Below are 57,671 nucleotides of genomic sequence, written 5' to 3'. Positions count from 1 at the left end.
GGGAATCAGGCGGCTGAGAGAAGGAAGGGTAGCCTGCAGTCCGGGATATGATGGGGAATACGGGACCATCCGGCTGTTTGAGCCGGAGGAGATTGTGAAGAGGGGCAAAGGGGAACGTATTAGTACAAAAGAATAGACTGCCTGACAAAAGAGGAAAGCAGATGAAATACAGTAACGGAAGGTTGGGAATACCCGATGAAAAAGGAAAATATCGGCCATATACTTGAGGAATTGGATCAGGCCTACGGTGTGACAAAGGAAGGATTTTACCATCAGCAGCCATGGCAGCTTCTGGCAGCCATTATGCTCAGCGCTCAAAGCACAGACAAACAGGTGGAGGAGGTTCTTCCCCAGTTGTTTCAACGCTTTCAGACGGCAGAGCAAATGGCGGAAGCAACCTTGGAGGAAATCGAGGAAGCCATACGTTCTATTGGGCTTTATAAAAATAAGGCAAGGAATTTGAAGAAATGCTGCAGGCAGATTGCAGAGGAACATGGAGGCCAGGTTCCAATGGATATTGACAAGGTCCTGACCCTGGCAGGTGTGGGAAGGAAAACTGCCACCTTATTCCTTGCAGATGCTTACGGAATACCGGGAGTCACGGTGGATACCCACGTATTCCGCATTTCCAGGCGGCTGGGCTGGGCCTCCGGGAAAAATCCGGCGGAGGTGGAAATAGAATTGCAGAGGATACTGCCAAAGGACCACTGGAACCGGATCAACTTCCAGTTGATTTATCACGGCAGGTCGGTCTGCACTGCAAGGAAGGCAAAATGCGGGGAATGCATGCTGAGAGAGTGGTGCGGGCAGATGATGGACAGGGAAAAGAAAGGAGATAAAAAATATCATGAGGCTTATGTTTAAACAGCGTTTTTTTTCCTGGTTTGACAGTTACGACATTTATGATGATAATGACGCCACCGTATACACGGTATGCGGCAGGCCTGCATGGGGCCATAAGCTGGAAATCTATGACAACAGCGGCAATCACCTGGCTACCTTAAGGGAGCAGGTGCTTACCTTCCTGCCCCGGTTTGCCATTCAGATCAACGGAGAAACGGTGGGAACCATTACCAAGGAGTTCACTTTTTTCAAACCCTCTTTTTCCGTTGACTGCAACGGCTGGCATGTGGAGGGCAGCTTCCTGGAATGGGATTACTCCATTCTTTCCCAGACCGGCAGTGTTGTGGCCAGAATCGAGAAACAGCTTTTTCATTTTACGGATACCTATTTGATTGATGTGGCCGATGGGCAGGACAGCCTTTTGGCACTTATGGTGGTCCTTGCCATTGATGCGGTTAAATGCAGCCGGAACAATGGATGACGGCTTTATCCCCAAAGACTGCAAATTAGAAAGTTTTGAAATAATAAAAAGTCTCCCTGCTGATTTCTTTATGAAATCGCCAGGGAGACTTTTTCGGTTATCTAACACTGATCTGCCTTTTTACTTGCTGAGAGGAAATAAAAGAGTCACTGTAAAGATTTTTTTCTCTTGGTTGGCATCAATTCTCATCACACCGCCTAAGTGCTCAATGATCCCCGTAACGATTGCTAAACCAATTCCATGAAAGTCTTTGTTGGCTTTTGTGGATTCAGGCATCCCGTTGCGCAGGTTACACTCCCCGTTAAAAGAGTTGGATATCTCAACCTTCAGCCAATCATTGCCTGTGTTTAAGCCGCTTGTAATTGTAATAAACCGCTCAGATTCAGATGGAACCTTAGCACAAGCTTCAATCGCATTATTTGTCAGATTTGAAAAAATACGAATACCGCCCATATCCGATATATTGAGCTTCTTGGGGATATACACCATTGCTGAAAAACGTGTTTTCTGTTCCGCGCACATATTAGCCACGTCCTGAAATATGGCGTCCAGTATGATATGGTTTGAATATGTCTTATGAACCAGAACCTGTTTCTGCATGGTATCGTGAATCGTATCCAGCATCCTTTCCGCATTCTGGTATTCCCCGGCGGATAACAGGGATTTCACGGAAGCCATCATATTTTTATAGTCGTGCTTAAAGGCCCTGAAGCTCTCGGTGTATTTCTGATAGGCTTTATAATGCTGTAATTGTATGCGTAGCTGCTTTTGAAGAAATTGATTATGTAATTCAAACTCCAAAAGAGCGCTCATTCTTATCCCACGCTTTACTAAAAGACTTTGGGAAGCAAAGCATATTACGCAGGATACAATATAGGTTATTTTATACCAGGGCAGATCCACACCGTAATATCGCCCTAAATTGACAAATAGCAGATAGGCCAAGAGAGTTGTTTGAAAGATTGCAACAAACCTTACCTGCTCTTTGCTGCGGTAGAACTTTTCCATTTGGGACTGGGGTGCGATAATATGCCGAAAGAACCTATCATAAACGAGTATAATACAGATGGAAATGAACCATGCAATAGAATAATAGAATTTGTCATGTCTCACCCATTTAACGCTTTCGTTCAAACATAAAGCGAAAGCCGGGATCACAATCCCTCTTCCCCAGTAGAGAAGGGCAGCAAAATAACTGCTTTCAAAAAGGAGCTGCACCGGATTCATTTTATACATGAGCTTTAATTCCAATATGGTAATGCCTAAAAGGGCGAGAGCTCCATAATGGGATGAAAGGTTCAAGCCCCATACAGCCCCGAAGCTCCAGTTTATGAAAGCGGCAATCCCAAAATAAAACCAGTAACCCTGCCTGACCGAAAAGGTATTTTTGTGATAGAGGAGGAAGGACACGCTGTAAACCGTAAACAGACATTCTGCCAAAAATTGCAATGAATGTGCCATTAGACTTCTCCTTTCGCATTAGAAACTTGTATTGTTCTGGGTCATGTAATCCATAAAGGCACTTTTTACCTTTTCTTCATAAGTTACTCCCACGGGTATGATTTCTCCAGTTTTAAGAACAATCGTGCGGCGTTGAAATTCCACGATATACTGGAGGTTAACGATATAAGAGCGCTGCGTGCGGACAAAATTCTTTCCGTGCAACTGCTCTTCCAGTTCTTCCATGGTGATCCAGTACTGAAACTTTTCGCTTTTCCCGTAATGTACAGTTACGATCCCTTTCCAGATAGCAAAATGAGAGATTTCTTTAATAGAGATAATCTTACGTGATGCACCTGATTTACAGACAAATTTTTGAGTGGCTTTGCCATCGGATAAATGGATGGCCCGCAAAAATACCTGTTCAAATTTTTCCTCAGATGTTTCGGCTTTCATCAAGTAATGTACGGGGGAGACATCGAAGGAGTCAAACACATAATCTTCGCAGGATGTCAAAAAAATAATTTCTGAATTACACCCCAGTTCTCTCAGTTTTTTTGCCGTATTTACGCCATTAAGATTGTCCATTAATATATCAAGATAAATAATGTCCGGCAAATCCGGAATATCAGGTATATGAAACAGCAAGGATTTGCCGCTGTAAAATGCGGAAAGGGAAATCTCAATCTGGTTTTTTTTCGATATACGTTTAATTAAATCACTATATCTTTCCACTGCCTCACTGTTGTCATCACACAAGAATATGGTTTTCATTTTATACACCCTTCCCTAAGACTTAGGATGAAACGCGACGCATCCATTTATTCATAAATTCTTACAATTTTATTACCGCGCTTAAAAGCGCGGTAAATGTATATTTCAGCTTATAAGTATAAATAGAAAACAAATATTTGGATTAAATTCCGTCCAATACAGCAGCATTTCCGCTCAATTAATATCCTGTCTTGTGTTTTTCCAATATTTCCCAATATTTTGATCCAGTGCAATCGGGCGGAAATTACTGCTCATTAAGCGGAAAATGGCACAAATTGGTCTATGTTCATCCTATAATTGGAAGACGAAGTATAGTTTTGAATTTTAATTTATATTTCAATAGCCAAGTATACATTAATGAGGTTGAATACATGAAATTACATATGACAACAGACTATGGCATCCGGGTTATGTGTTGCCTCTATAACAAAGACACTTTAATTACAGCCAATGAGCTTTCAGAGCAGCTTTACATTTCCTACGGATATTTAAATAAGGTACTTGGCTGCTTAAGACAAGCTGGTATGGTGGAAGTTCTCCATGGACGTTTTGGCGGCTATCAGATCGCTGACAGTGCACGGGAAGCCACTCTTTATGACATCATTCAGGTAATGGAAGGCGATATCCAGATCAACTCTTGTTTTGGAGAGGATGGTTTCTGCAACAGGGAGGCCATGGAAACATGCCTTGTCCGTGCGGCATTAGAATCAGCACAAAATGAATTGGTCGATAATCTGCGCCGTGTACGCCTGTCTGATATTTCGGGAATGGCCGGCAGACTGCATGGGAATAAAGATATACACACGGACCTTCAGTGTTCCATGAGCGAATCTGATTGAAAGTCAGGCAGATAGTTTTATCCGATCCCTTACGGTTGCGAAAAGGAAAATTTTAATGCCAGAAGATCAAAGAACGAATCATGAAGATACATATGTCACAAAGCGAAAAAGAAGAGTGGTTCCGGCATACCGGCAGAAGACCCATAAGGTGTATCAGCCAAAGCATGCCGCTGTACCAAAGCCTAAACAATCGTTTTGGCCCTCTCTTTTAAGAAGTGTGCTGAGTGCTGTAACCGCAGCCGTGGTGTTCAACTTAATGTTTGGGATTGCAGTCGTGTCAGGGACATCCATGGAGCCAGCTCTTTTGGAAGGTGATGTCATCATATTTTGGAAGCTTTCAGACTCATACGAGAGAGGCGAGATTGTTCTGATAAGAAGGAATGACAGTACGGACTATGTAAAGCGCATATGCGCTGTTCCCGGTGATATGCTGGAGTGTGGGGACGATGATGAACTTTTTCTTATTAATGGAAAAGAACTGAATGAACCGTACATCTATGAAAAGACCTACGGTAAGACGGAAATCAGTTATCCGCTCACAATTGGTACAAGTCAGTACTTTGTTATGGGAGACCACCGGGGCGATTCCTTTGACTCACGCAACTATGGGGCTGTAAATGTAAAGCAGATTGATGGTAAAGCACTTTTCATATTTCGAGGAGGACTATGAGAATAAAAATAATGAGAAGATGTAGTATGACAAAACAATGTAAATTGTACGGCAGCATCTTTCTGCTGCTTGTAATCTTCCTGGTCATGGGAATATTACCTATTACAGGGGTTGCCCAAGGCGACAGTGCAAAAGAAGTAATTCCATCTTTTGATGTGCCTGTGACAGAAGCAACTGTTTCGTCCGCCACAAAAAGAGAGGATATTTCGGTTGCCCAAAGCGATGGTGCAATAGAAGTAATCACATCTTTTGATGTGCCTGTGACAGTAGCAACTGTTTCGTCCGGCACGAAAAGAGAGGATATTCCACTTCCTGAAACCTTGACGGCAACGCTGGAAGACGGTACCGTAGCGGACATTCCGGTAACCTGGGATGACGGTGGATTATATAACGAAGATATGGCTGGAACGTATACGTTTACTGCTGATATTGGCACGTACCTCTATGGGCAGGCACCTCCCGTGGCAGTTGTAACGGTAACGGAACCTTCTGCAGTATTATCCGGCAGCATCGGCGGCAGGCTTTGGCTGGATAAAAATGCGGACGGCGTGATGGATGAAGATGAATCAGGGGTGGCAGATTATCCTGTAAACCTCTATATGGCTGATGATCCGCATGCTGCGGTGGAGACTGCCAAAACCGGAACCGATGGTACTTATAGTTTTGAAAACATAGAGCCTGGCAGTTATGTAGTGGGAATAGCCTCTGAAATGATGGGGGAAACAGAATACCTGCTGCCAGTGATTGGAATATCAGGCGACAATAAATTTGAGCTTGTTGAAATGGACGAAGAAACGATTATGGCTTTCAGTGAAACCATTGTAATTTCTGAGGACACGGATACAGCGGTGGAGGCTGTGAACGCCGGCATTCGCTTACCGGCTAAAAAGATTGGAAGGTCATGGACTGCGGGTAATTATACTCAGTTGAAAAACTGCATATCTCAGGCATTGGAGAATGATATCATCGTAATCTCAGGAGACATTGTATTTTCAACAAGTGAAACTATTACCATTAATAAGAGCCTTACTTTTCGTTCCGGTTCCGGTAATCCGGTTACCTTTAGCCAAGCGGCTGCCAGGCGGCATTTCATCATAGATTCAACCGTTAACGGGGGCACAGTTGAACTTACCTTTGAGGATATCGTGTTTGACGGGAAAAAAAACGGAGGCGGCTTTGAAGTTAAGGCCGGAAAAACTCTTAAGCTCAACCTCACCAATTCTGTGATACAGAATTGTAAGGCAGTGAACGGCGGCGGCTTCCAGCTCAATACAGGAGCCACACTCACTCTTTATGGCGGAAAAATATCCGGAAATACAGCGACACAAAATGGAGCCGGTATTTACGTTGATTCAGGTAAACTTACCGTTCATAGTACTGAAATATCCGGAAATACAGTGACACAAAATGGAGCTGGAATTTTTGCGGACAAAAGCATCGTTTCCATCCAAAACAGTAGAATCTGTAATAATTCAGTTTCACTCTTCACCGATAATCGTTTAGGCGGGGGGCTCTATGCAGCAGCATCTGAAATCAGTGTAGAGGACAGTGAAATCTCTGGAAATAAAGCAACTCATGGCAGTGGCTTCTCCATATCGAAAGGCACGCTGACGGTTAATAATACAAAAATCTCCAATAATATAGCGATTCTCGGTGGGGGCATTCAGTTGAATAGTATGTCAGATGATACAACGCTTATCATCACTGGCAGTGAAATTTCCGGCAATGAAGCGGATATGTTAGGTGGTGGTATTTACGACGAGAGCGGAGTTCCATCGAAAAGCAGGATTACAATCGAGGAATGCAGGATCTTCGGTAATAAGGCGGGTTCGTATGGCGGTGCCATAGCCAGCAGCAGAGGAGACACTACAGTTACAAATTCTAATATCTTCAGCAATACAGCCGGATATGGAGGAGGTATATTTGTTAGCAATGGCTCAAGTCTTACAGTCAGCGGCGGTGAAATCTCCGACAATGCGGCACTTGCTTCCGCCGGGTACTTTGGAGGCGGTCAGGGCGGCGGTATCCACGGCAGATTTGGCAGCACCGTTACAATCAAAGATGACGGAAAAGTCACCAGCAATGTTGCAGAATCAGTTGAAAGCAATTCAGGCCGGGGCGGTGGGATTTATTTATACCAGAGCCAGCTTGTGGTTGAAAGTGGTGAAATTTCCGGCAATATGGCGAAGCAAGGCGGCGGCGGCATCTACAGCGAAAATGCCGGGACTGTTATAATTGAAGCAGGTAATATCGCCGGTAATGTGGCGCCTAACGGCGGCGGCATTTACATGAATCCCCTGGCTAACCTTACAGTTACCTCAAATGCAGTGGTATTTAACAATAACATAGCCGGAAAAGCCAATGATAAAAGTGAAGTTGATATGCTTTTGCATGAACAAAAGATCCATACGACACATTTTACTACGCCATTTGACTTTGCATACAACAACTTTGACGTTGGATATAAGACGACTGCTACCGGTGTTTTTTTTACAGTAAATTTTGATTCCCTTGGCGGAAGCCGGGTTAATCCAAAGATCGCAGCACCAGGCAGCACCATTGCAGCCCCGTCGCCCGGCCCCATCCGTGACGGATACTCCTTTGTAGGCTGGTACAGGAATGCTAACGGCACAAATCCCTGGAACTTTGCCTCAGATACGGTGATAAGTAATATGACGCTGTATGGAAAGTGGGTGCAGGGCAGCAGCGTTACTGTTTCCAAGACGGTAACCGGTGACTATGCCGACAAAACAAAGGAATTTAATTTCATCATCAGCTTTATGAATGAAGCCGGAAGTAAGCTTCCGGAGGGAACACAGTTTTTATATACAGGCAGTATTATTTCAGGATCTGGAGCGGCAGCTCCGATAGGCGGTATGCTGACACTGGACAGTAACGGCGAGGCAAGTTTCCCGCTGAAACACGGCCAGCAAATTACCGTTGTAGGTGTCCCGATTAACAGCAAGGTGAAAATCGCTGAGGTCCCTGCTGCAGGTTATACCACATCTTACCGGTATGGCAATGAGATATACACCGAAGAAGAAACAGAGGTATATACATTGACTGGTACAGTCAAAACTTTTGCTTTCATAAATTCCAGAGCGGCCGTTGTACCTACAGGTGTATCAACGGGAAGCAGTAAGTCCCTGGCTTTTCTGGTATTGCCCATACTGCTGGTAGCTGGCCTGGGAACTGGTAAAGTCCTTGGCAGATATAAAAGGAGCTTATAATATGGGAGAAGTTTATAAACATGCAAAAACCAAAAGAATCTTAAGGAGCCGGGAACCGCCTGCAGAAGCGGCAATGGTATCCGAACCTTCGCTGTTAATGGAAATTTTGTTTCTGCTGGCCAAGATTGCGGCGGTGGTGATTGTCCTGCTGCTGGGTTTCACCTTCATGTTCGGCCTTTACCGCAATGGGGAAGCCTCTATGACTCCTGCAGTCAAAGACGGTGATCTGGTGGTTTTCTACCGGCTGGACAAGAACTATGTGGCCGACGATGTCCTTGGGTTGGAATTTGAAGGAAAAAAACAGGTGCGCAGGGTGATTGCTACGGCGGGTGATATGGTGGATATCACGGAGGAAGGGCTGTTCATCAACGGTGCACTGCAGCAGGAAACAAGGATATATACCCCGACTCAGCGATACGAAGGCGGCGTGGAGTTTCCGCTTACTGTTAAGGAAGGGCAGGTGTTTGTCCTTGGCGACAGCCGGGTAAACGCCACAGACAGCCGTATATATGGTGCTGTGGATATCAAGGACACACTGGGGAAAGTGATAGCAATCCTCAGACGACGAGATATATAAAACCTTTGTGTTTATATATAAAAATATTCCAAATATAAAATAAGGAGTGAAGAGATGATTAAAAAACAAAAAAAGAGATTCCCGCGTATGCTCTTAACGACGGCACTTGCCGTGGTTATGTGCCTGGAAGTTACCGCAACTGCATTTGCAGACGGTCCGCTCACTGGAACTGAAACTACACCAGCCAGAGCATCTATTACAAAAATGCTGAACATGCCGGAAGGAACAACGACTCCTGGGGCGAACTTTACTTTTACATTTACAAAGAAAAGTTATATGGACGAAACAACAACTACTGCTTTGAACCAGATGCCGGCTATTTCACCTGTAACTGTTACATTTTCAAACACTGATACGGGCAGCACGGACAGTCTGACCGGAATCAAAAGCGTACCGAAAGAAGCGGCGGTGGCGCCCACCTTTACAAGTACGGGAATATATACATACGACATCACGGAGAATGCGGACACTTATACCATTGCAGATCCTACAAAGGAAAACGTGACCTATTCTCAGGCAAAGTATGAAATCAGTTACTATGTAAAGGAAAAAACTGACCACTCAGGTTTCTATGTAGAAACGATTGTTACAAAAATCCTGATTAATGACGATGGCACTGCTGGTTCCGGCGAAAAGATTAATCCAAATCCCGGCGGTCCAACCGGAAGTGGCAGTTACAGCGGGCTTGTCTTCCACAATGCCTATACAAAGAATACGGGCGGCGTGGATCCAACAATTCCCGGGAATCAGGTTCTTGCCATCAGTAAGGCTGTAGCAGGTGATTTTGCTGACCAGACAAAATACTTCGGCTATGATGTTTCAATAACCAAGCCTGCTGTTCTGACGAACGAAGTGACTTACAAGGCATATGTAATTGACTCTACCGGTGTGGTAACAGGGGATGCCAACGTAGCTTCTGGTGACACAGGCAGCATTCAAACCGATAGTAACGGCAAAAAGTATATCGAAATAACAACAGGTGCAACGAAGGTGATCAACCTCAAACATAACCAGACACTGGTCTTCAATGATTTAGAGGTTGGAGCAAAATATGTTGCAGATTTACAAGGTACCGTGGGTTATACTCCAAAAGCCCAGATTACTGCCAACGGCTCCGTTATAACTCCGGATTTAACTGCTCTTAAGGGAGAACACCTTAGTACCGGATCATGGCTTATTGGTGAGGCTAAGAACGGTGCTGATTTTACCAACACTTTTGAAACCATAACTCCTACGGGCGTTGTAATCAATAACCTTCCCTTTATCATGATTCTGATCATAGCGGCAGGTGCGTTTACTGCTTTCGTTGTTGCGAAAACACATAAAAAACGTGTTTACGGTTCCAGACATTAATGGTTAATCAATAAGGTTAATATGAAATAATACCGGGAAGGGGTCCATATGAACATAGCAGGAAAAAAGATTGGCAGAATAGCAGTAAAGATCGCAAGCAATGTGGTTGATTTCATGATATTGATGATTATTCTGCTGATGATAGCGTTTTCTGTTTATGCCATGTGGGACTCTGACCAGGTATATCAGGCAGCAGATGCCTCCCAGTTCGCGGTTTACAAGCCCAGCGCAGAGGAAGACAGTGTATCCTTTGCAGAGCTTCAGGCTATGAACCCGGAGGTGTTTGGCTGGCTGACTGTTTACGGTACCAATATAGACTATCCCATAGCACAGGGCGCCGACAATGCGAAATATGTGAATACCAGCGTCTTTGGGACCTACTCCCTATCAGGAGCAATCTTTTTAGATTATTTAAACAACAAGGACTTCCAGGACTTTAACAGCATTTTGTACGGACATCACATGGAAAAACAAGCCATGTTCGGAGATCTTGGCTCCTTTAGTGATAAGAACTTTTTTGACAGCCGCATTTATGGAAATCTATATTTCAGCGGCAAAGATCATGGATTGGAATTTTTTGCTTTTATTAAGACGGACGCATATGACGGAGGCGTATTTACGCCCTGCATCCAGGGCAAAGAGGCCCAGCAGGCATACCTGCAAAATCTCATGGATAAAGCCCTATACACCCGGGATATTGGAGTGACTGCAGAAGACCATATCCTGCTTTTGACCACATGTTCTTCCGATTCGACCAATGGAAGGGACATTCTTGCAGCAAGAATTACCAACGAGTATTACAGCGATACCTTTAATACGGAAACTATAAAGGGAGCAAACGGGCAGGTGCTGGTAGACAGGCAGGCCGGTATCTGGGAGAGCACCCCTGTGTGGCTGCGGATCACACTGGTAGTAGTTCTGATCATCCTGTTTGTAACTGCCATTCATTATATATTAAAAAGAAAGCACGTAAAGGAGTAATGGGAGATGCCTTTTTTGCAAAAAGCACAGAATAAAAGAATAACAACCATGGTTTGTCTGTTCTTCCTATTCATTTTGGTTATGGCACTTCCCAGGGCCGCTTATGCAGGGGTCACTTCAGTGCCGGTTACATTACGCATAGACCAGGTCTTTACAAAGAATAGCTCTGCTTTGGGTGTGAACAGTGTGTTTTCTTACACGTTGACCTCAATGGACGGGGGAAATCCAATGCCGGCGGGAAGTATCAGCGGAATTTATTCCTTCACAGTCGACGGAACAGACAGCAAAAATATTGATCCGATTTTCTTTAACAATACCGGTATTTATCGTTATGAAATCAAAGGAAATCCGTTTTCCTCTGCCTCCGGATATAGTTATGACAATGAGGTTTATTCTTTAACTGTTTATGTGAGACAGCCGGCTGATCATCTTGTAACGGAAGTCACTGTCCAAAAAAGTGATGGAAGCAAGGTGGGCCGTATTGAGTTTAAGAACACTTATACTCCCCTTGCAAGCAAGCCTGAAATCATGGTTGATCCTCCGGTGAAAAAAACCGTATCCGGAAATCCATCTAAAACCAGTACCTTCACCTTTTTGCTGACAGCAAAGAGTGGGGAAAACCCCATGCCCGAAGGCAGTGTCAATGGTGTGAAAACCATAACCATTGCAGGTTCAGGCAAGAAGGATTTTGGCACATGGAAATACACCAGAGAAGGAACGTATTACTATACCATCTCTGAAGTGGATAGCAGACAATCGAGATACACCTATGACACCACTGTTTACACGATCACGGATGTTGTGAAGGATGTGAACGGTCAGTTGGAAGTTATGCGGACAGTGACAAACGGATCCAATAAGCAAGTGGAATCCTGTATTTTTATTAATAAGTACAGTGGTGGAAGCAGCGGAGGCGGCAGCGGACCTGGTGGAGGCGGCGGAAGCAGTGGGGGCAAAGGACCTGGCGTAAGCGTCAATGACGCAGATGCCGGTGTACCCAAAGCCGGTGCGCCCCAGACAGGTGTACCTGATACTGACGTATCCGAGACAGGCATACCCAAAGCCGGACTACCCCAAATCGGCATACCCAAAACCGGGGATTTTAGCAGATTCGGGTTGTATACAACAATGTTTTGGGGCAGTTTTATGGCGGCGGCCTGTTGTATTATCTATCTGATCTTTGCCGGCAGACGCAAAACAGAGGAAACGGCAAAAACCATTGACAGATGAAAGAGAATGATGGGTAACTCATGAGAAAACGGCAAAAACCAATGAAAATCGCAGCAGGGTTCCTTTTAATGGTTTCAGTTTGTGTTATGGTGTTTTCCTGGTACAAGATGAGGGAAAGCTTACAGATTTATGCAGAGGGAGATCAAAACTATGAGCAGCTCCAAAATCAGATCCGGCAGCCGGTGGGTGCCAGTGCTTCTGATTCAGAAGCACTGCCGCTGGTGAATATTCCAGCGATCTCCATAGATTTTGAAACGCTTCAAAAGGTTAATACCGACTCTGCTGCATGGCTTTACTGTCCGGATACAGAAATTGACTATCCTGTTATGCGTTCGGATGATTACAACTGGTATCTCCACCATCTGCCGGACGGTACCTATCATGTCAACGGGACATTATTCCTTGACTACAACTGTCCGCCGGATTTTGGCGGCAGGCTGAGTATCATTTACGGGCACCATATGAAATCGGGCAAGATGTTTGGCTCTCTGGTGAAATATAAGGAACAGAAATATTTTGAACAGCACCCTTACCTGTATCTTTATACAGAACAGGGAAACTACCGGGTAGATTTAAAATATGGTTGTGTCATCGGTGCAGACCAATGGCGTGAACAGGCATTTATGTACGAAGGAAATCTGGAAGCATTGCTTTCATACGCATCATCAAAAACAACCTTTGAAAGCGGCACAGAATATACGGACCGTGATAAGTTTATTGTACTTTCCACGTGCAGCTATGAGTTTGACGATGCCCGGTATATTGTAATTGGTGTTTTAAGACCGGAATATGGAGCATAAAAACAGGTACGAAAGGAAGTAACAAAAAATGGTGTTGACGAAAGAATCAATAGATACGGTTAAGCTGACAAGAAGATTTAATAAGTGTTATGATGCCAGGGAAGTGGATCTTTTGCTCGATGAGATTGCGGCGGCAGCCCATGAGCAGTGCAGGGAGCTTGAAGAGCTGCGCAGTGTTCAGGCAGAGTATATGCAAATGAAGAATCAGATTTCGGAAGCCCTGCTGACTGCCCATAAGGCAGCAGCAGATTTAATGGAACAGACGAAACAGGAATGTGCCCATGAACAGGCGGTACTGCAGCAGAAGAAAACCGTATTGCAGGAGGAAATATCTTCTCTTGAACGGTATAAGATTCTTGCATTTGAACGGATTAAACATGAAATTGCAAAACTCCTTGGCAATCCGGATTATGTGGAGGTGCCGACGCAATATGCAATGGAAGAAAAAGAAACAGATGTTAAATCGTCTTTAAGAAACGAATTGAACGAAAATGCAGTTTACGGATCCCACTGAGCTATGAAAGGAGGAACGTCAAATGAAAAAATGGGGTACATTTGTCTTGTGCGCGGTTCTTATTACCGGCTTGATCAGCCGAACCATTCATCTGGTATCTGCCCAGGAGGAAATCCAGGCTGACGAGACTCAGATTGAAGAATCTTCCCCCCAGGACAGCACAGAGCCAAATTCGGAAGTTGAGGAATATCCTGAAGAAAGCAATAAGGATGGGGATGAGCAGGAATCGGCTGGGGAGCAGCCGGAACAAAGCGAATCTGAATCCCAGGAGACCACCGAAGAATCAGAGAGCGCTCCTTCCCAATCTCTTCCGGATGAATCTGACTCTGAAGGGGGAAATCTGCCTGGGGCAGAAACTGATGAGAGCGGGGAGATTCAGACGGAGGCAGAAACTCCGGAGGTGATTGAGGGAGGGATTCCGGAAGTGATTGAGGGAGAGAAACCGAAAGAGATTCCAGAAGTGATACCAACAGTGATTCCGAAAGAGACTCCGGTCCAGAAAGAAAATGAGGGCAATCAGGATGTTGTGGAAGCGATGCAGGCTGCACATGATAGCTTGAATGAGCACATTGATTACATCGCCAATCTGCTGAACATGGCAGATGACTATACCCTCATAGAAGAGGAGGATAATTTTTGTGAAGCACTTGCCATCTATGCCATAAAACATGAGCAGACCGAGGATTATCCTTATGGAATCGAAATAACCGGCGAAGAGGATTCTGCTGAGCTTCAATCCATATATTGGAGACTGAATGCTGTAAACGGAGCCAAAACAGAAGGAGATTCTGTGATCCGTGTAACACAGCTTTCCGCAGTGAAGGTGTACAATTTGTCAGATTCTCAACGGGATGTATTTAAAAAACTTAATTCCATAGAGAATAGGGAAACAGTCAATGGGTTGTTTCAAGAATGATATTTAGATTTTACTGGATCATCCTGACATAAGAATAGCCCCAATATGTGTAATATGAGTGGTAAACTCGCAGTAATTAATAAGAATGATGTAAAAAGCGCCCGAAAGAAAATCCCCCGGGTGCTTTTTACTTTATAAGGAATTCCTCAAAGGTCAAAATGATGTATAATACCTGGTTTGCTGTGGGTGGTTGAGGTAAGAGAATATCTGTGAGGACAGCATGATATTTGTTTCTATTTCAACAATATTCTGGAAACTGTGCTTTACATAAAAAATTTCAAATATTGTAAAATTTAACAGGTCTTGATATAGTAGAAATGAAAAGGGGGATCATATGATGAACAAAATAATAGAAGTAGCCAATTTAAGAAAAAATTATGGCAAAATAACTGCCGTAAAGGACATTAGCTTTTATGTGGAGCAGGGTAAGCTGTTTTCCTTCCTTGGTCCCAATGGGGCAGGGAAATCCACCACCATTGACATATTATGTACCCTGCTGGATTTTGATAAGGGACAAGTCACCATCAATGGATTTGACCTTCGGCGCGACAGCCAGGGGATCCGACAAATGATCGGCGTAGTATTTCAGGATGGCGTACTGGACGGCTTACTCACTGTAAGAGAAAATCTGACCATCAGGGCAGGCTTATATACATCGGATAAAGTCAGGATCAAAAATGCCATATGTGAAGCTGCGGCGGCTGCAGAATTGAATGAAATTTTAGACAGGCCTTACGGCAAGCTTTCCGGCGGTCAGCGGCGAAGGGCAGATATTGCACGCGCCCTCCTCCACACGCCTAAGATCCTGTTTCTTGACGAACCGACTACCGGCCTTGATCCTCAAACCCGGAAAAGCATTTGGAATACCATCAAAGAACTTCAGGTAAAGGCAGGGATGACGGTTTTTCTCACGACTCACTACATGGAAGAGGCAGCCGAATCAGATTATGTGATTGTAATTGACCATGGGGAAATTGCAGCCAGGGGGACGCCTTCCGAATTAAAGACACGGTATGCTACAGATAATTTGAGATTGGCCGTTGCCGATGAAACAGCCCTGCGGCAGGTTATGAAGGAATTAAAGCTTAATTTTAGGGTTTCAGCAGGTGAGTTTATTGTAAAGCTGCCAAACACCATGGCGGCTATCCCTATAGTGGAAAAATGCCAGGAATACATCAACAGTTTTCAGGTGCTGCAGGGCACCATGGATGACGCCTTTATTGGCATTACAGGAAAGGAGCTGCGGCAATGAGAGTTTTCATAAAACGAAATTTAAGGCTGTATTTTCGCGACAAAAACACAGTGTTATTTTCACTGATGGCTATTTTTATCATTGTTGCGCTTTATGCGGTGTTTTTAGGAGATGCCTGGATGGACGATTCCATGAAGGATCTTAACTATGCCCGGGAACTGATGAACAGTTGGCTTGCGTCAGGACTTCTTGCGGTGACTTCGGTAACTACCACAATGGGCGCATTTGGTATTATGATCGATGATAAAGTCAGCAAGATCCACAAGGACTTTGATGCTTCTCCCATGAAAAAGAGCAGTAAGACAGGCGGATATATTGGAAGCTCGTTTTTAATCGGCGTAATCATGTCTCTTGTTACGGCTGTGGCTGCGGAAGTTTATATTGTATACAGCGGCGGCCAGTGGCTTACCCTTACTGCCGGACTCAAGATCCTTTTTCTGGTGCTTCTTACGGCATTAACAAATACGTCATTGATCTGTTTTGTGGTGTCTTTTTTTAAGAACCACAGCGAGTTCAGTGCGGCCAGCACCATTATAGGAACTCTGATTGGATTTCTGACCGGTATCTATCTTCCCATGGGAGCTTTGCCGCCATGGGTGCAAACGATTATAAAAGTATTTCCCGTATCCCATGCTGCCGCTTTGCTTCGCCAGGTGTTAATGGAGGTACCTATGGAGAACTCATTTGACGGGATCCCTGCCGTGTATCAGGAGGGATTTAAGGAGTATATGGGCGTGACCTTTCACCTTGGGGGGCATGAGGTGACCCCGGCTTTCAGTATTGGGATTTTACTTTGTACTGCTGTGGTGTTTTACTGTCTTTCCCTTTTCAATATGTCGGTAAAAAGAAGATAGGGAAAAGGCAGCACCCCATTAACGCTGTAACTGATCACAGGAATAATTCCATGACAAAAACCACCATACAGGCGGCTAGGGAAACCTGAAACAGGCTTTTTTCCTTATAAGCCAGAATGGCGGCTGCAGCAAGCGCTCCAACGCCGGACCAAATGCTTCTGGTGGCAATAAGAATGGCTGGAAATGTCATTACCGACAATGTCACATAGGGAACGTAGTATAGGAAAGACCGGATAAACGGGATTTTTATTTCCCGGCGGATCAGGGTTAAGGGAAGGACGCGGATAAAATAGGTAACTGCGGCCATGACCAATATGTAGAGATAGATTCGGTTATTCATGGGAAACCTCCATAGGATCTGTTACCGGGAACAAAGCAGCGGCAGCTCCTGCGATGACAACCGTCAGAATAATCAGCTTAAGTCCGGAGGAAATGCTGCGCAGCGCCGGGGTCAGGAAAAATAAAAGGCTTAAGGCCATGGAAACGGCGGTCACTCCGGCCAGAATCTTATTTGTCTTTGCAGGCGGAATGATAATAGCCAGAAACATCCCATACAGGGCCACTCCCAAAGCGCTTAAAGCTCTTTCCGGCAGAAGGCGTCCAAAGAAAGCTCCGGATGCAGTCCCCAGTGTCCAGCCCGGAATGGCCAGGAGAAACAGGCCGTAGCAGTACCAGGGGTTTAAGGGACCAGGCTTACACACGGAAACGCCGAAGATTTCATCCGTTATTCCGTAGCCGATCAGGAGACGGTGGTAAAATGGGGTGGTTTTGTCAAGCTTTTGGGAAAGGGAGCAGGACATGAGACAATAGCGCAGGTTGATGACCAGTTGGGCGACTGCCATTTCAGCAAAGGGAGCACCTGCAGTCATAATGCCCAGGCCGGCAAATTGTCCTGCTGATGTTAAGTTGGTAAGGGACATCACAATGGACTGCCATGGGGACAGTCCAAAATTTATCGCCATGATCCCGAAGGTAAAGGATACGGCAAAATAACCGAGGCATATGGGGATTCCATCCTTTATTCCGGCTTTTATCTGTTCTCTGTTGGTATTCATAATGCTCCTTCCTCATAGGACGTGACAGCCCTTATCATACTTATAAAAATATACCATGATCCTTTACATCAGTAAAACAAATGTTTATAATGAAAACATTAGAAAACCTAATGATGAGGAGCTGGTAACATGAAGCGGTACCGGGCAATTATGAAGATTGTGGAAACAGGAGGATTTACCAGGGCTTCCCAGGAACTTGGATATACTCAGTCCGCCATCAGCCAGATGGTGCAGTCCTTAGAAGAAGAGCTTGGTACGGTACTTTTTGTACGTTCCCAAAAGGGTGTGGTACTGACTCCCCATGGGGCAGAACTTTTACCCTACATAAAAAATATATGTCATGCTTACAGGGAACTTACAGAGAAGCGAAAAGAGATGGAAGGAATCCAGAATGCCACCATCCGGATCGGTACCTTTGCCAGTGTATCCTGTCACTGGCTGCCTGGATTAATTAAGGCGTTTAAGGAGAAATATCCCTTGGTCAGCTTTGAACTCTATCAGGGAGATTATACAGCCATTGAGCGTCTGGTTAAAGATGGAAGCGTGGATTTTGGCCTCATCAATCCCCAGGCAGTAGGGGATCCGGATCTTAAAGCCATTCCCTTAAAGAAAGACCCCATGCTGGCCGTCCTTCCCCTTTCCCATCCCCTGGCAAGGAATAAGAAGATCGTGCTGAAGGAACTGGCATCAGAACCGTTTATTCTTTTGGAGGAAGGAAGCTTGAATGAACCCATGGAATGCTTTCGGGAGCATGGGATCAAGCCAAATATCCAGTACATTGTCCACGATGATTATACGATCATGGCCATGATCGAAAAGGGACTGGGTGTGGGAATCTTATCAGAGCTTATATTGAACCGTGTGGACTATAATAATTCCGTAAGAGAGACAGATCCGCCGTTGGCAAGAACCATTGGAGTTGTTTTTAAGGATAAAAAGATCCTCCCCGTTGCCAGCAGGCATTTCCTGGAATATCTCACAGAGGAATATGGGGAATTGCAGCACAAAGCATTAGAAGATAAATCTTAACCATGGAGGGGAAAAGAATGAGGCATGAAAATTTAACAACACTTTGTTATATTCAGCGGGAAGAGAGCTATTTGATGCTGCACCGGGTTAAAAAGAAGGACGATATGAACCAGGATAAGTGGCTGGGAGTCGGAGGCCATTTGGAGGAAGGTGAGAGTCCGGAGGAATGTCTTTTGCGGGAGGTAAAGGAAGAAACAGGATTATCCCTGTATTCTTACCGGCTCAGGGGGATCATTACCTTTGTGTCAGACAAGTATCCGGATGAATACATGTTTTTGTACACTGCTGACGGGTATGAGGGAGTCCTGACTGAGTGCCCAGAAGGAGAGCTTAAGTGGATACGGAAGGAAGAAATAGGCGGCCTGCCTCTTTGGGAAGGAGACCGTATTTTCTTTGACTTATTACTCTCGGACGCCCCTTTCTTTTGCTTAAAACTTGTGTATAAAGGGGATCATCTGGCAGACGCCATGTTAAATGGGCAGCCATTGGCGCCTCTGCCGGCTAATACAAAAGCTCCTTCTTCCCAAAGATCCGGCAACTGATCTTATACATCACCAGATTCCAGACAAGTGCTATCAGGGGAGAAAGCCCTAGGAGGATGAATATTGAGTAATCTGTAAATGAAACACCCAGCAAGGTGAAAAGCTTATAGATGCCAAAGCTGATTCCGGAAGGAATCAAACAGGAAACAAACATTAAGATACGGGCTTTTTCCGCGCCGAACTGAAACAAAAGGGGAATTGACATGCTTCCCATAATTTCTGCTATTACCAGGCTGGCCAGACCGGCAGACAGCAGGTTTGAAACATTGCTTATGCTGTTGAAGGCAACCTTATGAACAATGATACTGCCTATAAAACCAATTACCAAACCAGTGACAGCGCCAATGGCTGAGAAGATCAGAAGAACCACAAATTTGCTTGCCACCACATCCTTTTTGGTAATCGGCGTAACCATAGCATATTTCATCCATTTGGAATGATCATCAAAGCTGAAGGTAGTAATGATCATCATGCCGCATAAAATGCCGCTCATGATAATATAGGCCTCCACTCCGGTAGAAGGAATGAAAGAGACAGCTAAAACCAGCAGTATAAAGGCCATGGACTTGGCATTATGCCCGATGTTATATAAGTCTTTTAAAACCAAACTTTTCATTTTACCTGGTCCCCTTTCACATAAAGAAGAAGGATATCGTCAATAGAGGCATTGTCCACCACTGACCCCTTATACTTGCGGCGTGCCTTTTCCTTATCTGCCACCAGCACATCCCATTGATAGTCCCGTTTCCGGTAAGCAAGGATCTCTGATTTGTTGATGGCGTCAAACTGAGCCGTTGTGCACCGGATGATTCCGTAATGGTAGAGCAATTCATCCTTTTGTTTCGAGAACAGGACGTTCCCTTTGTGAATAAAGGTGATGTAATCCGCCACCTTCTCCAAATCCGCAGAAATATGGGACGACATCAGAATGGAATGGTTCTCATCCTGTACAAAATCCAGAAATAGATCCAGCATATCGTCACGCATGACAGGGTCAAGCCCGCCGGTGGCTTCATCCAGAATCAGAAGCTTAGGTTTATGGGAAAGCGCAACGGCAATACCAAGCTTCATTTTCATTCCCCTGGAAAATGTTTTGACCTCTTTGCGGGGAGGAAGCTGTAATTGTTTCAAATACTTATGGTAGGCGGTTTCATCCCACTTCTTATAGGCAGCCGCCGAAATCCTGCCGATTTTGGCCGGAGTAAGGGTTTCGTAGAAGTTGATGCCGTCAAACACGACCCCTATGTTTTCTTTGATATTTCTGGGATCGGAAGAAAGCTCCTGCCCCCAAAACTTAACCACGCCTTCATCCTTTTGGATAAGGTCAAGGATGCCATTGATTGTGGTGCTTTTCCCGGCGCCGTTCTCACCGATCAATCCCATAATAGTGCCTTTGGGAATGGAAAATGATACATGATCCAATTTAAAATCAGGATATTGTTTCGTCAGATTTTCAACCTGCAAAATCGGCTCCATTTTACTCCTCCTCTTGGTAAAACATGGTCAGAAGTTCTATCAGCTTGCCCAGTGATATGCCGCTGGTGCGGGCGATATCAGCGGCCTCCTGGAGATGTTCCTCAGCTTTTCGCTGCTGTTCTTCCTGAAAGAAATCTTTGTTTTGTGCCGATACAAAACTGCCGCGCCCAACGGTTGTTTCAATGAAGCCGTCCCGTTGTAAATCTTCATAGGCTTTTTGTACGGTAATGACGCTGACATGAATGGATTTAGCCAATGCCCGCATGGATGGAATAGGATCACCGGTTTGCAGCTCTCCACTCATAATCAGCGCTTTTATTTGTGAAGTGATCTGCTCATAAATGGGCTTATTTGTATTACTGCTGATTATAATCTCCACAGAAGGTCTCCTTAGTGTCATGTAGTGTACTTGTTTAATAAGTACATTATATGGGATTCATTTCACCTTGTCAATAAGGAAAAGAAAAAGGATTGACCGGATTTTCTTTCCGTGGTATAGTAATGGAAGTATAAATGATAGGATGTGTGTGTTTGTTAATTGTATTTAAACATGGAGCATAAGGCAGTTTCATATGAAAAGCAGGAATCGGATCAGGAAGGCCATAGGTCTTTCCTCTATTTCGTGTACCTGTTTTGCCCATGGGATACAAAGCAGACAGAACAAGGTTGAAAGCCTGTAAGACGTCGGTTTGTAGTCTTGCAGGCTTTTTTTGTGCAAGCAATGAGCCGAACGAATATGCCTGCATATTCATTTGGCCAATGTCCCGGCAACTAAGAAAAACTCGCAAAACGTGTTTTTCTTAGTTGGTAGAGCCATTATCCTGCCGCCATGCTCCATGAACCTTAGGAAACCAGTTGAAAGGACAGTAGGAACGAGGAGAATTACATGGATCACACATTTCAGATTTTGGAATTTAATCTTATTTTAGAAAAGCTTGAGGAATTTGCCCACACGGAAGCAGCCAAAGAGAGGATTCGCAATTTAACCCCATCCATGAAGGAAGGCGAGGTAAAAAAGAGCCTTCGGGATACCACGGAAGCCAGGACCATCATTGACCGGATGGGGCTGCCTCCTGCCGTCACCATGAACGGTTTGCAGGAGATCATGAACACGGCAAGGCAGGGAGGCTGCCTGTCCGCAGAGGAACTGGAGCGGGCTGGGGGAATGCTCACTGCAGTGAAGCGGTTTAAGGATTTTTTAAACCGGTGCAAATACCTGGAGCTTGGCCTGCCTTATTATGAGCAGGACTTAAACCCGTTGGAGGATCTGGCAAGGGAGATTTATGAAAGCGTCAGAAACGGAAAAGTAGAGGACAGCGCCAGCAAATATCTAAAAAACATCCGGCAGGATGTGGCCAGACTGGAAGAAAAGCTGCGGACAAAAGCAGAAGCCATTTTAAGGGGAAATAAAAAGTACTTTTCCGATTCTTATGTGACGTTAAGAAACGGCAGACTTTGCCTCCCGGTGAAAAAAGATTATAGGACATCAGTTCCCGGCAGTGTCATTGACCAGTCCTCAACCGGTTCCACCCTGTTTATTGAACCGGCGGCTATTATGGAGCTTAACAGGGATTTGGAGCTTTTAAAGATTGAGGAGGAAAATGAAGCAAGAAGGATTTTGTATGTGCTCACTGCATCAGTGGAAGATAATTTAGAGGTGCTGGAGGCGGATAAACGTCTTCTGGAAAAGCTGGATTTTCTGTTTGCAAAGGGAAGCTTAAGTGCATCAATGGACGGCACCCCGCCTGAGATCAATACGGAACGGATCATAAGGATCACAAACGGCCGCCATCCGTTTATGAACCCGGAAACCGTGGTGCCTCTTGAGTTTGAGCTGGGAAGGAATGGACGGGGCATCGTTATTACAGGGCCAAATACAGGTGGAAAGACCGTAGCCATCAAGACGGTAGGGCTTTTCTCCCTTATGGCTCAATGCGGCCTTCATGTACCCTGCGGGGAAGCCGGTCTCTGCATGAACAGCCAGGTGCTCTGTGACATTGGCGATGGGCAGAACATTACGGAAAACTTATCCACCTTTTCCGCCCACATCACCAATGTAATGAAGATTCTGGAGTCAGCCGGTCCGGAAAGCCTGATAATCCTGGATGAACTGGGATCAGGAACTGACCCTGCGGAAGGTATGGGCATTGCAATTGCCATACTGGAAGAGCTGAGAAACAACGGCTGCCTTTTTCTGGCAACCACCCATTACCCGGAGGTAAAAACCTACGCTAAAGAAGCGGAGGGCATTACAAACGCAAGGATGGCTTTTGACAAGGAAACCCTTAAGCCTCTCTACCGCATGGAAATCGGGGAAGCCGGAGAGAGCTGCGCCCTTTATATTGCCAAACGCCTGGGAATGCCGGACAGCATGATCAAGAGGGCCAGAAAATATGCTTACGGAGACCGGGAAAGCTTACAGGAAGAGGAGCCGGATTCCTTAAAAGAAAAGGCTGGGATCAAAAAGGCAGGCAGTCCCAAAATTGAAAAGCTGAAAAAAACGGTGGCAAATAAAAATGTCATGGAACAAAAGTTCACCATTGGGGACAGTGTTTTTGTTTATCCGGATAAGAAAAAGGGAATTGTGTGCACTCCTGTCAATGAGAAGGGAGTGCTCCAGGTCCAGATGCCGGATAAGAAAATCTGGATCAACCAGAAAAGGGTAAAGCTTCTTGTGGCAGCAGAGGAGCTTTACCCGGAGGATTATGATTTTTCCATAATTTTCGATACCGTGGATAACAGAAAAGCCAGGCATAAGATGGAAAAGGGATATCAGGAGGGACTGGAGATCAGAACGGAGTGATCCTGGGGCCTTAAAAGGCCGCCGTCAAGCCCTGCCAGGAAGCCGGACGTAAATACTCGTCCGGCTCTTTTTGATATGTTTATATGACCCATCCCAGTGCCCATCCAAGGACCATGAAGAATTGAAACCTGATAGAAAATTTGAACGTAATATTCCTGGAAGATGAAATTCTATGACAGGATTAAGCATAAATGAGTCTTGCTTAATTTGACGATATTGCATACGCTATGGTAAAATAATGTAACGTAGCTGAAGTTTATATGGGGGAGGGATAATCATAATTATCATAAAACGGATTATATGTTATTTTCTGCTTATGCTTTTTTTGAACATCATTTTTGTGGCGCATGTAATTCCCGGCACCGGGGCATCTACAGCGGCAGGTATAGCTCTTACCGTATTTTATGTTTATTTCAATATTGTTCCGCGGAGAGATAAATCGCTGCAATACAGGCTTAGGGTACTAATCGGCGGCTATGAGCTGGTGCTTGCGGCTTTTTCCTGCTTTGCATTTGAGGCGCTGGCGTATCTCTTTGTTTTAGCCAAAGGCAGGGAAATTGGAGTACATATCCTTATAATAAACATATTTGTATGCGGGAGCCTTCTTTTTATTCTGCTATTCAACGGGATTATACGAATATTCACCTGTTCCGGCCAGTTGGGGATCATGCCGAGGATAAGCTTGCTGCTTTTTTGGTGGATGCCCGTTGTGAATGTTGTCATACTCAGGAAATTCCTTGGCGTATCGGCTTCTGAGTATAAATTCACTGTCGGGAAACACCAACGAAACAGAGACAGGAAATGCGAGGAATTATGCAAAACCAAATATCCTGTCCTGATGGTCCATGGGATATTTTTCAGGGATTGGAAAAACTTCAATTATTGGGGCCGGATACCCAAGGAGCTTATGGATAACGGAGCTGTAATCTATTACGGAAGCCACCAGTCGTCCGCATCGGTCGAGCAATGCGCGAATGAACTAAAAGAGTGTATCCTGAATATTGTCCGGGAGACCGGCTGCGAAAAGCTCAATATTATTGCACATTCCAAGGGCGGACTTGATTCCCGGTATGCGGTAAGCTGTCTCGGAATGGAAAAATATATTGCGTCGCTTACGACGATTAATACGCCGCACCTGGGCTGTAATTACGTTCGTAAGTTATTGGAGAGGATTCCGAAAAAGGCGGTTGCGGCCATCGGCAATAAGTACGAATCCATCTATACCAGGCTCGGCGATTACGATCCGGATTTTTTTAATGGCCTGAAAGACTTAACTGATAAGGAATGTGAGCGGCTGAACAGGATTATGAAGGATACCCCCGGCGTTTTATATCAAAGCGTTGGCTCGTGTATTCGTTCCTATTTTGGAGCTATGTTTCCCCTTAATGTGGGATACGGTATCATAAAATTTTTCGGGGGCGGAGAAAACGACGGGCTTGTTTCTGCGAAATCAATGGTATGGGGGAATTTCCTCGGCGTAGTGACTTCTGAAAGCAGGCAAGGTATTTCCCACGGCGATATGATTGACTTAACAAGGAAGAATATCGAAGGCTTTGACGTCTGCGAGTTCTATGTCGATTTGGTAAATAAATTAAAATTAAAAGGTCTGTAGAAATGAAGCTTTAGAGTGAGTCTGTATAACAGGCAATAAACTTAAGCCGGGATAAATACGCTTCTTATGAAGCAGATAAAAATAACCTCCGGCATGAGAATGCCCGTGAATGCCGGAGGTTATCTGGCAGTAACGCTTTAAGCCATGCTGCCTTGATTTTGATTGAGTAAAGGAGTTTAACGTGAGAATCAGATTAAACATTAAGTATCTATGTGCCTTTATCATTATTTTCATTATTGAAGTATTAATAGCCGTTTTCATAAATGATAAATTCATCAGGCCGTACGTTGGCGACATTTTGGTTGTGGTACTAATTTATTGCTTTATCAGGTCGTTTGTGGGGAAAGAAGTTAAGCTGCTCCCATGGTACATATTGGTTTTTACCGTATTGACGGAGGTGGGGCAGTATTTTCATTTAGTGAAGCTCCTCGGCCTTAGCGATTATAAAATTGCAAGGATAATTATTGGTTCAACCTTTGATCTAAAAGACATTGCCTGCTATCTGGCAGGTTGTACCGGATTATTCTTGTTTGAAATGGTAAAGCGGCGTGGGTATGAAAAGGAAAAGCAGGTAAATTAAGCATTCAGTTTTTTCAGCTAACTATAAGTAATCAGGTGAAATGCCGCCTATGCCTGGAACGCAGGGGGGACAGAAAGGTCGTTGTTAAGTTCAGCCAGGATGTGACGGAAAATTTGTACATGGCAAAGCTCATCGGCTATGATCCTGTTTAAGATTGCCTTGATCCTGCAATCATCGATCCACTCCGCCTGGTCCTGGTATTTCCGGATGGCTTCCAGTTCGCTTGCAAGGGCATTGGAGACAAGAGGCCCGATCCGGGTGGGATAGCGGTTGCAGGCGGGAGTCCAATACCTTAAGCGCCCGTTCTGGAAGCTCCACAGCCTGGGATCTGCGCCCAGCATCATGGACAATTCCCCAAAGGTATTTAAATGATGCATTTCAACAATGCTGATCTTATGGAAACATTCCGCTATATCGAAGAAGAAGTTTCTGGTAATCATGCTGTTGTAAATATAAAGGCTGATAGCGGACATTTCGGAATTACAGTCGCCTATGTTAGAAAGCATGGCTGCGGCATACCGCTTATTTTGAGAAATGATCTCTATGGGAGGCCAGGGATCTTTGTCAGAAAAAATAAGAGCTGATAAATCCATATGATACCCTCATTTCAATTTATTCTATTTTAAATATATCCGCCAGATGATAGAGTATGACTTAAAAACACAGGAAGATGGAGGAACTAAAGACATGGACTGCAAAGAGAAATTTAAGAAAACAGTGGAAGATTTTTACCCGTATAACGAGCAGGAAGAAAGGGATAAGGAGATGCTGCTCCAATATCTCTCATCAGGGGAATCCATATTTTTCCGGGAAAGCTTAGGTGCCCATATGTCGGCATCGGCCTGGGTGGTAAATCAGTCCCATGATAAGGTTCTTATGGCCTATCATAACATCTATGATTCCTGGGCATGGACCGGAGGCCACGCAGATGGGGAAATGGATCTGCTTAAGGTAGCTGTCCGGGAAGCCATGGAAGAAACCGGTATTACAACGGTAAGGCCAGTTACAGAGGATATCTTTTCCCTGGAAGTGTTGACGGTGGACGGACATGAGAAGAAAGGGGCTTATGTTTCCTCCCACCTTCACATAAATGTGACCTATCTCCTGGAAGCCGATGACAGAGAGGTCCTTCATAAAAAAGAGGATGAAAACAGTGCCGTGGGCTGGTTTGCTGTAGATGAATGTTTGATGGCCATAAATGAGCCGTGGATGAGAGACAGAATCTACAAAAAGCTTCTTAATAAAATGAGGGATAGGAATTATTAACAGAAAATTGATAATTATTTTCTAATTTTCTGTTTTATTTTTCCTGATTATGCTTTATAATAGAGGCAGCTAATAAATGAAGTTTTGCCAAATAAGACAGCGAGGTGGTAGATATGAAGATTATTTACGCCATCGTCAGCTCCGATGATGGTAACAGGGTGACCGATGTGCTGAATGAGCACCAGTTCAGTGTGACAAAACTTGCCACAACAGGTGGTTTTTTAAAGAAGGGAAACTCTACGTTAATGATCGGTACTGATGATGGACAGGTAGAGGAAGTCATCACATTGATTAAAGATACCTGCGGAAAACGCCAGAAGATTACATGCAACGTTCCGGCACCAAATATTGCGTCTGTTTCAGCCGGATATATGATGATGCCCATGACAGTGGAACTTGGCGGAGCTACTATATTTGTGACTGATGTGGAACGATTCGAGAAGATTTGAGAAATCAGCAAAGGGATTGCAGAGCAATCCCTTTTCGCAACTGCGGAAGGAATCATGGGAGGTGTGTCTTTGAAGTTGGATGAGATGACTAAAAACATGCTGGTGGCAGAGGCTTATGAGGCTCAGAAGATGGCTTATGTGCCTTATTCGGATTTTTGCGTTGGAGCAGCCTTGCTTGCAAAGAACGGAAAGGTCTACCGGGGCTGCAACATTGAAAATGCAGCCTTTACGCCCACAAACTGCGGGGAGCGTACGGCGTTTTTCAAGGCGGTCTCAGAGGGTGTCACGGATTTTGATGCCATTGCCATTGTAGGAAATAAAAGGGGAGAAAAGGGAGAATTATGTGCTCCCTGCGGGGTTTGCCGGCAGGTAATGGCAGAATTTTGTGATCCTGAGGAATTTAAGATCATTCTGGGGGCAGGAAAGGAAGCTTCTGTGTATGCCTTAAAGGAGTTGCTGCCTTTGGGATTTACAAAAAAGAACTTGGATTCCAAATAGGGAAGGGAGGTTTTAGTGCATTATGAGGATGTACGATATCATTGCAAAAAAACGGAACGGAGAGGCTCTCACAGAGACAGAGATCCGCTTCATGATCAATGGCTATGTAAAGGGAGATATTCCGGATTACCAGATGTCCGCCATGCTGATGGCCATTTATTTTAAAGGGATGAGTGATGTGGAAACGGCCATTCTTACCGATGCGGTGGCTCATTCCGGCGATATGGTGGACTTATCTCCCATTCAGGGCGTGAAGGTGGATAAACACTCCACCGGAGGCGTGGGAGATAAGACAACTCTGGTGGTAGCTCCTGTGGTGGCAGCCTGCGGGGTCAAGGTTGCAAAGATGTCTGGCCGGGGTCTGGGCCATACGGGAGGAACCGTTGACAAAATGGAATCTATCCCGGGAATGAAAACAGTGCTTACAGAGGAAGAGTTCTTCCAGGTGGTCAATAAGGCCGGTCTTTCCGTTATCGGACAGTCCGGAAACCTGGCTCCTGCAGATAAAAAGCTTTATGCCCTTCGGGATGTAACAGCAACCGTGGACAGTATCCCCCTGATTGCAGCTTCTATTATGAGCAAAAAGCTGGCAGCAGGAAATGACTGCATTCTTCTGGATGTGAAAACCGGAAGCGGGGCATTTATGAAGACCCTGGAGGATTCCATCACCCTGGCGGAGAAGATGGTGGCTATTGGAGAACATGCAGGAAAGAGAACCATGGCCCTTATCACCAATATGGACATTCCCCTGGGAAGCTTAATCGGCAACAGCCTGGAGGTCATTGAGGCGGTGGAAACCCTTCAGGGAAGAGGGCCTGGGGACTTGACAGAAGTTTGTTTAAGCCTGGCTTCCGGTATGCTTTACCTGGCAGGAAAAGGCAGCTTGGAAGAATGCCGTGTTCTGGCAGAAGAGGTCATTGCCGATGGAAGCGCTTTGGAACGTCTCATTGCCATGGTGGAAGCCCAGGGCGGCGATCCTTCGGTGATCAGGGACACAGGCCTTTTTTCCAAAGCCCCATTTGAAAGAGAAGTGAAGGCCTTAAAGAGCGGTTATATCACTCACATGAACACAGAACAATGCGGAATCGCCTCTTCGCTTTTAGGAGCCGGAAGAGTTACCAAAGAAAGCGTCATCGATTATACGGCCGGGATAGCCCTTAAGAAAAAGGCAGGCCAGAAGGTGGAAGAGGGAGAGACCATTGCTGTGCTCTATACTTCTGTGGAAGAGCTGTTTGCTGCTTCAGAGGAGGAATTTTTAAAGGCGGTTACCATTGGCAGTCAGAAGCCGGAAAAGGAGCCACTGATTTATGCCAGTGTTACAAAAGAAGGCGTGAAACGCCTGACACAATAGAAAGGATGGAAAAAATAATGACAGATTTAGAAATGTTAAGTTACGTGGATCACACTCTTTTAAAGGCATTTGCCACATGGGAGGAGATAAAAGAGCTTTGTAAGGAAGCCGTGGAATATAAAACGGCCTCTGTGTGCATCCCTCCCTGTTACATCAGCCGGATACATGAGGAATTCCCAGGCCTTAATATCTGTACCGTAGTGGGGTTTCCGCTGGGCTACAGCGTAACGTCGTCAAAGGTTCTTGAGACAAAGAAAGCCATTGAGGATGGGGCATCTGAGGTGGACATGGTCGTGAATATCAGCGATGTGAAAAATGGGGATTACCGGAAGGTGGAAGAGGAAATCGCAGAACTTAAAAAAGCGGTGGGCCACAACATTTTAAAGGTCATCATTGAGGCCTGCTATCTGACGGAAGAAGAGAAAATCGCCATGTGCAAGGCAGTTACGGCAGCAGGTGCTGATTATATCAAGACCTCCACAGGATTTGGAACCGGCGGAGCGACTTTAGAGGATATCGAATTGTTTAAAAAGCACATCGGGCCTGACGTAAAGATCAAGGCAGCCGGCGGAGTCAGAACCCTGGAAGATCTAAGGGCTTATATCGAAGCAGGATGCAGCAGGGTGGGCGCAAGCGCGGCCGTAAAGCTGGCAGCACAAAATAAAGAATAAAGATAAAGATAAAGATTCCCCTCCGGCCTGGAAACAGCAGGCCGGAGGGGAATTGCAGTTACATCAATGATAAATCTTTTTCTCTTCATAAATGGGCTCACAGGTTAAGTTCACGCCCAGTTTTTTAAATATCTTTACATCCACATCGGAAAGAAGCACAGAAGTATGAGCTTCCCGCCCTTTTAATTTGGGAAGCTGCTCCAAGGCCACCTGGGCATTGGGATCGGCAGCCGCACAGGCTGACAGGGCAATTAAAACTTCGTCCGTATGGAGACGGGGATTTCTGCTCCCCAGGTAGTTGATTTTTAATTTTTGGATGGGCTCAATGGCAGAAGGAGAAATCAGGTGGATGTCATGAGGGATGTTTCCTAAGACCTTGACCGCATTTAACAAAAGGGCCGCGGATGCGCCTAATAAGTTGGTAGTCTTACCTGTGACAATGGTTCCGTCGTCTAACTCAAGGGCAGCAGCCGGAGAGCCTTTTATTTCTGCCAGCTTATTGGCGGCGTTCACCACTTTTCTCATGTCAGTGGTTATTTTTGCCTGCTTCATGAGAAGTTCGATCTTATAGACCTCTTCCTTGGAACCCATATCCCTTGCCAGGCGGGAAAGGGCCTGGTAATAACGTCTGATGATTTCCTGCATGGAAGCTTCCCTGCAGGCCTCGTCATCCACCACGCAGAAGCCGGCCATATTTACGCCCATATCCGTAGGGGATTTATAAGGGCATTCCCCGTATATCCCTTCAAAAATAGCGCTTAATACAGGAAAGATCTCTACATCCCTGTTGTAATTGACCGTGGTTTTTCCATAGGCCTCCAGGTGAAAAGGATCGATCATATTCACATCGTTTAAATCCGCCGTAGCGGCCTCATAGGCTAAGTTTACCGGATGCTTTAAGGAGATATTCCAGACAGGGAATGTCTCAAATTTGGCATATCCGGCCTTGATTCCCCGCTTGTTCTCGTGATAGAGCTGGGATAAGCAGGTTGCCATCTTTCCGCTGCCGGGCCCCGGTGCCGTAATGATAACAAGGGGCTTTGTGGTTTCTATATAATCATTTCTTCCGTATCCTTCGTCGCTGACAATAAGAGAAACATTGCTTGGATAACCGTCAATGATATAGTGGCGGTATACCTTTATCCCCATTTTTTCCAGTTTGCTTTTAAATAAATCAGCGGAATTCTGTCCGGAGTACTGTGTGATAACAACGCTTCCCACATAGAGTCCCTTATCCGTAAAGGACTGGATCAGGCGGAATACATCCACATCATAGGTGATGCCAAGATCGTGACGGATCTTGTTTTTCTCGATGTCGGCAGCGTTGATGGCGATTACAATCTCTGCCTGGTCCGATAGCTGCATCAGCATGCGGAGCTTGCTGTCAGGTTCAAATCCGGGAAGTACCCTGGAAGCGTGGTAATCGTCAAACAGCTTACCGCCGAATTCCAGATATAGCTTGTCTCCAAACTGGCTGATCCGTTCCTTGATGTGCTCTGACTGCATGGTTAAATATTTGTTGTTATCAAATCCCAATTTCATTTGTCCCTCCATGATGTGCGCTTACCGTTTTGCCATGCAGAACCATTTGTAAACTCTGCGGGTGTGAGCTTGCTCACAAAGTACAGAGTTCACAAATGGTCCTATAGGGCGGACGCCCGACATGAATAATTTGGCGGCATACATATATGTCCTTTAGAATATGTTATATCCGCTAAATTATGAATGGCATGGCTGAATTTAAAGCATGCACGAACTATTTGACCGTAGTATTTATAAATTGTATCATATAAGTTATGAAATTGCCATGGATTTTTTCCTTCCCCTTCTTTTTCCTGAAACCCTTTACAACTGTCTTTAAACGTGTTAAAACGTTGTAGTAAGAAGGAGGATCAAAATGTTTAAAATAGGAAGAAATGATGCATGCTGGTGCGGAAGCGGAAAGAAATATAAAAGCTGCCACCTGCCTTTTGACCAAAAGCTTGAAAATTACGCAGTCATGGGAGATGAGGTTCCGGAGCACTATATGATAAAAACACCAGCTCAAATTGAAGGAATCCGACGGGCTGGAATTATTAACAACAAGGTTCTTGACCTGGTGGATGAGATGATGAAGCCAGGCATCAGCACGGAAGATATTAATATCCTGGTGCATGAAAACACCATTAGGCTGGGAGGAATCCCCGCCCCTCTTAATTTTGAGGGATATCCCAAAAGTGTGTGCACCTCAGTCAATGAAGTAGTATGCCACGGAATCCCGGATCCAAAACGGATCTTGCAGGAAGGGGATATTATCAATGTGGATGTGACTACCATTGTGGACGGCTTTTATGCCGATGCGTCCAGAATGTACTGCATGGGCAAGGTGTCTCCTGAGGCATCAAAGCTGGTCCGGGTCACAAAGGAGAGCGTGGACCTGGCCCTTAAGGAAGCCAGGGCATGGGGCCATTTAGGGGATATCGGAGCAGCGATTTCTGAATATATCTATGCCAATGGCTTTACGGTAGTGAGGGAAATCGGCGGACACGGAGTTGGGGTGGATTTCCATGAAGAGCCGTGGGTCAGCCACATTGGCACAAGAGGGACTGACATGCTTCTTGTTCCGGGAATGATATTTACCATTGAACCAATGGTAAATGCAGGAAAGGCCGACGTAGTGCAGGATGAGGAGGACGGGTGGACCATTTACACAAAGGATGGAAGCCTGTCCGCCCAGTGGGAGTATACGGTTTTGATCACAGAACAGGGACCGGAGGTGCTGGCAAGATAAATGGAGAAAAAACGTTGTTTTTGGGTGGATGAATCCTCTCCGGTGTATGTGAAATATCATGATGAAGAGTGGGGAGTGCCGGTTTATGATGATAAGAAGCTCTACGAAATGTTCCTTTTGGAAACCTTTCAGGCAGGGCTTTCCTGGATCACCATACTGAGAAAAAGAGAAGGCTTCCGGGAAGCCTTCGATGATTTTGATGTGGAAAAGGTGGCATGCTATGGTGAAGAAAAGATAAAGGACTTAATGGAGAACGGGGATATTATAAGGAACCGGAAAAAGATGGAAGCTGCCGTGAAAAATGCCCGTGTGTTTAAGGAGATCCAGCAGGAGTACGGTTCTTTCTCTAAGTATTTATGGGAGTTTACAAACAATGAGGTCATGGTCAACCAGGATGACTGCTTCCAGGTAAAAACAGAGCTGTCAGACCGGGTCTCAAAGGATATGAAAAAACGGGGAATGGCCTTTGTAGGTTCTGTTACCATATATTCTTATCTTCAGGCAGTAGGCGTGGTCAATGACCATGAGCTTTCCTGCTTTTGCAGAAAGGATGTCCGGGAATAACAGAAGAGGCTGAGATAAGGAAAAGCGGGGGCATTATTTAGATAAAGCATACATAGTTTATGAAATAAGAGGTTCACAAATAAGGGCTGCATCCGGAGAATGTAATTTATATTGGAAAATTTTACAAAATGTGGTAAAATATTAAATATTTATTACAATAAACACCTGAAACCATAAAGAAAGTGAACAGGAGTATTATGAAAAGATGGCTTTTGACAGTGATTGCATTCTCATTGGTGGCCTCCGGATGCAGCAGGTATAAGGGAATTCCCCAACCTTCAGAGACAGACAACAGAACAAAAGAATCTCACCAGAGTACAGATGAATCCGAACAGAGCACAGAGGAAGATGCTGGTCAGCTTCCCATGGAAGCTTCCGCTGAGCCGGGAAAAAAGCCGGTAAAGGTAAAGGGAATCTATATCTCCGGCTATATGGCCGGCTCTGAAGGGCTTCAGGCGATTTTGGACAAGATCCAGGGCACGGAGATCAATACGGTCGTCATTGATGTGAAGAACGACGACGGCAAGATCACCTTTGTCATGGAGGACGCGCCTACGGTGAATGAGATCGGTGCCACAGAAAAGTACATCAAGGATATTGACAGCCTGATGGCCCAGTTAAAGGCCAGGGGGCTTTATACCATTGCCCGGGTGGTGGCATTTAGGGATCCTTATCTGGCAGAAAAAAAGCCGGAGTGGGGACTTAAGAACAAGGATGGAAGCCTGTACAGGGATAACAGGGGACTGGCCTGGGTGAACCCTTACCGGACAGAGGTTTGGGACTACTTAGTGGAGGTGGGGACAGAAGCCTCCAAGGCCGGGTTTGATGAAATCCAGTTTGACTACATCCGGTTTTCTACGGACAGCTCCATGAAACAGGTGGCGTTTAACGAGGCAGATACCAGGGGCCGTTCCAAAACAGACATCATTACGGAATTCGTCCAATATGCTTATGAAAAGCTGTCTTCTCAAAATATTTTTGTTTCTGCAGATGTGTTTGGAACCATCATCGGAAGCAGGGTTGATGCGGAGGCAGTGGGGCAGATCTATCATGAGATGGCCAGCCACTTGGATTATATCTGCCCCATGATCTACCCTTCCCATTATGGGGACGGAAACTTTGGCATTGATCATCCGGATACGGAGCCTTACCGCACCATCCGTGCGGCTTTAAAGCTGTCAAAGCAGGATCTGGAATCCGCAAGGGAAGAAGGAAGGCCTCAGGCCATTGTCCGCCCCTGGCTCCAGGATTTCACTGCTTCCTATCTGGAACACCATATTCCTTACGGAGCGAAGGAGATCCGGGCACAGATCCAGGCGGTGTATGATGCGGGCTATGATGAGTGGATCCTTTGGAGCGCATCCAACCGGTATACCTGGGATGGCCTCCTGACCTCTGCGGCGGCCAAAGAGGAAGCCGAGAAGATTGCCTGCATAAGAGAAACAGAGGAAACATCTTCTGGGGCCTCCTCCGAAACAAAGGAGTCGCAGTCCGGGATAACGGAGCCGCAGTCCGAAACAAAGGAGCTGCAGTCCGGGACAGGGACTGCGGTTCAGACGGAAGGAAAAGAAGAGAAAGCAAAAAAGAGCCTTGAGGAAAGTACAGCAGAGGCAGAAACCCAGCCGGAGACAAAAACTGATAATAAAAAGAAGCCCAGAACCAAGCCTGATGTAGTCATAGTGACCACAGGCGGCTCAAGAGATTAGGAAGTGAGGGAAGCCATGGAAAGAACGCCCAGGCCAGGAGATTTTTACCGGCATTTTAAAGACAGGATGTACCAGGTGATAGCCGTTGCAGTTCATTCGGAAACAGGGGAAGAGATGGTGGTATATCAGGCTCTGTACGGATCCTTTGGGATCTATGCCCGCCCGCTGTCCATGTTCATCAGCGAAGTGGACAAGGAGAAGTATCCGGAGGTAACCCAGGAATACAGGTTTGAAAAGGTGGATATGGGATCCCTGCAGCCTGAAAAGGAAGCCTGTACGGAGAAGCCGGAAAAAAAGGAAGAGGAAAATCCTGCGGGCAGCAGCCAAAGTCAAGAGAGCTTGCCTCCGGCCGGCCGCCTTCACGAGAATAAAAATCTCCTTGCATTTCTTGACGCTGGGACGTATCATGAGAAGTTGGAGGTTCTTGAAGAACGGAAGGACCGTTTTTCCGCGGAAGAGCTTCTGGCTATCTGCGAGATCATGGAAATTGGAAGGCCGGATTCAGAACCAGAGGAAAAATATTATGCGGTGAAGAGGTATCTGGAACTGCAGAAAAAATACGAGGGAGCAAGATTGAGGTGATTTGTTTCAGTGGACCACAGGTCATTTAATATAGAAGAAGAATTAAAAAAACTACCGTCCCAGCCTGGCGTGTACCTCATGCACGATGAGCGGGACGAAATCATCTATGTAGGAAAAGCGATCAGCTTAAAAAACAGGGTCAGGCAGTACTTTCAAAGCAGCAGAAATAAGACGGCAAAAATCGAACAAATGGTGTCCAGGATCGCCCGGTTTGAATACATTATAACAGACTCCGAGCTGGAAGCCCTTGTACTGGAATGCAATCTCATTAAGGAACACCGTCCCCGCTACAATACCATGCTAAAGGATGATAAGACCTATCCCTATATCAAGGTAACGGTGTATGAGGACTATCCCAGGATTTTGTTTTCCAGGGATATGAAAAAGGATAAAAGTAAGTATTTCGGGCCATATACCAGCGCAGGAGCGGTAAAGGATACCATTGAAATGATCCATAAGCTTTACCAGATCAGGACCTGCAACCGGAACTTGCCAAGAGACATCGGAAAGGAACGCCCCTGCTTAAATTACCATATCAAGCAGTGTTCCGCCCCCTGCCAGGATTATATCAGTAAGGAAGAATACGGGAAATCCATTAACAGGGCCCTGGAGTTTTTAGGCGGAAAATATGCTCCTGTCATTAAAATGCTGGAAGAAAATATGCAGGCTGCATCAGAAGAGATGGATTATGAAAAGGCCATTGAGTGCCGGGATCTGTTAAACAGCGTAAAGCAGATCTCCCAGAAGCAGAAGATCACGGACAGCGGCATGGAAGACCGGGATATTATTGCAATGGCAAAGGATGAAAGGGATGCGGTGGCTTCCGTATTCTTTGTCCGGGAAGGCAGGCTCATCGGCCGGGAGCATTTCCACATAACCATAGCAACGGCAGAAGACAACAGCCAGATCCTGACCAGCTTTGTAAAACAGTTTTATGCAGGAACTCCTTTTATTCCAAAGGAACTGTGGGTACAGACCGGTCTTGAGGATGAAGGCGTCATAGGGGAATGGCTTTCTGGAAAACGGGGGCAGAAGGTGAGGATCGTGGTTCCGCGGAAAGGCCAGAAGGAACGTCTGGTGGAGCTGGCGGAAAAAAATGCCGCACTGGTGCTGTCCCAGGATAAGGAAAAGATAAAGCGTGAGGAGCTTCGCACCATCGGCGCCATGAATGAGGTGGGCGGCTGGCTTGGACTTTCCGGCATAAAGAGGATCGAGGCCTTTGATATTTCCAACATAAGCGGCTTTGAGTCTGTGGGATCCATGATCGTCTACGAAGACGGGAAGCCCAAGCGGAATGATTACAGGAAATTTAAGATCAAATGGGTCAAGGGGGCCAATGATTACGCCTCCATGAACGAGGTTCTCACAAGACGGTTTTCCCATGGTCTTAAGGAAGCGGAAAGCCTTAAGGAAAAGGGCGTGGATGAGGAGTTTGGAAGCTTTACCCGTTTCCCGGATTTAATCATGATGGATGGAGGCCGGGGCCAGGTAAACATTGCCCTGAAGGCTTTAAAGGAGCTGGATATTTCCATTCCCGTCTGCGGTATGGTAAAGGATGATAACCACCGGACCAGAGGGCTTTACTATAACAACGTGGAGATCCCCATTGACAGGCATTCCGAAGGCTTTAAGCTGATTACCAGGATCCAGGATGAGGCCCACCGGTTTGCCATTGAATATCACAGAAGCCTAAGGAGCAAGGGCCAGGTGAAGTCCATTCTTGATGACATTCCCGGCATCGGCCCGAACAGAAGAAAGGCTCTGATGCGCCGGTTTAAGGGGCTTGAGGCCATAAAGGAAGCTACCTTAGAGGAGCTTTCCCAAACCCCTGGTATGAATGCCCTGGCGGCAAAGAGCGTTTTCGAGTTCTTCCACATATAGCTTTTCAAAATACAAAATCTGTGTTAGTATGAAAAAAACAGATGGAAAAAAGGAGCGTTCGCCATGCATGGAGTAGCCATTACAGATTTGATTAAAAAGATGAATTTCAAGAATATGACTCCGGAGATTGATGCGGAAAAGATTGTGCTCAGTCATCCGGATGTCAACCGTCCGGCTTTGCAGTTGGCAGGATTTTTTGATCACTTTGACAACGAACGGGTGCAGATCATTGGTTATGTGGAGCAGGAATACATTAATCAGATGAATCATGAAAGAAAGCTTGAGATGTACGGCAAGCTTTTATCCAGCCAGATCCCATGCCTGGTATACAGCCGGAGCCAGGCTCCTGATGAAGATATGCTGGCGTTTTGCAATCATTACGGCGTGCCGTGCCTTGTATCGGATAAGACAACTTCTGATCTTATGGCCGAGGTCATCCGCTGGCTTAAAGTGAAGCTGGCGCCCTGCATCAGCATTCACGGGGTTTTGGTTGACGTATTCGGTGAAGGTGTACTGATTATGGGAGAGAGCGGCATCGGAAAAAGCGAGGCGGCCCTGGAGCTTATTAAAAGAGGCCACCGTCTTGTGACCGATGATGTGGTGGAAATCCGCAAGGTAAGTGATGAGACGATCATTGGAAGCGCCCCGGAAATTACCAGGCATTTTATTGAATTAAGAGGCATCGGCATTATTGATGTTAAGACTCTCTTTGGTGTGGAGAGTGTAAAGGACACCCAGGCCATTGATATGGTGATCAAGCTGGAGGACTGGGATAGGGATAAGGAATACGATAGAATGGGAATTGAAGACCAGTATACGGAATTTTTAGGAAACCGGGTGGTATGCCATTCCATTCCGGTACGTCCTGGACGTAATCTGGCCATTATCGTTGAATCTGCTGCTGTCAATTACAGACAAAAGAAGATGGGGTACAACGCGGCTCAGGAATTATACAACCGCGTCCAGGCAAACCTTTCAAGAAAACAGGATGATTGAGGTGTCTGATGACTGGATTTTATGAAAAACTTCTTGGTGCAGCCGATAAGGACCATATAAAAGTTGGGGAAGAGATGCGAAAGCATACCTCGTTCCGGGTGGGCGGCCCTGCCGCCTGCTTTGTGATTCCGGCAGATGAGATAGAGCTTTGTGGGGTTATGGCTCTCTGCCGTGAGGAAGAGGTTCCTTTTTTCATACTGGGCAATGGGAGCAATCTTCTGGTTGGGGATGAAGGCTTTGACGGAGTGGTCATTTCCATGGAAAGCTTTAACCGTTGTGAAGTGGATAAGGAGACGGGGATCGTGATGGCCGGAGCCGGAGCGTCCCTGAAACGGATCGCACAGGAAGCATATAAGGCGTCATTGACCGGGTTGGAATTTGCAGCCGGGATACCTGGCACCCTTGGGGGAGCCGTGGTGATGAACGCCGGAGCCTATGGTTCGGAGATGAAGGAGGTTCTTAAGTCTGTCAAAGTTTTGACAATCCGGGGAGAAGTACAGGAAATACCCGTTGACCAGCTTTCCCTGGGATACCGGACCAGTTGCATTATACCAAAGCAGTATGTTGTGCTGGAAGCCAGGATCCGCTTAAGAGATGGGGATGAGGTTTCCATCAAGAACCGGATGGATGAACTGGCACGAAGGAGAAAGGAAAAGCAGCCATTGGAATATCCAAGCGCTGGAAGCACCTTTAAAAGGCCGGAAGGGCATTTTGCCGGAAAGCTCATAGAGGAGGCCGGTTTAAGGGGATTTGCCCTGGGCGGAGCCCAGGTTTCGGAGAAGCACTGCGGATTTGTCATTAACAAAGATCATGCCACTGCGGCTGATATCAGAAACCTGTGTGAAGAGGTGAAAAAAAGGGTATTTAAAAATTCCGGAGTGGCCCTTGAGATGGAGGTAAAGACACTGGGGAAGTTTTAACGGTGCAAAGGAGAATAATGTGAGGCTTGTAATTATAACAGGCATGTCAGGTGCAGGTAAGACCCAGGCTCTTAAAATGCTGGAGGATATGGGATTTTATTGTGTGGATAATCTTCCCATTCCCTTGATTGAAACGTTTGCGGAGCTGACCTTAAGCAATCAGGCGGGGATCCGGAACGCAGCTTTGGGAATCGATATCCGCAGCGGAGAAGATTTATCAGTTTTAAACAGGATTTTTGATGAGTGGTCAAGAAAACGAATGCCCTTTGAAATCCTTTTCCTGGATGCGGGAGATGAAACCCTGATCAAGCGCTATAAGGAAACCAGAAGGGCCCATCCCCTGGCGGCAGGAGGCAGGATCGACAGCGGTATTGAAAAAGAACGGGTGAAACTGGCCTTTTTAAAGGAAGAAGCAGATTATATCATCGATACCAGCCGCCTGCTTACAAAGGAACTGAGGCAGGAACTGGAAAAAATATTTGTGAACCGGGAATCCTACCGGAATTTATTTATCACAATCCTTTCCTTTGGGTTCAAGTATGGGATTCCATCGGATGCGGATCTGGTATTTGATGTAAGGTTCCTGCCTAATCCTTACTATTTAGAGGACCTGCGGCCTAAAACCGGAGAAGAAAAAGAAGTGCGGGACTATGTGATGCAGCATGGGACCGCTGCCCTGTTTTTAGACAAGCTATACGATATGCTGGAATTTTTAGTTCCCAATTATGTGCTGGAGGGAAAAAACCAGTTGGTGATTGCCATAGGCTGTACAGGAGGCAAGCACCGGTCGGTCACCATTGCCAGGTCCGTTTATGACAGGTTTAAGTCCAGGGAAGAATTTGGGTTAAAGATGGAGCATCGGGACATCGACAAGGATAATATACGGAAAAGGATGGTCTAGATATGTCATTTTCTTCCAAATTAAAAGAAGAGCTTTCCAGACAAATCAGTCCGGCAAGGCATTGTCAGATCGCAGAGATGGCTGCTATCATAAGCCTCTGCGGAAAAATAATCATATCGGAAGACGACCGCTACAGGATTAAAATAAATACGGAAAATGTGGCAGTTGCAAGAAAGTACTTTACATTATTGAAAAAAACATTTAATATAAATACTGATGTGTCAATTAGAAGAAATGCTTATTTAAATAAAAACCGTACTTATGCGGTGACCATTCGGGAGCATGAAGAAGCGATCCGGGTTTTACATGCCACAAAGCTTCTTGATGAAAACGGAGAAATTGGGGAAAACTTAAACCTTGTCCGGAATGTGGTCATCCAGCAGTCCTGCTGCAGGAGAGCATTTATCCGAGGTGCATTTCTCTCCTCCGGGTCTTTAAGCGATCCTGAGAAATTCTACCATTTTGAAATCGTATGTGCCACAGAGGCAAAGGCGGAACAGCTAAAATCCATTATCGCAACCTTTGATCTTGAAGCAAAAATTGTGAAGAGGAAGCGCTATTTTGTGGCATATATAAAAGAAGGAAGCCAGATTGTGGATATCCTGAATGTTATGGAAGCACCGGTGGCTTTGATGGAGCTTGAGAACATCAGGATTTTAAAGGACATGCGGAACAGTGTGAACCGACAGGTCAACTGTGAAACTGCCAATATTAATAAAACGGTATCAGCTGCGGTAAAGCAGATAGAAGATATAACATATATCAGAGATACAATTGGACTTGATAATCTACCGGACAATCTATGTGAAATTGCCAGGGAACGATTGGAAAGGCCGGAAGCAACATTAAAAGAGCTTGGAGAAGCTCTGGACCCTCCTGTAGGCAAATCAGGAGTGAACCACCGACTTAGAAAGCTTTGCGACCTGGCAGGGCGGCTGCGCGGGACAGGCGTGAGCAGCGGGATGGAATAGATCCGTTCATAGGAATGAGGAGGATAATTATGGTAAGAAAAACAGTCACCGTTGAACTTGCATCAGGCTTAGAGGCAAGACCAGTTGCTATGCTGGTTCAAGTTGCCAGTCAGTATGAAAGTAACATTTATGTTGAAATCGAGTCCAAGAGAGTAAATGCCAAGAGCATTATGGGTATGATGACTCTGGGACTTGCAGCGGGAGAACAGATTACGATCACTGCGGATGGCACGGATGAGGAACAGGCGGTTGCCGAAATCGAAAAATACTTAAGTAATCATGAATGATATGTGAAAAATACTGTGTTTTCGAGGCGGAGGCTCTGACATTGGAGGCTCCGCCTCTTATACGTTCTTATGAAATTAAGTACAAAAGGTTTTCCGGTATGTTTCTTTATGGTATACTGTTCAAGAAGGCAATGAGCAGTGCTGACCTATAATAAAATGGCAGTAACAAGGATAAAAGGAGACTCGGACAAATGGCATTTACACATTTACACGTCCATACGGAGTACAGCCTGTTGGACGGCTCCTGCAAGATAAAAGAGCTTGTGTCCAGAGCAAAGGAGCTTGGAATGGACAGCATGGCCATCACAGACCATGGCGTGATGTACGGCGTCATCGATTTTTACCGGGCGGCCAGAGAGGTGGGAATAAAGCCTGTCATCGGATGCGAGGTATATGTGACCTCCGGATCCAGGTTTGACAGGGAAACCGTTGGCGGCGAGGACCGGTATTATCATCTGGTCTTATTGGCTGAAAATAACCAGGGATACCAGAACCTGATGAAGATCGTCTCAAAAGGGTTTGTGGAAGGGTTTTATTATAAACCAAGAGTGGATTATGAGGTATTAAAGGAATACAGCGAAGGGATCATTGCATTAAGCGCCTGTCTGGCAGGAGAGGTGCAGAGGATGGTCAGCCGCGGCCTGTATGAGAAGGGCAGGGAAGCCGCTCTTCGCTACCAGGATATTTTCGGGAAGGGGAACTTCTTCTTAGAGCTTCAGGATCATGGGATACCGGCACAGAATACGGTAAACCAGGGTCTTCTGCGGATGAGCCATGAAACCGGGATCGAACTGGTGGCCACCAATGATATTCATTATACCTATGCAGAGGATGCCACTCCCCATGACCTCTTGCTGTGCATCCAGACGGGAAAAAAGGTGGCAGATGAAAACCGCATGCGCTATGAGGGCGGACAGTATTACTGTAAGTCAGAGGAAGAGATGCGGGAGCTTTTCTCCTATGCAGGAGAAGCCATCGACAATACCCACAGGATTGCAGAGCGCTGCAATGTGGAGATTGAGTTTGGCGTGACCAAGCTGCCTAAATACGATGTGCCGGAAGGGTATGATTCCGGGTCGTATTTAAACAAGCTTTGTCTGGAGGGCTTTGAGCACCATTATCCCCAGGATGACGGAACATTAAAGGAAAGGCTTGACTATGAGCTGGATGTCATTCACACCATGGGATATGTGGACTATTTCCTCATTGTTTGGGATTTTATCCATTATGCCAGATCAAAGGACATCATCGTGGGGCCTGGCAGGGGTTCTGCGGCCGGGAGCATCGTATCCTACTGCCTGGGTATTACGAACATCGATCCCATCCCCTATAACCTGCTGTTTGAGCGGTTCTTAAATCCGGAGCGAATTTCCATGCCTGATATTGACGTGGATTTCTGCTTTGAACGGCGTCAGGAGGTCATTGACTATGTAGTCCAAAAATACGGCAAGGACCAGGTGGTCCAGATCGTGACCTTTGGTACCCTGGCGGCCAAAGGTGTGGTAAGAGATGTGGGAAGGGTGCTGGACATGCCTTATGCCAGGTGTGACGCCATAGCAAAGATGATTCCCGGAGATCTTGGCATGACCCTTGAAAAAGCCTTAAAGCAAAGCCCGGACTTAAGAAACGCTTACGAGGGGGACCCTGAGGTCAAGTACCTCATTGATATGTCTAAGCGTCTGGAAGGACTGCCCAGACATACTTCCATGCACGCGGCAGGGGTGGTGATCAGCCGGACTTCCATAGATGAATATGTTCCTCTTTCCAAGGCAGCCGACGGAACCATTACCACACAGTTCACCATGACCACTCTGGAAGAGCTGGGGCTTTTAAAAATGGATTTCCTGGGGCTGCGTACTCTGACGGTCATCCAGAATGCGGTGAAAGCCATAGAGAAAAACAGGAGCTTAAGTCTGGATATGGACCGGATCGATTATAATGATAAGGCAGTTCTGGATTCCATCGGCACCGGAAGAGATGACGGGGTGTTCCAGTTGGAAAGTTCCGGAATGAAGAGCTTTATGAAGGAGCTGAAGCCGGAATGCCTGGAAGATATCATTGCCGGAATTTCCCTTTACCGTCCCGGTCCCATGGACTTCATCCCCAAGTATTTAAAGGGGAAGAATGACCGGAATTCCATTACCTATGAATGCGTCCAGTTAGAACCCATTTTAAATCCTACCTATGGCTGTATCGTGTACCAGGAGCAGGTCATGCAGATCGTAAGGGATCTGGCCGGATATACCATGGGCCGCAGCGACCTGGTGCGGAGAGCCATGTCAAAAAAGAAGACCTCTGTCATGGAAAAGGAACGGAAGAACTTTGTCTATGGGAATCCAGAGGAAGAGGTAACCGGATGCATTTCCAATGGGATCGATGAAAAAACGGCAAACCACATCTATGATGAGATGATCGATTTTGCCAAATACGCCTTTAACAAGTCCCATGCGGCGGCTTATGCGGTGGTATCCTATCAGACCGCTTTCCTGAAATATTATTACCCTGAGGAATTCATGGCGGCCCTGCTCACTTCGGTCATGGATAATGCGTCAAAGGTATCGGAATACATTTTAAGCTGCAGGCAGATGGGGATTCCCATCCTCCCTCCGGATATTAATGAAGGAGAAAGCGGCTTTTCCGTTTCCGGAAGGTCCATCCGCTATGGCTTGTCTGCTATTAAGAGTGTGGGAAGATCCGTGGTGGAGCTTATTGTGGCGGAACGGGAAGAAAACGGGATGTTTCACGATTTGGAAGACTTCATTGACCGGATGAGCAATAAGGAGGTCAACAAAAGGACTCTGGAGAATTTCATAAAATCCGGAGCTTTAGATACCCTTCCAGGTACAAGAAAACAAAAGCTTCTGACTGCACCGGAGCTTTTGGAACAGAGGAGCAAGGAACGGAAGAATACCATGGAAGGCCAGATGACCTTGTTTGATATTGCAGGGGAAGAAGAAAAGACCCGTTTTCAGATCACCTTCCCTGATGTGGGGGAATTTTTAAAGGAAGACCTTCTGGCATTTGAGAAGGAGACCCTTGGCATCTACTTAAGCGGCCACCCCATGGAAGCCTATGAAACCACCTGGAGGGATAATATTACCGCAACTACCGTAGAGTTTGTTGTGGACGAGGAAATAGGAAAGGCCGGTGTCTCCGATGGTTCCTATGTGACCATTGGCGGCATGATTACCGGAAAGACCGTAAAGACGACCAGAAACAATAAAATGATGGCATTCATCACCCTGGAGGACCTGGCAGGAGCCGTGGAAGTGATCGTATTCCCAAAGGATTATGAGAGCAAAAGGGAACTTTTTGTGGAAGATTCCAAGGTATTTATACAGGGAAGAGTATCCGTGGGAGAGGATCCCGTAGGAAAGCTGATCTGTGAGCGGGTGATCCCCTTTTCCGCCCTGCCAAAGGAGCTGTGGCTGAAATTCCCTGATAAGGAATCCTATATGGCAGTGGAAAGGGAGATTTTAGATGATTTAAAGGAATCGGAAGGGGATGATTCGGTTATCGTCTATCTGGAAAAGGAGCGGGCCAGAAAGGTTTTGCCGGCCAACCGCAACGTAAATGCGGCAGGCAGCCTCATCGATGCCCTGGTAAAAAAACTTGGTGAAAAAAATGTCAGACTCGTAGAAAAAAAACTTGAAAAGATTGGAAAAATGAATTAGAATACAACATGTATGCAATGAGAAACCTACAAAATAGATATCCGTGAATCAGGAGGAAGCTACTATGGCAAAACAAGTGAAAACCATCGGTGTATTAACCAGCGGCGGCGATGCACCAGGTATGAATGCTGCGATCCGTGCTATTGTCAGGACTGCAATCCATAAGGGATTGGAAGTAAAGGGGATCATGAGGGGATACGCAGGCCTTCTGCAGGAAGAAATCGTTGATATGAACAGTACCAGCGTATCAGATATCATCCACCGCGGCGGAACCATTTTATATACAGCCAGATGCCAGGAGTTCACCACTGCCGAAGGGCAGAAAAAGGGCGCCGAGATCTGCAGAAAGCATAATATTGACGGCATCGTGGTTATCGGAGGAGACGGTTCATTCCGGGGAGCAGGAAAGCTTTCTGCCCTTGGGATCAATACCATCGGACTTCCCGGAACCATTGATTTAGATATTGCCTGTACTGATTATACCATTGGCTTTGATACGGCTGTTAACACAGCCATGGAGGCCATTGATAAGGTACGTGATACATCTACCTCCCATGAACGCTGCAGCATCATTGAGGTAATGGGACGTAATGCAGGCTATATTGCCCTTTGGTGCGGTTTTGCCAACGGTGCAGAAGATATTCTTTTGCCGGAGCGCTATGACGGAGATGAGCAGGCCCTTATTAACCGTATCATTGAGAACAGAAAGCGGGGCAAAAAGCACCACATCATCATCAATGCAGAGGGCATTGGCCATTCTTCCTCCATGGCTAAGAGGATTGAAGCGGCAACAGGCATTGAGACCAGAGCCACCATACTGGGCCATATGCAGAGGGGCGGTGCGCCTACCTGTAAGGACCGCGTCTATGCTTCCATCATGGGCGCAAAGGCAGTGGAACTTCTCTGTGAGGGAAAGAGCAACCGTGTGATAGGATATAAGCATGGAGAATTCGTGGATTTGGATATTCAGGAAGCCCTTAGCATGACAAAGGATATTCCTGAAGACCAGTTTCAGATCTCCAAGATGCTTGTGAGATAAGGAAATAGGCGAGAGCAAACGGGATTTCAGTGAATTCCCGGCTGCTTCTCGTCATTTTTTTATCACCGCAAACTGTGCAGACGGTATCAATGGGAAAAACGGACATGGCGGATTAAAGATATCCAAGAGGATTTCCTTAAGGGGATTTGACAACCGGCATTTTTCCGGTTATGCTTGTAGAGATTGACCACAGTGGAACGGAATGTTTCAGGGTTTAAAAAGGTACAGGAAGCAAGGAGAGGAAACGTATGGATATAATTGAAAGGTATATCAATGAACTGATGGAAAAGAGCACACCGGACCGTCCGGTATGGAACATTGAAAAGCTGCTTCATGGGGAGGCGGCCGGCTGGAATTACATTGATGGCTGTATGATCAAGTCCATTTTAGAAATGTACGCCATTTCCGGGGATATTAAATATCTGGATTTTGCCGATAAGTTTATGGATTACAGAGTGAGAGAGGACGGGTCCATTGACGGCTATGATGTGGAGGAACGGAACATCGATAATGTCAATGCAGGGAAAACCCTGTTTGAGCTTTACGATCTGACGGGAAAGGAAAAATACAGAAAAGCCATTGATCTGGTTTACAGCCAGATCGAGAAGATGCCTCGGACGAAAGAGGGAAACTTCTGGCACAAGAATATTTATCCAAACCAGGTCTGGCTCGACGGCCTGTACATGTGCCAGCCATTTTATATGGAATACGAAACCCGGTTTAATAATAAGAAGAACTGCGGGGATATTTACAGCCAGTTTGCCAATGTAGTGAAGGTTATGAGAGATACGGAAACCGGCCTTTACTACCATGCATACGATTCCTCCAGAGAAATGTTCTGGTGCGACAAGGTGACAGGATTATCCCAGAATTTCTGGTTGAGAGCCTTAGGCTGGTACGCTATGGCCCTTCTGGATACCATGGATAAATCCCACAAGTCAGACGAGGAAAGCTTAAAGCAAATGGAAGCAGCGTTCCGTGACCTGATAGACTCCATGTTAAAATACCAGGATGAAAGCGGCATGTGGTATCAGGTGGTAAACTTAGGCGGCATGGACCGGAATTATCTGGAAACCAGCGGAAGCGCCATTTTCTCCTATGCTATTTTAAAGGGAGTCCGTTTAGGCTATCTTCCAAAAGCCTACGCCGGATACGGCAAAAAGGCTTTCCAGGGTATCTGCCATACCTATCTTCACCTGGAAGAGGGGAATATGAGCCTGGGAGGGATCTGCCTGGTGGCAGGGCTTGGAGGCGAGGACAGGCGAAACGGAACTTACGACTATTACATGTCCGAACCTATTGTAAAAGATGATGCCAAGGGAGTAGGCCCTTTCCTTCTTGCTTATACGGAAATGAGAAGAACCGGCTGGTCATATAATCAATAAGACAAAAGGATATAACCAATAAAAAAAGAAACGAAATGGGGATTGTGGCGCCGGATAACCGGGCTGCAATCCCCAAAACATTTTAGCTTAAGCTGTTCTGCGCATATTTCTTCGGTGAAATCCCCACTTTTTTTGTAAATGCTTTGAAAAAATTGCTGTAATCGTTAAACCCACACATGCTGTAAACCTCATTGACGCTGTAGCCTCCTGACAGCAGCCTCTGGGCCAGCTCGATGCGGCGGGTAATGATATAGGAATTAATGGTGCTGCCTGTGCTTTTTTTGAAAAGCCTGCAAAGGTAAGAGGTGCTTAAATAAAAGTGGGACGCAAGGTCTCCAACGGTCAACTGAGAATCAATGTTGTGATGGATATAAGTGATGATATCAGTCACTTTGCTGCTGAAATACTGTCCCTGCTGTTCCGATGACCATCCAAGGAGGGCTTCTGTAGCCAATTTTGTCATGAAAACCATGAACTCGGCAAAGGCAGAGCGTTCCTCCACATCCTGGCCGAATCCTTCTTCTACGGCCAATTTATTAAAATAATATTTGAAACGCCGCTGCTGTCCCAGATTTAGAACGATGTGGTGGGAAAATCTATTTGGTCTGTGAGTAAAGCAGTAGGTTAAATCCGTCTGGGGCGTGGAAATGCTTTCTAAATAGGAAGGATCTATGTATATGACAAACTTTTCATGGGGGATAGAGGGATCTATCTGCAGCACCTGGTGTTTCTCATATTGGTTGATCATGAACAGGCTTCCCGGTTCCATCCGGTAACTTGTATCATCAATCAGAAACGTGCAGCCTCCGCTGACGGAAAGATATAATTCATGGCAGAGGTGGCCGTGCATGCTTAAAACTCCTGGATCCTTATGGAGATGTACAATGGAAAAATATTGGGAGGTCATGCATTGTTCAATTCCCTCCGAAAATGAAGTAAGTACTTTCATAAATAGAAATCACCTTAGCTATTTTTTACTAAAACTATACCATAGGATGTCAATATTTGCAATGTTTTGTGCTGAATTTGAAATGAATTATCAAGAAATGGATGTTATAATAAGGAAAAAGCACAGTGTAAGCGCTTACGCAAAAATGTAAAAAAATGTAGAAAAAGTGAAAATACTTACACGTTGCTTTTAAGAACTCATTTATGAGGGACAAGAAAAAGGAGAGAGAACTATGAAAAAAATCAAACAGTGGGCGGCGATGGGGTTAGCGACTGTTATGGCAGTGTCTTTAAGCGCCTGTGGCGGAAGCAAGAGCAGCAGTGAGACAACTTCAGCAGCAGAGACGACAAAAGCAGCGGCAGGTGAGACCACAACAGCGGGTGCAGCTACTTCAGGAGAGCCGGTAGAGCTTAAGTTTTCCTGGTGGGGCGGTGACAGCAGACATGCTGCAACAGAAGAAGCCATTAAGGCATTTGAAGCCAAATATCCAAACATCAAGGTAACTCCTGAGTATGGCGCATGGACCGGCTGGGAAGAGAAGCAGTCCTTAAATATTTTAGGCGGAAATGCTGCAGACGTTATGCAGATCAACTGGAACTGGATCGAATCCTACAGCCAGGGCGGAAAGGCCTTTGCCAACCTGGAAGATTATTCAGATGTTCTTGATTTAAAACAGTTTACACCGGAAAGTCTTGACCTGTGTAAGGTTGACAATAAATTAATGGCAGTGCCCATTTCCTTAACAGGACGTGTGTTCTACTGGAACAAGACGGCTTTTGAAGAAGTAGGCTGTGACATTCCTACTGACTTAGATTCTTTGTATGCGGCAGGAGAAGCCTTCAAAGCTAAGGATCCTGATATGTATCCCTTAGTCCTTGGCGAATATGACCGTATGATTTTAATGGTTTATTATCTGGAATCCAAGTACGGTAAAAACTGGGTTGAAGGCGGCCAGGTCAACTATACGGAAGAAGAAGTGAAAGACGGAATGGATTTCATGACTGGGCTGGAAACAAAGCATGTTATTCCCGACATGGCAACTCTCCGGGGCGATATGGCCGATTCTCTTGACAAAAATGCAAAATGGATTGACGGCAAGTATGCAGGCATCTTTGAGTGGGATTCCTCTGCTTCCAAATTCAAAGGCGCCCTGGAAGGCAGTGTAAATAAGTCAGGCCAGGAATTCGTAGTTGGAGAATTTGTTAAGATGGGTGATCATGACGGAGGCTTCACAAAGATTTCCATGGCATTTGCAGTTGCCGGAAACTCCAAGCATCCAAAGGAAGCAGCTATGCTCATCGATTTCCTGTTAAATGATGAAGAAGGCGTTAAGATCTGTTCCACAGAGAGAGGAATTCCCTGTTCTACCAAGGGCTTAAAGATTCTTGAAGACAACAAACTCGGGGATTCTCTGACCATTGAGGCTAACACAAAAGTTATGGGTTACAGCAAATTCAGTCTGGACACCAAGTTTGAGCACAACGACTTAAAAGCAAATCCGGATGGTGTTTACTATAAAGTGTTCGGCAAGTTAAGCACAGGAGAAATCGATTCCACACAGGCAGCCAAAGAGCTGATCAAGGGAATTACAGAGACTCTTGAGAGTTAATAAGAGATTCAGACAGTTTAAATAGTTGATACATACTCCTATGAGCCGCCATAGCTTTATGGCGGCTCCCATAAAGAAAAGGGCAGGCAAAGATCATGGAATGGAGAAATGAGATATGGAAGCCGTACCGGCTCATGGGTGCCATACAGATGTATGAGGCTACCGGCGAAGAGGCCTATAAGGATTTTGTAACAGCCGGTCTGGACAGACTGGAAGAGGTGTCAGAAGGTCTGCCGGCACAGGATGGCCTGGCCTGTTTTTTTGCTTTGGATCAGACAGGTAATGAGAAATACAGACAGAAGATTGAGCAGCTCATCAGCCGGGATGACCGGACCCTGGAGGCTATGCCCTTTGTGACGGCATATGAAACCAGGTATAAAAGAAAAGAGCATTATAATGAGATCGTCGCTTTGTTTCGGGAGAAAGAGGCGTTTACAGGAAGCGGTCTGGTCGCTCTCATAGAAACAGTCGGTCAGATGTCACAAGAAATCTATGAATATCACAGGGAATTAAGGGATTTATTTAAGTCTGTGATTAAGGAGAAGATGAATGAACTCCCGGATTCATCTGAAACCCTGGAAATCGGTTATTCCATCCTGAAGGCATGTAATACAGGAGTTCTTCAAAGGGAAAAATACGGCGGTTTCGGGGAACTTATATGGAAAACCATCGAAGGCAACGATAAAAATACATGCGCAGGCTTGCAGGAAATGTTAAAAGCGCAATATACAATATTAAAAAAACAGGGGGTATAAGCAGTATGAAGTCAAAGGGCATTCGCAAGGTCCTGGCAGATAACGCAGGATTCTTTTTCGTCTTACCGTGGCTGGTTGGATTTATACTTTTCAAAGTTTATCCATTCGCCTCTTCACTGTACTATAGCTTTACGAACTATGACCTGTTTAACGGAATTACAAAGACAGGTATGATGAATTATAATAAGATATTCACAGATTCCGATATTAAAAAGGCGTTTTTTGTTACATTTAAATATGCGATTTTTGATGTTCCCTTAAAGCTGATGTTCGCATTGTTCATTGCATATATACTGAACTTCAAACTTAAAGGAGTTAATTTCTTCAGGACCGCATATTATATCCCCTCTATTCTGGGGGGATCCATTGCCATCGCCATTTTGTGGAGAGCCGTCTTCAATACTGACGGCCTGATCAATGCAGTCCTTGTGGTATTGGGATTTGAAAAGATCAACTGGATGGCAAGCGGGGGAGGCGCAATGACTGTTATCGTGCTTTTAAGAGTCTGGCAGTTTGGTTCTGCCATGGTCATTTTCCTTGCTGCCTTAAAGAGCGTTTCCGAGGATCTGTACGAAGCAGCTTCCATTGACGGTGCGGGAAAGTGGACCCAGTTTTTCAAGATCACCGTTCCCCTGATTACTCCGGTTATTTTCTACAACCTGATCACACAGCTATGCCAGGCATTCCAGGAATTCAACGGACCATTCCTTGTAACAAAGGGCGGACCGGACGGAGCTACCACTTTGATCTCAATTTTGATTTACAACAATGCATTCCTGCGTCATAAAATGGGTATGGCAAGTGCACAGGCCTGGATGCTGTTCCTCATTGTCATGACCTTTACGGCAGTAGCATTTATAAGCCAGAAAAAATGGGTTTACTATTCAGATGAGGACGGGAGGTAGATGATATGACGAGAGAGACCAAAAGAAAAATCAGCACATTCATCCGTTATACATTACTGATTGCCGTGGGCTTTATTATGGTTTATCCCTTGATCTGGATGGTGGGGGCTACCTTTAAGACAAATTCAGAGATTTTTACCAGCGCCTGGTTCTGGCCCAGAAAGCCTGTGTCTGACGGCTATGCCAATGCATTCGTAGATTACGGCGGAAAGATCAATCTGATCAAATCCATGCTGAATACCTATAAAATTCTCGGGCCAAAGGTTCTTTTTACAGTGGTATCTGCCACGATTACTGCTTATGGTTTCGGCAGGTTTGAATTCAAGGGAAAAGGAATTCTCTTCTCACTTATGATTTCCACCTTGTTCCTGCCACAGGTAGTGCTGAATGCGCCCCAGTATATCATGTTCAATAAATGGGGCTGGACCAATTCCTACCTGCCTCTGGTGATTCCTTCCCTGTTTGCAGGCGATACCTATTTCTTATTCATGCTCATACAGTTTTTAAGAGGCGTGCCAAAGGAGTTGGAGGAAGCTGCCAAGATCGATGGCTGCAGTTCCATGAAAACCTTATGGTATGTGATTGTTCCCATGTTAAAGCCATCCCTGGTATCTGTTGCACTGTTTCAGTTCATGTGGACTTCCAACGACTTTATGGGACCGCTTATTTATGTTTCCGATATGCCCAAATATACGAATTCCATTTATTTGCGCATGTCCATGGACGGTGATGTCGGATTCCAGTGGAACCGGATTTTGGCAATGTCCCTGATCTCCATCATTCCTTCCCTGATCGTATTCTTCTGCGCTCAGGAAGCCTTTATTGACGGTATTGCGGCTGGAGGCGTAAAGGGGTAACTAAAAAAAACGGGCGTAGTATGCAATTGCTGCGCCCTTTTTCAATAGGAAAAATTTATTTGAGGGAAATTTTACAGGTGAGGTAGGAATCAGAATGGAATTAAGGGTTGTTTTAAAAACGGCACGGTCCGTGACTGTGGAGACGGTAACAGAACAGATTTATGAATTTGAAACACCGGGAAAGATACTGGTAAATGGAAAAAAATTCGGAGAGACGAAACGGGTCGTATTTACATTGTTTGACTTAAAGCCGGATACGGATTATAATATCTCTTTAGAAAGAAATGGGGAAAAGGCGGAGACCGGTTTCCGTACCGACTATGAATTTGTAACATTAAATGTTAAGAGTGTGGGAGCCAGGGGCGATGGAGTCCAGGATGACACTTCCTTTATCCAGGCGGCCATCATGGCTTGTCCAGACCGCAGCCGGGTACTGATTCCAAAGGGAAGGTACCGGATTACCAGCCTGTTTTTAAAGAGCCATTTAAGGCTTGAGCTGGCTGAGGGAGCGGAGCTTTTGGCAGATACGGACCGGTACAAATATCCCAGATTTCCCGGAATGATCGAAAGTTATGACGAAAAAGAGGATTACAATCTTGGTACCTGGGAGGGGAATCCTCTTCCCATATTTGCAGGAATCATAACCGGGATCAATGTAGAGGATGTGGTGGTCTATGGCCCCGGCCTGATCAATGGCCAGGCATCCTTTGACAACTGGTGGGACAATGTCCGGCAGATGAAGGTGGCATTCCGCCCCCGCATGGTATTTTTAGAGAGATGTAAAAACGTGGCCCTTCAGGGCTTTTCCTTAAAAAACAGCCCTGCCTGGGTGCTGCATCCCTATTTCAGCCAAGACTTAAAATTTCTGGATCTGGATATTGAAAATCCGGCGGATTCTCCCAATACCGATGGCCTGGACCCGGAATCCTGCAAGGACGTGGAAATACTGGGGCTGCACTTTTCATTGGGCGATGACTGCATTGCAGTCAAGTCCGGAAAAATCTACATGGGACGCAGGTATAAGACGCCTTCTGAAAACATCCTGATCCGCCAGTGCCTGATGGAAAACGGTCATGGAGCGGTTACCGTTGGAAGCGAAGTAGGAGCGGGCGTCAAGAATATCCGTGTGGAGCGCTGCTTCTTCCGCAATACGGACAGGGGCCTTCGGATCAAGACCAGAAGAGGCAGGGGAAAGGATTCGGTGCTTTCTGATATTTATTTTGACCATATTCATATGGATCATGTCATGACGCCATTTGTTGTAAACAGCTTTTATTTCTGTGATCCTGACGGAAGATCCGATTATGTCCAGTGCCGGGAGGCCCTGACAATAGATGAGCGGACCCCGGAGATCAAGAGGCTGTACTTTACCAACATCAAGGCGGAAAACTGCCATGTGGCGGCTTCCTTCCTCTATGGGCTTCCGGAGAGGAAAATTGAGCGCATTGAATTTAAAAATGTTGATATTTCCTTTGCAGACAATGGAAAAGCAGGAGAGCCTGCCATGCTGTCCGGAGTGGGAGAGTGGAGGAAAAGAGGATTTTTCATCAGCAACGTAGATACCCTGATCTGTGATCATGTGAAAATTTCCGGCCAGGAAGGGGAAGCCTTTGAACTGAGCAGTATCAATCATTATGAAGTGAGATAAAGGAGGAGTTATTATGCAGATCGGAATCCGGTTACACGATGTGGCACCCGGGACCCTGGAGGAGCGGGTGAAAATCGCCCATGAACAGGGATTTACCTGTGCTCATCTGGCGCTGACAAAGACAGTAAAGGATCATTCCGTGGAGAATTCCGCCCTGACTCCGGGCTATGCCACGTATTTGCGCAAGAAATTTGCAGAATATGATGTGGATATTGCAGTCCTGGGCTGCTATTTAAACCTGGCTCATCCGGACCGGTCAGAAATTAAGAAAATCCAGGAGCGTTATTTTGCCCATATCCGTTTTGCTTCTGTTTTAGGATGCAGTGTTGTAGGAACTGAGACCGGCGCGCCCAATGCGGAATATTGCTTTGAACCGGCCTGCCACAGTTCGGAAGCACTTCAAACATTGATCACAAATCTACGCCCTGTTGTGGAATGTGCGGAAAAGTTCGGTGTGATCCTGGCTATTGAACCGGTGTGGAGCCACATTGTATACGATTCCAAACAGGCACTGAAGGTGCTTAAGGCCATTGATTCGCCTAATTTAAGGATTATCCTGGACCCTGTAAATCTATTGTCGGTAGAAAACAGTGAACATTATGAGCAGGTCATAAGGGAAGCCATTGAGGATTTAGGCGGGTATACGGATGTTCTTCATATGAAAGACTTTGCGGTGGAAGATGGACGCATGGTTTCCGGCGCGCCGGGAACCGGAGTTATGAAGTATGATGAGATCCTGGATTTTGTGAAAAAGGAAAAACCGTACATCCAGATGACCATAGAGGACAGCAGGCCGGACAATGCAGAGTGGTCAAGAAAGTTTCTTGAAAGTTATACCAATTGAAAAGCTATATGAAAAAAAAGAAACCGGTTCCTTGTTTGGGATTTCCGGTTTCTTTTTTTATTGGAAATTACATTTTACCAATTAAAAGCGCTTCGCTATGGATGAGCACTTGGGGTCAATGCAGCATGGCTGTTGAAGCCTCCGTGTTTGGTGCAGGAGTCTCCAGAGCAGGCTCCTTATTCTCATGGAAATCAGTTTAAGCATTCCTTCATGACTTCATATGCGCCTTTTTCTTTGATGGCTTTTAAATGGCCTGCAACGGCTTCTTCAAAGCCTGGGATTTCACTTAAATCCTCGTCCCAGAAATCAACATTGGTGCAGACTGCGTGGGTAAGGGAAGCCGCATCGTCATCCTTGTGGTCATAGAAGAACTGAAGAACCGGCTTATCATCCTTGACCGTGTATTCATCACCGGCGGGGCGTGCTGCAACAAGGCCATCCTCTGTAAGGTTCATTCCGGTGTAGAATGCGATGTAGAAAGCAAAGGAGGCTGTTATGCACTTGGGAAGAGCGCCGGTCTTTTCCACATAGCTCTTAAGGGAAGGCATAACCCGGGCTTTCCACTTGGAGGTGGAATTAAGGGAAATGGATAACAGGGAATGATCAATAAATGGGTTTTTGAAACGCTCTGTAACAGAGGCTGCAAAACTCATTAATTCCTCCTTTGGAAGGGTCAGTGTAGGGATGATTTCATCGTAAATGGTCTTATTCATAAAGCCGCAGATCACCTCATCATCCATACAGTTGCGGACGATGTCCTGTCCGGAAAGGTAAGCGCCTAATACAAAGGAGGTGTGGGCGCCGTTTAAAATGCGGACCTTTCTCTGCTTATATGGTTTATGGTCGTTACAGATGATAACTGGAAGGCCGGCTTCTTCAAACAAAAGTTCCTTCTTTAAGCTTTCCGGCCCTTCAATGACCCAGAAGCCGAAGACCTCACCGGTATTGATGATGTTATCCTGATAGCCTAATTCTTCACAGATGGCAGCAGCTTCATTTCTGGGATATCCGGTGACGATACGGTCTACCAGGGTGGAGCAGAAGATGTTCTCTCCTTTGATCCAGTCAATGAATTCCCCGCCCAGGTTCCATTGCTGGGCATATTTTAAAACGCATTTTTCCAGTTCTTTTCCGTTATTATCGATCAGCTCGCAAGAGAGGATGACAAAGCCTTTGCCGGCTTCTTTACCGAACTTTTCAAATCTTCTGTAAAGGAATTGGGTCAGTTTTCCCGGGTAGCTGTCGGCCGGAACATCCGTAAACTGGCAGGAAGGATCGTAGGTAATGCCTGCTTCCGTGGTATTGCAGGCAATAAAACGCAGATCAGGATTGTCCGCACAGGCCAATACGGCCTCATAATCCGTATAAGGATTTAAGCATCTGCTTACACAGGAGATCACCCGTTTGTCATTTACCTTCTGCCCGTTTTCAAATCCACGGAGGAAAAGGGTATAAAGTCCCTCCTGTTCATTGATCATATCACCCAGGCCTGGTGCAATGGGCTGGCATAAGACAACCTTGGAGTTGAAGCCGGTTTTTTCATTGAGAACGTCGATAAAATAATCCACAAAAGCCCTTAAGAAATTTCCTTCACCGAACTGCAGTACCCGCTCCGGGGCATCCTTTAAAAGGTATCCGTCAAATCCAAGCTTTTCCAGCGTTTCATAACATAACTTTTCCATTGAATTTATCTCCTTTTTTCTTCATTGCATGCATATATATGATGTTTCGGGAAGTATAAATCCCTTCCCGCAGCAAGCGGAAACCTAGGTTTTACCATGATCTTATCAGGTGAAAACAAATACCGGCTGTACTGGTGGTTATTTTCCTGCTGATAAGCGAAACTAAGTAAAATACGCTTTGCGAGTTTTTCTTAGTTGACCCGGCATTCGTTGAATAAATGGCTTACATATTCATTCGGCTCATTGCTCACGAAAATTATAAGGTCACACCTTGCTTAAAGATAGCCATGTCGTGGAAGCCGGCTTCCTCGGATTTTACCTTTTTTCCGGAAGCCACCTCAATGACAAAATCAAAGAACTCATTTTTAAGGGTATCCATATCAATATCCTCAACCAACACGCCGCAGTTAAAATCGATCCAGTTATTCTTTTTTGTGCTTAAAGCGGTGTTGGTGGAAATCTTCATGGTGGGCACCGGACAGGCAAATGGAGTTCCCCGGCCTGTGGTAAACAAGACGATGTGGGCGCCGGAAGCGGCCAGTGCGGTGGAGGCCACCAAGTCATTGCCCGGAGCGCTTAAGAGATTTAAGCCCCTGGTACGTACCGGTTCCCCATATTTTAATACGTCCATGACCGGAGCGTTGCCGGATTTTTGGACGC

At 45.7% G+C, this 57,671-nt stretch carries 57 protein-coding genes and 1 pseudogene (2 of these 58 cut by a window edge); 44 read left to right on the top strand and 14 right to left on the bottom strand.

What is annotated here, in order from left to right:
- The 3 genes and pseudogenes from ACYVD3_RS09015 to ACYVD3_RS09005 all read left to right on the top strand — a co-directional run.
- Nucleotides 1-94: pseudogene (locus tag ACYVD3_RS09015) on the top strand (endonuclease Q family protein) (its annotated part extends 1,142 nt beyond the left edge of the window); the annotation flags it as partial.
- Nucleotides 95-195: 101 nt separating this feature from the next.
- Nucleotides 196-864 carry an endonuclease III gene (gene nth / locus ACYVD3_RS09010; protein ID WP_460642177.1) on the top strand — a complete coding sequence of 223 codons (669 nt, stop codon included), beginning with the start codon at nt 196-198 and terminating at the stop codon, nt 862-864.
- Entirely contained in the window at nt 848-1,324 is a 477-nt protein-coding gene (locus ACYVD3_RS09005) for an LURP-one-related/scramblase family protein (protein WP_460642176.1), read from the top strand. Before nth ends, ACYVD3_RS09005 begins: the two co-directional genes overlap by 17 nt.
- 120 nt (nt 1,325-1,444) lie before the next feature.
- Here ACYVD3_RS09005 and ACYVD3_RS09000 read toward each other — a convergent pair whose 3' ends face one another.
- Complete coding sequence (locus tag ACYVD3_RS09000) at nt 1,445-2,785, bottom strand: sensor histidine kinase (protein ID WP_460642175.1); 1,341 nt, start codon at nt 2,783-2,785, stop codon at nt 1,445-1,447.
- Between the two features lie 18 nt (nt 2,786-2,803).
- The gene (locus tag ACYVD3_RS08995) at nt 2,804-3,538 is read right to left on the bottom strand and encodes a LytR/AlgR family response regulator transcription factor (protein ID WP_460642174.1); all 735 of its coding nucleotides are present in this window, start codon (nt 3,536-3,538) and stop codon (nt 2,804-2,806) included.
- A 371-nt stretch (nt 3,539-3,909) separates the two neighbouring features.
- Here ACYVD3_RS08995 and ACYVD3_RS08990 point away from each other — a divergent pair, with 371 nt between their 5' ends.
- The 12 genes from ACYVD3_RS08990 (at nt 3,910) to ACYVD3_RS08935 (ending at nt 16,754) form a co-directional block, all read left to right on the top strand.
- On the top strand, nt 3,910-4,377 hold the full coding sequence (locus ACYVD3_RS08990; RefSeq protein WP_460642173.1) for an RrF2 family transcriptional regulator: 468 nt from the start codon (nt 3,910-3,912) through the stop codon (nt 4,375-4,377).
- 55 nt (nt 4,378-4,432) lie between these two features.
- Nucleotides 4,433-5,047: a signal peptidase I gene (lepB, locus tag ACYVD3_RS08985; protein ID WP_460642172.1), complete on the top strand. Its 615-nt coding sequence runs from the start codon at nt 4,433-4,435 to the stop codon at nt 5,045-5,047.
- A gap of 26 nt (nt 5,048-5,073) precedes the next feature.
- Nucleotides 5,074-8,277: a DUF7601 domain-containing protein gene (locus ACYVD3_RS08980; RefSeq protein ID WP_460642171.1), complete on the top strand. Its 3,204-nt coding sequence runs from the start codon at nt 5,074-5,076 to the stop codon at nt 8,275-8,277.
- Nucleotide 8,278: 1 nt separating this feature from the next.
- Nucleotides 8,279-8,854, top strand: coding sequence for a signal peptidase I (gene lepB, locus ACYVD3_RS08975; RefSeq protein ID WP_460642170.1), 576 nt, complete (start codon nt 8,279-8,281; stop codon nt 8,852-8,854).
- A 54-nt stretch (nt 8,855-8,908) separates the two neighbouring features.
- Nucleotides 8,909-10,207, top strand: a complete 1,299-nt coding sequence (locus ACYVD3_RS08970) for a DUF7601 domain-containing protein (RefSeq protein ID WP_460642169.1) — start codon at nt 8,909-8,911, stop codon at nt 10,205-10,207.
- A 48-nt stretch (nt 10,208-10,255) separates the two neighbouring features.
- Nucleotides 10,256-11,188 carry a class B sortase gene (gene srtB / locus ACYVD3_RS08965; RefSeq protein WP_460642168.1) on the top strand — a complete coding sequence of 311 codons (933 nt, stop codon included), beginning with the start codon at nt 10,256-10,258 and terminating at the stop codon, nt 11,186-11,188.
- Nucleotides 11,189-11,203: 15 nt separating this feature from the next.
- A complete protein-coding gene (locus ACYVD3_RS08960) occupies nt 11,204-12,418 on the top strand; it encodes a Spy0128 family protein (protein ID WP_460642167.1) in 1,215 nt (404 codons plus the stop codon).
- 20 nt (nt 12,419-12,438) lie between these two features.
- Nucleotides 12,439-13,218, top strand: coding sequence for a class B sortase (gene srtB, locus ACYVD3_RS08955; protein WP_460642166.1), 780 nt, complete (start codon nt 12,439-12,441; stop codon nt 13,216-13,218).
- 28 nt (nt 13,219-13,246) lie between these two features.
- The gene (locus ACYVD3_RS08950; protein ID WP_460642165.1) at nt 13,247-13,732 is read left to right on the top strand and encodes a hypothetical protein; all 486 of its coding nucleotides are present in this window, start codon (nt 13,247-13,249) and stop codon (nt 13,730-13,732) included.
- A gap of 22 nt (nt 13,733-13,754) precedes the next feature.
- Nucleotides 13,755-14,648: a hypothetical protein gene (locus tag ACYVD3_RS08945; protein WP_460642164.1), complete on the top strand. Its 894-nt coding sequence runs from the start codon at nt 13,755-13,757 to the stop codon at nt 14,646-14,648.
- Between the two features lie 334 nt (nt 14,649-14,982).
- On the top strand, nt 14,983-15,900 hold the full coding sequence (locus ACYVD3_RS08940; RefSeq protein ID WP_460642163.1) for an ABC transporter ATP-binding protein: 918 nt from the start codon (nt 14,983-14,985) through the stop codon (nt 15,898-15,900).
- The gene (locus ACYVD3_RS08935) at nt 15,897-16,754 is read left to right on the top strand and encodes an ABC transporter permease (protein WP_460642162.1); all 858 of its coding nucleotides are present in this window, start codon (nt 15,897-15,899) and stop codon (nt 16,752-16,754) included. Before ACYVD3_RS08940 ends, ACYVD3_RS08935 begins: the two co-directional genes overlap by 4 nt.
- Before the next feature lie 34 nt (nt 16,755-16,788).
- Here ACYVD3_RS08935 and ACYVD3_RS08930 read toward each other — a convergent pair whose 3' ends face one another.
- Both ACYVD3_RS08930 and ACYVD3_RS08925 read right to left on the bottom strand, forming a co-directional pair.
- Nucleotides 16,789-17,094, bottom strand: coding sequence for an AzlD domain-containing protein (locus tag ACYVD3_RS08930; RefSeq protein ID WP_460642161.1), 306 nt, complete (start codon nt 17,092-17,094; stop codon nt 16,789-16,791).
- Nucleotides 17,087-17,809, bottom strand: coding sequence for an AzlC family ABC transporter permease (locus ACYVD3_RS08925; RefSeq protein ID WP_460642160.1), 723 nt, complete (start codon nt 17,807-17,809; stop codon nt 17,087-17,089). The genes ACYVD3_RS08930 and ACYVD3_RS08925 overlap by 8 nt, the downstream gene beginning before the upstream one ends.
- Before the next feature lie 129 nt (nt 17,810-17,938).
- On the opposite strand from ACYVD3_RS08925, the gene ACYVD3_RS08920 reads away from it, so the two are divergent.
- Nucleotides 17,939-18,838, top strand: coding sequence for a LysR family transcriptional regulator (locus ACYVD3_RS08920; protein WP_460642159.1), 900 nt, complete (start codon nt 17,939-17,941; stop codon nt 18,836-18,838).
- A gap of 17 nt (nt 18,839-18,855) precedes the next feature.
- Nucleotides 18,856-19,380, top strand: a complete 525-nt coding sequence (locus ACYVD3_RS08915; RefSeq protein WP_460642158.1) for an NUDIX hydrolase — start codon at nt 18,856-18,858, stop codon at nt 19,378-19,380.
- On the opposite strand, the gene ACYVD3_RS08910 is transcribed toward ACYVD3_RS08915, so the two are convergent.
- The 4 genes from ACYVD3_RS08910 to ACYVD3_RS08895 form a co-directional block, all read right to left on the bottom strand.
- Entirely contained in the window at nt 19,340-19,996 is a 657-nt protein-coding gene (locus ACYVD3_RS08910; protein WP_460642157.1) for an ABC-2 transporter permease, read from the bottom strand. The genes ACYVD3_RS08915 and ACYVD3_RS08910 overlap by 41 nt on opposite strands.
- Nucleotides 19,993-20,856 (bottom strand): ABC transporter ATP-binding protein, encoded by an 864-nt coding sequence (locus tag ACYVD3_RS08905; protein WP_460642156.1) that lies wholly within the window; start codon nt 20,854-20,856, stop codon nt 19,993-19,995. The genes ACYVD3_RS08910 and ACYVD3_RS08905 overlap by 4 nt, the downstream gene beginning before the upstream one ends.
- Before the next feature lies 1 nt (nt 20,857).
- Nucleotides 20,858-21,235, bottom strand: coding sequence for a GntR family transcriptional regulator (locus ACYVD3_RS08900; RefSeq protein ID WP_038284718.1), 378 nt, complete (start codon nt 21,233-21,235; stop codon nt 20,858-20,860).
- A gap of 70 nt (nt 21,236-21,305) precedes the next feature.
- The gene (locus ACYVD3_RS08895; RefSeq protein ID WP_460642155.1) at nt 21,306-21,608 is read right to left on the bottom strand and encodes a hypothetical protein; all 303 of its coding nucleotides are present in this window, start codon (nt 21,606-21,608) and stop codon (nt 21,306-21,308) included.
- Between the two features lie 134 nt (nt 21,609-21,742).
- Between ACYVD3_RS08895 and ACYVD3_RS08890 the strand changes: the two genes are divergently transcribed.
- Nucleotides 21,743-23,659, top strand: coding sequence for an endonuclease MutS2 (locus tag ACYVD3_RS08890; protein WP_460642154.1), 1,917 nt, complete (start codon nt 21,743-21,745; stop codon nt 23,657-23,659).
- Between the two features lie 474 nt (nt 23,660-24,133).
- Here the strand turns inward: ACYVD3_RS08890 and ACYVD3_RS08885 are convergent, their stop codons facing one another.
- Complete coding sequence (locus ACYVD3_RS08885) at nt 24,134-24,382, bottom strand: hypothetical protein (RefSeq protein WP_460642185.1); 249 nt, start codon at nt 24,380-24,382, stop codon at nt 24,134-24,136.
- Between ACYVD3_RS08885 and ACYVD3_RS08880 the strand changes: the two genes are divergently transcribed.
- Nucleotides 24,327-25,271, top strand: coding sequence for an esterase/lipase family protein (locus ACYVD3_RS08880; protein WP_460642184.1), 945 nt, complete (start codon nt 24,327-24,329; stop codon nt 25,269-25,271). The two genes, ACYVD3_RS08885 and ACYVD3_RS08880, sit on opposite strands and share 56 nt — an antisense overlap.
- Before the next feature lie 181 nt (nt 25,272-25,452).
- Nucleotides 25,453-25,851, top strand: a complete 399-nt coding sequence (locus ACYVD3_RS08875; protein WP_460642153.1) for a ribosomal maturation YjgA family protein — start codon at nt 25,453-25,455, stop codon at nt 25,849-25,851.
- Nucleotides 25,852-25,898: 47 nt separating this feature from the next.
- Here ACYVD3_RS08875 and ACYVD3_RS08870 read toward each other — a convergent pair whose 3' ends face one another.
- Nucleotides 25,899-26,444 carry a ferritin-like domain-containing protein gene (locus ACYVD3_RS08870; protein ID WP_460642152.1) on the bottom strand — a complete coding sequence of 182 codons (546 nt, stop codon included), beginning with the start codon at nt 26,442-26,444 and terminating at the stop codon, nt 25,899-25,901.
- 94 nt (nt 26,445-26,538) lie between these two features.
- On the opposite strand from ACYVD3_RS08870, the gene ACYVD3_RS08865 reads away from it, so the two are divergent.
- From ACYVD3_RS08865 to deoC, 5 genes are all read left to right on the top strand, one after another.
- Nucleotides 26,539-27,117: an NUDIX hydrolase gene (locus tag ACYVD3_RS08865; RefSeq protein ID WP_460642151.1), complete on the top strand. Its 579-nt coding sequence runs from the start codon at nt 26,539-26,541 to the stop codon at nt 27,115-27,117.
- A gap of 113 nt (nt 27,118-27,230) precedes the next feature.
- Nucleotides 27,231-27,566, top strand: coding sequence for a cyclic-di-AMP receptor (locus ACYVD3_RS08860; RefSeq protein ID WP_013271785.1), 336 nt, complete (start codon nt 27,231-27,233; stop codon nt 27,564-27,566).
- Nucleotides 27,567-27,650: 84 nt separating this feature from the next.
- Nucleotides 27,651-28,064, top strand: a complete 414-nt coding sequence (locus ACYVD3_RS08855; RefSeq protein ID WP_460642183.1) for a cytidine deaminase — start codon at nt 27,651-27,653, stop codon at nt 28,062-28,064.
- 22 nt (nt 28,065-28,086) lie between these two features.
- Nucleotides 28,087-29,415 carry a pyrimidine-nucleoside phosphorylase gene (locus tag ACYVD3_RS08850; RefSeq protein WP_460642150.1) on the top strand — a complete coding sequence of 443 codons (1,329 nt, stop codon included), beginning with the start codon at nt 28,087-28,089 and terminating at the stop codon, nt 29,413-29,415.
- 17 nt (nt 29,416-29,432) lie between these two features.
- Nucleotides 29,433-30,086: a deoxyribose-phosphate aldolase gene (deoC, locus tag ACYVD3_RS08845; RefSeq protein WP_460642149.1), complete on the top strand. Its 654-nt coding sequence runs from the start codon at nt 29,433-29,435 to the stop codon at nt 30,084-30,086.
- Nucleotides 30,087-30,149: 63 nt separating this feature from the next.
- Here the strand turns inward: deoC and ACYVD3_RS08840 are convergent, their stop codons facing one another.
- Complete coding sequence (locus tag ACYVD3_RS08840; RefSeq protein WP_460642148.1) at nt 30,150-31,628, bottom strand: DUF1846 domain-containing protein; 1,479 nt, start codon at nt 31,626-31,628, stop codon at nt 30,150-30,152.
- 355 nt (nt 31,629-31,983) lie between these two features.
- On the opposite strand from ACYVD3_RS08840, the gene ACYVD3_RS08835 reads away from it, so the two are divergent.
- The 13 genes from ACYVD3_RS08835 (at nt 31,984) to ACYVD3_RS08775 (ending at nt 47,762) form a co-directional block, all read left to right on the top strand.
- Entirely contained in the window at nt 31,984-32,856 is an 873-nt protein-coding gene (locus tag ACYVD3_RS08835; protein ID WP_460642147.1) for a methionyl aminopeptidase, read from the top strand.
- Nucleotides 32,857-33,420: a DNA-3-methyladenine glycosylase I gene (locus ACYVD3_RS08830; RefSeq protein WP_460642146.1), complete on the top strand. Its 564-nt coding sequence runs from the start codon at nt 32,857-32,859 to the stop codon at nt 33,418-33,420. It begins immediately after the preceding gene.
- Between the two features lie 197 nt (nt 33,421-33,617).
- Nucleotides 33,618-35,126 carry a putative glycoside hydrolase gene (locus ACYVD3_RS08825; RefSeq protein WP_460642145.1) on the top strand — a complete coding sequence of 503 codons (1,509 nt, stop codon included), beginning with the start codon at nt 33,618-33,620 and terminating at the stop codon, nt 35,124-35,126.
- Between the two features lie 15 nt (nt 35,127-35,141).
- Entirely contained in the window at nt 35,142-35,708 is a 567-nt protein-coding gene (locus ACYVD3_RS08820; protein WP_460642144.1) for a DUF1653 domain-containing protein, read from the top strand.
- A 9-nt stretch (nt 35,709-35,717) separates the two neighbouring features.
- The gene (gene uvrC / locus ACYVD3_RS08815) at nt 35,718-37,589 is read left to right on the top strand and encodes an excinuclease ABC subunit UvrC (RefSeq protein WP_460642143.1); all 1,872 of its coding nucleotides are present in this window, start codon (nt 35,718-35,720) and stop codon (nt 37,587-37,589) included.
- Between the two features lie 63 nt (nt 37,590-37,652).
- A complete protein-coding gene (gene hprK / locus ACYVD3_RS08810) occupies nt 37,653-38,585 on the top strand; it encodes an HPr(Ser) kinase/phosphatase (protein ID WP_460642142.1) in 933 nt (310 codons plus the stop codon).
- An 8-nt stretch (nt 38,586-38,593) separates the two neighbouring features.
- Nucleotides 38,594-39,505 (top strand): UDP-N-acetylmuramate dehydrogenase, encoded by a 912-nt coding sequence (gene murB, locus ACYVD3_RS08805; RefSeq protein WP_460642141.1) that lies wholly within the window; start codon nt 38,594-38,596, stop codon nt 39,503-39,505.
- Between the two features lie 19 nt (nt 39,506-39,524).
- Nucleotides 39,525-40,406, top strand: a complete 882-nt coding sequence (gene rapZ / locus ACYVD3_RS08800) for an RNase adapter RapZ (protein ID WP_460642140.1) — start codon at nt 39,525-39,527, stop codon at nt 40,404-40,406.
- A 2-nt stretch (nt 40,407-40,408) separates the two neighbouring features.
- Nucleotides 40,409-41,377: a DNA-binding protein WhiA gene (whiA, locus tag ACYVD3_RS08795; protein ID WP_460642139.1), complete on the top strand. Its 969-nt coding sequence runs from the start codon at nt 40,409-40,411 to the stop codon at nt 41,375-41,377.
- 29 nt (nt 41,378-41,406) lie between these two features.
- Nucleotides 41,407-41,664, top strand: a complete 258-nt coding sequence (locus ACYVD3_RS08790; protein WP_054791962.1) for an HPr family phosphocarrier protein — start codon at nt 41,407-41,409, stop codon at nt 41,662-41,664.
- Between the two features lie 191 nt (nt 41,665-41,855).
- Nucleotides 41,856-45,338, top strand: a complete 3,483-nt coding sequence (locus ACYVD3_RS08785; protein ID WP_460642138.1) for a DNA polymerase III subunit alpha — start codon at nt 41,856-41,858, stop codon at nt 45,336-45,338.
- Between the two features lie 64 nt (nt 45,339-45,402).
- Complete coding sequence (gene pfkA / locus ACYVD3_RS08780; protein WP_460642137.1) at nt 45,403-46,377, top strand: 6-phosphofructokinase; 975 nt, start codon at nt 45,403-45,405, stop codon at nt 46,375-46,377.
- 248 nt (nt 46,378-46,625) lie between these two features.
- Nucleotides 46,626-47,762 carry a glycoside hydrolase family 88/105 protein gene (locus ACYVD3_RS08775; protein WP_460642136.1) on the top strand — a complete coding sequence of 379 codons (1,137 nt, stop codon included), beginning with the start codon at nt 46,626-46,628 and terminating at the stop codon, nt 47,760-47,762.
- A gap of 82 nt (nt 47,763-47,844) precedes the next feature.
- Here the strand turns inward: ACYVD3_RS08775 and ACYVD3_RS08770 are convergent, their stop codons facing one another.
- Nucleotides 47,845-48,711: an AraC family transcriptional regulator gene (locus ACYVD3_RS08770; RefSeq protein WP_460642135.1), complete on the bottom strand. Its 867-nt coding sequence runs from the start codon at nt 48,709-48,711 to the stop codon at nt 47,845-47,847.
- A gap of 232 nt (nt 48,712-48,943) precedes the next feature.
- Between ACYVD3_RS08770 and ACYVD3_RS08765 the strand changes: the two genes are divergently transcribed.
- The 6 genes from ACYVD3_RS08765 (at nt 48,944) to ACYVD3_RS08740 (ending at nt 55,329) form a co-directional block, all read left to right on the top strand.
- Nucleotides 48,944-50,320: an ABC transporter substrate-binding protein gene (locus ACYVD3_RS08765; RefSeq protein ID WP_460642134.1), complete on the top strand. Its 1,377-nt coding sequence runs from the start codon at nt 48,944-48,946 to the stop codon at nt 50,318-50,320.
- Nucleotides 50,321-50,415: 95 nt separating this feature from the next.
- Entirely contained in the window at nt 50,416-51,075 is a 660-nt protein-coding gene (locus ACYVD3_RS08760; protein WP_460642133.1) for a transcriptional regulator, read from the top strand.
- A gap of 5 nt (nt 51,076-51,080) precedes the next feature.
- Nucleotides 51,081-51,980, top strand: coding sequence for a carbohydrate ABC transporter permease (locus ACYVD3_RS08755; RefSeq protein ID WP_460642132.1), 900 nt, complete (start codon nt 51,081-51,083; stop codon nt 51,978-51,980).
- Nucleotides 51,981-51,985: 5 nt separating this feature from the next.
- Nucleotides 51,986-52,837, top strand: coding sequence for a carbohydrate ABC transporter permease (locus tag ACYVD3_RS08750; RefSeq protein WP_460642131.1), 852 nt, complete (start codon nt 51,986-51,988; stop codon nt 52,835-52,837).
- Nucleotides 52,838-52,931: 94 nt separating this feature from the next.
- The gene (locus ACYVD3_RS08745; RefSeq protein ID WP_460642130.1) at nt 52,932-54,485 is read left to right on the top strand and encodes a glycoside hydrolase family 28 protein; all 1,554 of its coding nucleotides are present in this window, start codon (nt 52,932-52,934) and stop codon (nt 54,483-54,485) included.
- A 13-nt stretch (nt 54,486-54,498) separates the two neighbouring features.
- A complete protein-coding gene (locus tag ACYVD3_RS08740) occupies nt 54,499-55,329 on the top strand; it encodes a sugar phosphate isomerase/epimerase family protein (RefSeq protein WP_460642129.1) in 831 nt (276 codons plus the stop codon).
- A gap of 191 nt (nt 55,330-55,520) precedes the next feature.
- Here the strand turns inward: ACYVD3_RS08740 and ACYVD3_RS08735 are convergent, their stop codons facing one another.
- Nucleotides 55,521-57,011 carry a tagaturonate reductase gene (locus tag ACYVD3_RS08735; RefSeq protein WP_460642128.1) on the bottom strand — a complete coding sequence of 497 codons (1,491 nt, stop codon included), beginning with the start codon at nt 57,009-57,011 and terminating at the stop codon, nt 55,521-55,523.
- 256 nt (nt 57,012-57,267) lie between these two features.
- Nucleotides 57,268-57,671 carry the 3' portion of a UxaA family hydrolase gene (locus ACYVD3_RS08730; protein WP_460642127.1) on the bottom strand. The gene runs 1,078 nt beyond the window's last position, so the window shows 404 of its 1,482 coding nt (coding positions 1,079-1,482); its start codon lies off the right edge, out of view; its stop codon occupies nt 57,268-57,270.

This window comes from Lacrimispora brassicae, from assembly GCF_054772055.1.
This window is presented reverse-complemented; position numbering and strand designations above follow the sequence as displayed.

What these genes read in the sequence shown, in the direction of transcription:
- ACYVD3_RS08825 (WP_460642145.1), top strand. Translation starts at nt 33,618, where the DNA reads ATGAAAAGATGGCTTTTGACAGTGATTGCATTCTCATTGGTGGCCTCC.
- lepB (WP_460642172.1), top strand. Translation starts at nt 4,433, where the DNA reads ATGCCAGAAGATCAAAGAACGAATCATGAAGATACATATGTCACAAAG.
- ACYVD3_RS08860 (WP_013271785.1), top strand. Translation starts at nt 27,231, where the DNA reads ATGAAGATTATTTACGCCATCGTCAGCTCCGATGATGGTAACAGGGTG.
- pfkA (WP_460642137.1), top strand. Translation starts at nt 45,403, where the DNA reads ATGGCAAAACAAGTGAAAACCATCGGTGTATTAACCAGCGGCGGCGAT.
- ACYVD3_RS08830 (WP_460642146.1), top strand. Translation starts at nt 32,857, where the DNA reads ATGGAGAAAAAACGTTGTTTTTGGGTGGATGAATCCTCTCCGGTGTAT.
- ACYVD3_RS08930 (WP_460642161.1), bottom strand. Translation starts at nt 17,094, where the DNA reads ATGAATAACCGAATCTATCTCTACATATTGGTCATGGCCGCAGTTACC.
- ACYVD3_RS08760 (WP_460642133.1), top strand. Translation starts at nt 50,416, where the DNA reads ATGGAATGGAGAAATGAGATATGGAAGCCGTACCGGCTCATGGGTGCC.
- ACYVD3_RS08925 (WP_460642160.1), bottom strand. Translation starts at nt 17,809, where the DNA reads ATGAATACCAACAGAGAACAGATAAAAGCCGGAATAAAGGATGGAATC.
- whiA (WP_460642139.1), top strand. Translation starts at nt 40,409, where the DNA reads ATGTCATTTTCTTCCAAATTAAAAGAAGAGCTTTCCAGACAAATCAGT.
- ACYVD3_RS08775 (WP_460642136.1), top strand. Translation starts at nt 46,626, where the DNA reads ATGGATATAATTGAAAGGTATATCAATGAACTGATGGAAAAGAGCACA.
- murB (WP_460642141.1), top strand. Translation starts at nt 38,594, where the DNA reads ATGACTGGATTTTATGAAAAACTTCTTGGTGCAGCCGATAAGGACCAT.
- ACYVD3_RS08990 (WP_460642173.1), top strand. Translation starts at nt 3,910, where the DNA reads ATGAAATTACATATGACAACAGACTATGGCATCCGGGTTATGTGTTGC.
- ACYVD3_RS08735 (WP_460642128.1), bottom strand. Translation starts at nt 57,011, where the DNA reads ATGGAAAAGTTATGTTATGAAACGCTGGAAAAGCTTGGATTTGACGGA.
- lepB (WP_460642170.1), top strand. Translation starts at nt 8,279, where the DNA reads ATGGGAGAAGTTTATAAACATGCAAAAACCAAAAGAATCTTAAGGAGC.
- ACYVD3_RS08915 (WP_460642158.1), top strand. Translation starts at nt 18,856, where the DNA reads ATGAGGCATGAAAATTTAACAACACTTTGTTATATTCAGCGGGAAGAG.
- ACYVD3_RS08840 (WP_460642148.1), bottom strand. Translation starts at nt 31,628, where the DNA reads ATGAAATTGGGATTTGATAACAACAAATATTTAACCATGCAGTCAGAG.
- ACYVD3_RS08920 (WP_460642159.1), top strand. Translation starts at nt 17,939, where the DNA reads ATGAAGCGGTACCGGGCAATTATGAAGATTGTGGAAACAGGAGGATTT.
- ACYVD3_RS08885 (WP_460642185.1), bottom strand. Translation starts at nt 24,382, where the DNA reads ATGACAACATTCACAACGGGCATCCACCAAAAAAGCAGCAAGCTTATC.
- srtB (WP_460642168.1), top strand. Translation starts at nt 10,256, where the DNA reads ATGAACATAGCAGGAAAAAAGATTGGCAGAATAGCAGTAAAGATCGCA.
- ACYVD3_RS08890 (WP_460642154.1), top strand. Translation starts at nt 21,743, where the DNA reads ATGGATCACACATTTCAGATTTTGGAATTTAATCTTATTTTAGAAAAG.
- ACYVD3_RS08755 (WP_460642132.1), top strand. Translation starts at nt 51,081, where the DNA reads ATGAAGTCAAAGGGCATTCGCAAGGTCCTGGCAGATAACGCAGGATTC.
- ACYVD3_RS08740 (WP_460642129.1), top strand. Translation starts at nt 54,499, where the DNA reads ATGCAGATCGGAATCCGGTTACACGATGTGGCACCCGGGACCCTGGAG.
- ACYVD3_RS08940 (WP_460642163.1), top strand. Translation starts at nt 14,983, where the DNA reads ATGATGAACAAAATAATAGAAGTAGCCAATTTAAGAAAAAATTATGGC.
- ACYVD3_RS08765 (WP_460642134.1), top strand. Translation starts at nt 48,944, where the DNA reads ATGAAAAAAATCAAACAGTGGGCGGCGATGGGGTTAGCGACTGTTATG.
- ACYVD3_RS08770 (WP_460642135.1), bottom strand. Translation starts at nt 48,711, where the DNA reads ATGAAAGTACTTACTTCATTTTCGGAGGGAATTGAACAATGCATGACC.
- ACYVD3_RS08855 (WP_460642183.1), top strand. Translation starts at nt 27,651, where the DNA reads ATGACTAAAAACATGCTGGTGGCAGAGGCTTATGAGGCTCAGAAGATG.
- ACYVD3_RS09005 (WP_460642176.1), top strand. Translation starts at nt 848, where the DNA reads ATGAGGCTTATGTTTAAACAGCGTTTTTTTTCCTGGTTTGACAGTTAC.
- srtB (WP_460642166.1), top strand. Translation starts at nt 12,439, where the DNA reads ATGAGAAAACGGCAAAAACCAATGAAAATCGCAGCAGGGTTCCTTTTA.
- nth (WP_460642177.1), top strand. Translation starts at nt 196, where the DNA reads ATGAAAAAGGAAAATATCGGCCATATACTTGAGGAATTGGATCAGGCC.
- ACYVD3_RS08750 (WP_460642131.1), top strand. Translation starts at nt 51,986, where the DNA reads ATGACGAGAGAGACCAAAAGAAAAATCAGCACATTCATCCGTTATACA.
- deoC (WP_460642149.1), top strand. Translation starts at nt 29,433, where the DNA reads ATGACAGATTTAGAAATGTTAAGTTACGTGGATCACACTCTTTTAAAG.
- ACYVD3_RS09000 (WP_460642175.1), bottom strand. Translation starts at nt 2,785, where the DNA reads ATGGCACATTCATTGCAATTTTTGGCAGAATGTCTGTTTACGGTTTAC.
- ACYVD3_RS08880 (WP_460642184.1), top strand. Translation starts at nt 24,327, where the DNA reads ATGCCGAGGATAAGCTTGCTGCTTTTTTGGTGGATGCCCGTTGTGAAT.
- ACYVD3_RS08910 (WP_460642157.1), bottom strand. Translation starts at nt 19,996, where the DNA reads ATGAAAAGTTTGGTTTTAAAAGACTTATATAACATCGGGCATAATGCC.
- ACYVD3_RS08785 (WP_460642138.1), top strand. Translation starts at nt 41,856, where the DNA reads ATGGCATTTACACATTTACACGTCCATACGGAGTACAGCCTGTTGGAC.
- ACYVD3_RS08980 (WP_460642171.1), top strand. Translation starts at nt 5,074, where the DNA reads ATGACAAAACAATGTAAATTGTACGGCAGCATCTTTCTGCTGCTTGTA.
- ACYVD3_RS08790 (WP_054791962.1), top strand. Translation starts at nt 41,407, where the DNA reads ATGGTAAGAAAAACAGTCACCGTTGAACTTGCATCAGGCTTAGAGGCA.
- ACYVD3_RS08895 (WP_460642155.1), bottom strand. Translation starts at nt 21,608, where the DNA reads ATGAATATGCAGGCATATTCGTTCGGCTCATTGCTTGCACAAAAAAAG.
- ACYVD3_RS08935 (WP_460642162.1), top strand. Translation starts at nt 15,897, where the DNA reads ATGAGAGTTTTCATAAAACGAAATTTAAGGCTGTATTTTCGCGACAAA.
- ACYVD3_RS08950 (WP_460642165.1), top strand. Translation starts at nt 13,247, where the DNA reads ATGGTGTTGACGAAAGAATCAATAGATACGGTTAAGCTGACAAGAAGA.
- ACYVD3_RS08905 (WP_460642156.1), bottom strand. Translation starts at nt 20,856, where the DNA reads ATGGAGCCGATTTTGCAGGTTGAAAATCTGACGAAACAATATCCTGAT.
- ACYVD3_RS08870 (WP_460642152.1), bottom strand. Translation starts at nt 26,444, where the DNA reads ATGGATTTATCAGCTCTTATTTTTTCTGACAAAGATCCCTGGCCTCCC.
- ACYVD3_RS08970 (WP_460642169.1), top strand. Translation starts at nt 8,909, where the DNA reads ATGATTAAAAAACAAAAAAAGAGATTCCCGCGTATGCTCTTAACGACG.
- ACYVD3_RS08865 (WP_460642151.1), top strand. Translation starts at nt 26,539, where the DNA reads ATGGACTGCAAAGAGAAATTTAAGAAAACAGTGGAAGATTTTTACCCG.
- ACYVD3_RS08820 (WP_460642144.1), top strand. Translation starts at nt 35,142, where the DNA reads ATGGAAAGAACGCCCAGGCCAGGAGATTTTTACCGGCATTTTAAAGAC.
- ACYVD3_RS08945 (WP_460642164.1), top strand. Translation starts at nt 13,755, where the DNA reads ATGAAAAAATGGGGTACATTTGTCTTGTGCGCGGTTCTTATTACCGGC.
- ACYVD3_RS08745 (WP_460642130.1), top strand. Translation starts at nt 52,932, where the DNA reads ATGGAATTAAGGGTTGTTTTAAAAACGGCACGGTCCGTGACTGTGGAG.
- hprK (WP_460642142.1), top strand. Translation starts at nt 37,653, where the DNA reads ATGCATGGAGTAGCCATTACAGATTTGATTAAAAAGATGAATTTCAAG.
- ACYVD3_RS08850 (WP_460642150.1), top strand. Translation starts at nt 28,087, where the DNA reads ATGAGGATGTACGATATCATTGCAAAAAAACGGAACGGAGAGGCTCTC.
- ACYVD3_RS08995 (WP_460642174.1), bottom strand. Translation starts at nt 3,538, where the DNA reads ATGAAAACCATATTCTTGTGTGATGACAACAGTGAGGCAGTGGAAAGA.
- ACYVD3_RS08835 (WP_460642147.1), top strand. Translation starts at nt 31,984, where the DNA reads ATGTTTAAAATAGGAAGAAATGATGCATGCTGGTGCGGAAGCGGAAAG.